This is a genomic window from Bacteroidia bacterium (assembly GCA_023228875.1).
Taxonomy (GTDB): Bacteria; Bacteroidota; Bacteroidia; order NS11-12g; family UBA955; genus JALOAG01.
Map to the genome: position 1 here is coordinate 1 of JALOAG010000009.1, position 57,671 is coordinate 57,671.

The window sequence follows — 57,671 nt, forward strand, 5'->3', positions numbered from 1 at the left end:
AAGGCAAAATATACAACACTGACAATCAATTAATTATGCACACTTATTGCACTTTTGTTAATACATGCATAATTGATTTATATTTGCCTAATGAAGTTATGGGTGTGGTTGTGCAACAGGCACAGCGTATATAAGAAATGGCACATAAACATTTGTGGTAAATTTCAAGTGTCTGCAAGTGCCACTTCTCATATACGCAAAACGTTATAAGCAATGGTAACGGACAGCGGCACATACAGACAGGCGGACGACAAAGACCGAAGCACGAGTTGGGCGACACACGACCCGACACGCAGAGATTTAATTTTTGCCCCACCCGCATTTTTTTGTTTTTCTGCCGACCCGCAATTGGCACATTTGGTTTTGCCTGACACACAAGCCAACGCTTCGCAAAACCAAAAGAGCCAATTCTTGCCTACACACTTTTTTGTTAAGTTTAAACCAAATAATTCAAAATAAATATGACACAAATCGAAGACATCGGTGAAGTAACCGAAAGCAGAACATTCCATCAACTTGGAATTTTAGTCCTTGACGGTAGCGGCTCTATGCAAGCTATCGGGGATGGAAACATTACTTTGGCTGACAGCGTGAACAGAGCCGTTAGAGAGTTTTTGGGCTATTTTAAAAATAGTTCAATTGCAAACAATTTTTCGTTTGCCGTAATCACTTTTGACAACAATGCTAAAGTTCATACGCCAATTACAGAACTTACAAAAGTTGATGATTTTGGCGACTACAATCCGATGAACGGACACGGTGGCGGAACTTTCATTGGCAGAGCATTAGAAGAAGCCGAGAAATTGGCAAGCCAATTTCTAAACAGCCCCGAAGCATCAAGTATTCCTCACGATGTAAGAGTAATAGTGATGTCTGACGGACTTTGCCAAGCCCCCGACCTTACGAAAACTGTAGCTGACAGGCTAAAACAAAATGACAAGATAATGCTTTGCAGTTCGTTGTTCACACAAGCGGCAAGAGCAGGTGAAACAGAAACAAGCGAAGCAAAAACAGTTCTTGCCGACATAGCAAGTGCAGCAAACCTTTACAAAACGACATACAAGGAAACAGACCTAAGACAGTTCTTTATTTCTTCTATGTCTGCTAAACGAAAATTTGGAAATGAAGGATGAGTTATATCAAAATCCAGTTATTGCCACAGCGACTATCACGAACAAGTCCGAAAATCAGGATTGCAAAGGCGAATTTGAGTGCGAGAACTTTAATGCAATGTTTGTTGCTGACGGTTTAGGCACTTTCAAATACGCAAAACAATCTTCCGAAAGGGTTATTGATTTTTTCAAAACACAAGCAAGTGATTTGAAAGACAACGCAGGAAAAAACCCGAAACCCAAGTTTATTGAAGCGTTTAAACAAGCAAAAGAAAAACTAATTGCCTTTGCAAACGAAAAGATAAACGAAGAAGATAAAAACGAGCAAAACTTATTCGGAACAACTGCAATAACCGTATTTGAAACAGAAGAAAAGATAACAGTCGCTTATGTTGGAAATGGTGCTATTTGGCATATTCGTGGAAATTTTAATGACTTTCCAGATGCTTATTTGTTTCCGTGGAATGCGGTAAACTATCTAAATCCGCATACAATTCCCGAAGGAGGGAAAGAAGCATTATACCGTCTAATTTCTAATAGTGCTGATTTTTCAGAATGTGTTCCGACTGTTTTTGAAATAGCAAAAGATAAAAGTGTAGGCGACATTTTTATGATTTGCACAGACGGAATTTATTCTCCCGACCAAATTAAAGCAGGAAAAAATGATAAAGGTGTTTGGGTTCGTTACGAGCCAACTATGTTGAAATTCTTTGAATACCTGAAACATTTTTTCAAGAACAACCAGCTTTACAACAAAGAAAGTGTTGAGCAAACAATAAATCTGTATTTAGAAAAACTAAAACCAACATTTGACGATGATGCAACAATGGGAATTTTGATAACAACGGAAGCATTGAACTATCAAAACCAAATCAATTGGCTTAAAAAAGATGAAAGCAATTCAGGTAACGAAATTTAAGACATCAGAATTAAATCCTGAATTTAATTCCGTAAAATCAATAGAGATTGAGGACAATCCTTTTGATAGCGGAGCTTTTGGGGAAGTATATTTTTGCAATTCTGTAAATGGAGTAAATATTTCTGCAAAGCAAGTTTTAAAAATATTCATTGATGACGGTTCGGGAAGTGCAAAAAGAGGTTTTGATACCATTGTAAAACTGCAAGAACAGATAATAAACCACAACAATTATTTAAAGCAAAAAAACGAAAAGCCAATACAACAAGTGAATGCTTTGGGGGCATTACCACAATTCAGTTACGAGGGAGTTTTGAATGGTAGAAAAGTTTTGGGGTATTCGGCTAATCTTCTTCCAAAAACTGATTGGATGTTGTTCGGTCAAATTTTTAATGAAGAGGATTTAGACAAGAGAAAACAGCTAAGAACCAATTTTTACAATTTGCCAATTGACCATAGGTTAAAAATGGCTTACGATTTAGTTGAAGCATTTTTTCATTTGGAACAAATGAAATTTATTTATGCCGACCTAAATCCTAAAAACTTTTTCGTAAACGAAAAGGACGGAAAACTTTGTTTAATTGACTATGAGGGCGGAGCAATCAATGACAACCCAGAGACCTACGGCAAGCCAGGCGAATGGCTTGCACCCGAAATTCAGGAGCAGTTGCTCAACAGCAATTCGCCAATCATAAAAGTTGATTTGAATACCGACACTTGGGCGGTTGCTATTGCTGTTCATTTTATGCTTTTCAATTTTCACCCGCTTTTCTTTTTGAAAGTGAGAGGTAAAAAAGAAATGGCAGACTATTTTAAAAAACATAAGTGGGCAGAAATTGATAAAAACAATTCTAATTTCAGAACAGAGGTTTCGGGTATTTATGATTGGTATATTGACAAACTGAAAACACAAATTAAGCCTGCTTTATACAAAGCCTTTTATGATACTATAAACAACGGCTACAAAAACCGCAGTATGCGGTTAAGCTACAAACAATGGTTGAACGTGTTGGGTGGCGTAATGCTTCCACCAACAATAAAAAGTTTTGTTTCTGACAGAACAGCCGTAATCAATGGAGTTCCTGTTACACTGAAATGGAAAATTGAAAATGCTCATACTATCCTCATTGACAATCAAGTTGGAGATGTTACAGGTAAAACAGAAATCAAAGTAAGACCCGATAAAGACATTACATACAAAATCAAGGCAATCGGGCATTTTGGTGAAGCGGAGGCAGAAGTTGATATAAAACTCTTCCCTACCCCTGTTTTAGAGAGCCTGAAAGTGCCAATGCCTGATTTTTCAAGTAGAATAAACTTAAACCCAATCAAAATAAGTTCACCCAAGATTGATGTTTCAATCAATCTGTCAAGTCTTTACAATGAGAAGCCAAAATTTACCGAGCCTTCAATAGATTTAAAGACACTGAAAGCAACGCATAAGCCTAAACAATCTTTATTTAACCTTTCAAGTGTATATGAAAACATCAGACGAAAAATATCAAGATAAAACAATGAGAAAGCCAAGTTGGATACAACGTTTTTTCATTCTTTGTTCGGGTTCGGATAGAGAAATACTGCATCAATGCCCAACTGAATGGAATAAATATGCAGGAATTGGCGGGACAATCTTCTTTACAGGTCTTTTAGCTTCTTTGTCAGGCGGCTATGCCCTTTACACAATATTCAGGGGCGATGCAAACGCTTTTGCTTATGCAATACTTTTTGGGATTACTTGGGGATTTGTAATTCTGAACCTTGACCGATTTATTGTTTCAAGTATTCGCAAAGAAGGAAATCTGCGAAAAGAACTTTTACAGGCTTCACCCCGATTTATCCTTGCAATCATTATTTCAATTGTAATTGCAAAACCATTAGAAGTAAGAATTTTTGAAAGCCGTATTGAGCAGCAAATTTTAGAAGATAAGAGAGCGAAATTAGAAGATGAAAAGTTATCAATTGACAAGTTTAATGATTTAACTAAACTTGAAAACAGCATTCAAAATCAGAATACGGAATTGGGAACTCTTGATAGTTTACGTCAAGGTGACCCGACTAATGATGATTTTAAAAAGTTACTTGGCGACCGAAATTTTGCAATACAAGATTTAAACAATGTATCAAAAGCAAATAACCCGAAAGTTTCGGATTATAATTTTAAGATTAGTCAAATTAAAGGCAATCCCGATAATTACAGGGAAATAAAAGACACAACAGGAATTGTAATTGACCGTAAACTTATTGCAGAAGCAAATAAAAGCATTAACGACCTCTCTTATAGTAGGAATATTCTTTTGAATGAAATCAAAGCTAAGCAAAAGCGTGTAGAAGATTTAGACGCAGAGATACAAAAAGCACGTAACGACTACAAAGCACTAATAGCTCAAAGAATAAATGAAAAGCAAGCCGAAATTGGACAAACAAAGCAAACTAAGGCACAAGCAGACAGCATTGCAAAAATACAATTTGACGAAAGTGTTCAAATTAAAGAAAGAAGCTACACTAATAATTTCATTACCCAACTTGAAGCAATGGGCAATCTGACATCTTCTAACTCTACAATGATGTGGACAAGTTGGATGATTATGCTTTTATTTATAGTAATAGAAACAGCCCCTATACTCGTAAAACTTCTTTCAAAGCGTGGACCTTATGATGAAATTTTGGATAGAGTTGAATACGAACATTACATAAATGAAAAGGAGTTAATTTCTCGTTGGAACTCCAAAATCAATGAACTGCTTGACAAATCGAGAGAAGCCGCAAAACTTGAAGGAGATGCTTTTATGCAGGTTGAAAAGCAAAGGCTTGACCACGAATTAAAAAACAATCAGAAAATTCTTGACGACCTTGCCCAAAAACAAGAACACTTGGCAAAAATTGCTATTGACAAATGGTATCAGGACGAACTTACCAAAACCAATGCAAACTCTATTCAGCAATCGCAAATTACTAAGCCGAAACTTGAAGATACTTTTTGGAAACAAAAAGGTGCAGTTGATAAAATTGAATACTATTTTCTTAACGGCTCTTTAACTGACAATGAATTGCGTTATTTTGAAAACAACCAGATGAATATAGGGAAATGGAGTTTCAATAATGCCAAAGATGAAATTGCGATTGACTTACTGAACAACAAAGTTGAGTATGTGATAACCGAAATCAAAGACACGACTTTGAAATTAAAAGACAAGGCAACAAACGATATTTTAGAATTTGAGAAAGTATAAAAATGGCTTGGCGTTTTAGAAAATCCATAAATTTTGGTTTGTTTCGGACAACTGTTTCCAAAAAAGGAGTTGGAAGCAGTTTTGGTTTTCTTGGTTTTCGTTTTGGCGTTAGCCCTGACGGTAGAAAATATTGGAGTTTCGGAATACCCGGAACAGGTTTGTATTACATCAAATATTATGGATAAAGCGATAAAAATAATTCTTGCTATTCTGTTTTTCCTTTGCTTGCTTGATATGCCTTACGGCTACTATCAGTTTGTAAGGTTTGCAGGACTTGTTGGCTTTGCAATTCTTGCCTACCAAGCCAATCAACAAGGCAGACAAACGGAAATGATTATTTACGGTGGACTTGCTTTGCTATTTCAACCGTTTTTCAAAATTGCACTTGGCAGAGAAATGTGGAATGTTGTAGATGTGGTTGTCGCTATCGGGCTTATCCTTTCTCTTTTTGTGAAGCCGAAAGCAAACAGTTCCTGAAAATCCTTGTTCTGTCGTAAATATTTCCTAAATTTGCGACAAGAAAACAGATAAAAGTGCAAGAAAGCATTGAAATACAGATACTTGACAAGATTAAGAAAGCCAAGAGGGGTTCGCTCTTTTTCGTGGAGAATTTTGTCAGGATAGCCAATGCCAAAACAGCCAATAAAGCATTGGAACGCTTGGTAAAAGCAGGTGAGTTGGAACGGTTTGCCACAGGAATTTATTACCGTCCTGCAACAAGCGAGCTAATCGGGAAATTAACACCAAGCCTTGAAGCGGTTGCCGTTGCCATTGCCAAAAGAGACAGGGCAAGAATTGTCCCGACAGGTTCGTATGCACTCAACCGTTTGGGGCTTTCCACGCAAGTGCCAATGAACATCGTTTATCTTACAGACGGTTCGGCACGAAAAATCAAAATCGGTAAACGAACCATTACATTTAAAAAAGCAAGCCCAAAAAACGTAGCCACAGTTGGTGAAATAAGCGGTTTGGCAATTCAGGCATTAAAGGAAATCGGGAAGGACAAAGTGCTTGACAAAGAAATAAAACACATTCAGGAACTATTAAAACACGAAAAACCGACACGGCTTGAACACGACATACGGCTTGCCCCTGCTTGGATAAGAGAAATAATGTTACCCGTTTTACAAGAAATAGAGAATGAGCAGAAATAGCATACCATATTGGTTTCAATTATCGAAGCAAGACCGACAAGAAATTTTTACAGAAGTTGCCAATCAAAAAGAATTGTCCATAGCGGCAGTAGAAAAAGATTGGTGGGTAGTGCAAACTTTAGCCGTAATTTTTTCAATGGAATGTGCATCGGTTTTGATTTTCAAAGGTGGAACTTCTTTAAGTAAAGGTTGGAATTTGATACAACGCTTTTCGGAAGATATTGACTTAGTGTTGGACAGGGAATTTTTGGGCTTTACAGGCGAACTAACCAAAGGCGACATTCGCAGATTGAGAAGAAAGTCGTATCAGTATATTACAGAAATTTTTACCGAAGAACTGAAAAACAAGTTTGCCGAATTGGGTTTTAAAGACTTGACCGTAAAGTATCGTGAAGTGGAAAATCACGACCAAGACCCTTTGATTATTGAAATCTATTATCCGACCCTTTCCGAAAAAGACAGCTATCTAAAACCTGCGGTTTTAGTGGAAGTAGGCAGTCGTTCATTAAAAGAACCATTTACACAAAGAACTTTCGGAACAATCATATCGGAGATTTTTGCTGACAGACCATTTTCAGATGAACCGATAACTATTCCTGTTGTAAACCCTGAAAGAACATTTTTAGAAAAGATATTCCTGCTACACGAAGAATTTCAAAAAGACACAGACAAAATACGAGTAGAACGCCTTAGCAGACACTTGTATGACATTGAAAAACTTATGCAAACAGAATATGCAGAAATTGCGTTACAAGACCCCGACTTATATAACACAATCGTAAAGCACCGCAGTAAGTTTACACCCATTTCAGGAATTGATTATGACAACCATTCGCCTGACAAAATAAACATCATTCCGCCTGACAAAATCATAAGAGATTGGGAACAAGACTATCAGGCAATGACACAAACTATGATTTATGGAGACTTGTTGAGTTTTGACGAACTGATAAAACGACTTAGAGAATTACAAAAGAGAATAAATGCAATCAGCCGACCCTAAAAGCAAGCACATTGCCAAAGCCGCACAAGCCAACGCTACGACCAAAGCTTTGTCAAAGAGCTTGCTTTGCCTACCCGAAAAGAAAAACAAAAAAATCTTCCCCGCTTCGCAAAAATTAAATCTGCCGACACACCAACCAACAGACAGAAAAAGCGGACTTAAAACAGACCGAACAACGACAGACGGACGAAGAACCACTGCTTATAACATCGGTAGCTGTTGCACAACTCTCTAAAAAAAGAAAAAAACATCAAAAACGGCTTCATTAGAAGCGTTTTAAGCACACTTGTTTTTTCAACTATGCTTTTTAAGTTGGTTTTTTGGGTGGTTTATATAGGAGTTGTGAGCACTGTGATGTAGTCAATAAAAAAACGAAAGGTGTTTTGCGCGGTTGCCTCTATTTTTTGCATGGTTAGCGCTAATTTAAGACGTTTTACAGCATTTTGTTTTTCATTTTTGGAAAAGTCCTTTTGCAAAAGTAACTTCTTTAGAATTGCTTAGAAATGAACCAAATGCTTAGTAGAAATTAATAAACTAAGGGAGTTATTAGCCGCACAAAATATTTGTGCGGCTAACTTTACAATGGGTTACTATTATTTCTTCTTATCAGAAGTACAACAAGATTTTTTGCTCTTCTTTTTGTCTTTCTTGCTACTACAACAGCCATCTTTTTTGTTTTTGTCATCTTTTTTGCAATGGTCGTTGTCTTGTTTTTTTACTGTGTTTTCAGTAGTTGAATTTTCTGAGGTGTTTTCCACTTTTGTATCCTTTTTACTGTCTTTAGGTGGTTCTTGTGCGTTAATTGCTATAGCAAAGAACATAAGTAGGGCAGCGGAAATAATAAGTTTTTTCATAATGTTATTAATTTATATGTTGATATTCTATGCAAAGCTAATACCAAAAAACCAATTTATCAAGACAGGAAGGCTATTTTGCTTACTCCGCCTTTTACTTTGTCGCCAATTTTCACATTAATTTTTGTATCTAATGGCAAAAACAAATCTACCCTTGACCCAAACTTAATAAAGCCCATTTCGTTTGCTTGATTGACTCTTTGCCCCTCTTTTATATACCATTTAATACGCTTTGCAAGTGCACCGGCAATTTGTCTGAACAACACTTCTTTTCCGCTGTCTGTTTTAATTACAAAAGTCGTTCTTTCATTTTCGGTAGAAGACTTTGGATGCCATGCTACCAAATATTTTCCCGGATGATATTTAGCATAAGCAACAACGCCTGAAACCGGGTTGCGGTTGATGTGTACATTAAAGGGAGACATAAAAACACTTACTTGAAGTCTTTTGTCTTTAAAATATTCTGACTCTTCTACCTCCTCTATTACCACTACCTTGCCATCTGCCGGACATACAATAGCATTGTTGTCGGAGCTTAATGTTCTGATAGGGTTTCTAAAGAATTGAAGCACTATTACAAAGAACACGAGCGACAAGACCTGAATACTCTTTTCAAGCCAATAGGGAACACCCAAATAATGTATCCCAGTATTTAACCCTAATAATATGAGGGTTGTTATTAGTAGAATCGTAAAACCTTCTCTGTGAATTCTCATGATTAACAATAATAAAGACGCGCAAAAATAGGCTTTTGAAAATTACAGTAAGGTAAAATTATTTTTGAAGATTTTCATTGCAATTGCGAGCAAGATAATACCAAAGAACTTTCTCACAACCATTAAACCACCCTTGCCCAGAGCCTTTTCTATTCTTTGTGTAGATTGCAAGACGATATAGATAACCAGCAAGTTTATTACAATACCTATCAAAATACTGTTAAACTGAAAATCTGCCTTCAGCGACATTACGGTTGTTAAAGTACCGGAACCGGCAATTAACGGGAATGCAATTGGAACAATACTTCCTGTTTTAGCGTCCACATCATTTTTGAACAGTTCTATTCCTAACACCATCTCCAAACCAATAATGAAGATTACAATTGAACCGGCTAACGCAAAGGAATGTATATCTACACTGAGCAATGCTAAAAATTGCTCCCCAAAAAACAAAAATGCAAACATTAACAAACCTGAAACCAAGGTAGCTGTTTTGCTTTGAATATGTCCTAACTTCTCTCGTAAATTGATTATAATTGGCACCGAACCTATTACATCAATGACAGCAAAAAGCGTAAAGGTAACTGTAAGTATTTCTTTGAAATCAAGCATAAAATGATGTGTAAATCAACGTGCAAAACAAGGTGTTTTTTTGTAATATTCTGTGGTGGAAAGTGCGTTTTTTAACGGATGTTTATTTTGTTTTATAATTGGGTTAAACCAAAATCAGGTTTGATTCTTTGACCTATAAACGTTTTAAAGAATAGACCTAAAACCATATAGATAATCACCATGTTACAGAAAGATTTTTTGTAAAATTTCTTTGCCACTTCTTTGTAGTAGTCATGTTACTTTGTACCCATGTTACAAGAAGGGGTCATCATTGCACTTTCGACAGCAGGCAATCGCTCGGCAATACATGTTATTCGTATGTCGGGCGGAGGGTGTATAGAATTGCTAGAAAAAATATTTGTTGGAAAAAAACTTGCAAACATTCAAACCAATTCAATGGTTTATGGCAAAATTGTTTATCAAGACGAAGAGATTGATGAAGTGGTTGTTTCTGTTTTCAAATCACCACATTCATTTACAAAAGAAGATGTAGTTGAAATCAGTTGTCATGGTTCCCCTTTTATCAGTCAAAGAATCATTGATATTCTGATAGAACTTGGAGCAAAGCCTGCGCTGCCGGGAGAGTTTACCCAAAGAGCTTATCTGAACGGACGTTTTGACTTAGCACAAGCAGAAGCAGTTGCTGATTTGATAAATGCAGAATCTGAACAAGCCCGTAAAATTGCTTTTTCTCAGTTGAAAGGCGAAGTTTCTAACCAAATTGAAATTATTAGAGAAACGCTGTTGGAATTTCTCTCTTTGTTAGAACTTGAACTTGACTTCGCAGAAGAAGATGTTGAATTTGCTAATAGAGAGCAATTGATGGAAAGAATCAATAAAGCAGAACGTTATATTCAAAAACTCATCCAATCTTTTGGCTCGGGAAACGCCATAAAAAAAGGTATTCCGCTTGTAATTGCCGGAAAACCAAATGCCGGTAAATCAACGCTGCTTAATCGGCTTTTAAATGAAGACAGGGCGATTGTTTCTGACATTGCAGGCACTACAAGAGATACAATAGAAGAGAGTTTTTTATTTAATAATCTACAGTTTCGTTTGATTGATACTGCAGGAATTAGACATGACACAGAATCTGAAATTGAGAAACTTGGCATTGAAAGAACCTTGGAAAAAATTGAAAAAGCAGAAATAGTTTTCTATTTGGTTGATGCAAGGCATATTGATGAAGCAGAGGAAGAAATTTTACAACTTCAACCCCATCTAAACAAAATCATTTGGGTACTTAACAAAAGCGAGTTTTTAGAAAACAATATCAAACTACCTCCCCAAGATTGGGTAAAAATATCGGCAAAGTCCGGAAGTATTGAACCCTTGTTGAACAAACTCAAAGACTTTAGCAACAACAAATACCTTAGCAATGATATTACTATTTCCAACACTCGACATTTAGCTGCTCTTAAAGACTCTTTACAATCAATTCAGAATTCAAAAAAGAGTTTGTCTGAAGGACTTTCTGGCGAAATCGTAGTATTTGAACTGAAAACAGCACTGGAACAACTCGGGACAATCACAGGTCGAATCACCAATAATGACGTGCTTTCATCAATCTTTTCCAAGTTTTGTATCGGAAAGTAAGTTTCACTTATACCGTGTCTTTTAACGATATTGCCCCATCTGAGGTATTCATACTTTTAGGTATGTAGAAAATGACACACTAAAGTCAGTACATAAAATAAGCTGAGAAGTAAGTACACTATACGACTTTGTTTGTCCAAAAATTATAAATACCACCTTTGTCTTTTTATACCTTTGCGGAGCTATTAAATAAATAGCACCATTATTTGCAGTTTATCATGTCAATCGAGTATATATCAACAGAAGAAGCTTTCAATAAAATCGAAAAAGCAAAGCAAGTTTATGAAAGGCATCGTGCCCAATTTCACAATAGACCCATAAAAGCCATTAGAAAAGCCGCAGAAATTTTACTTGCCAATAAAAAAGAGTTTGCCAAAACCCTTTCTTCTGAAATGGGAAAACCGGTTTCAGAAGCAATAGCAGAGATTGAAAAATGTGCATTAAACTGCAATTATTATGCGGATAACTGCAATGATTTCTTAAAAGACAGAGAATATTCTACAGAGAATTACGATGCCATTGTGCGTTATGAGCCAATGGGAGTTATCTTGGGAATTATGCCGTGGAATTTTCCTTTTTGGCAAGTTTTTAGGTTTGCCGTTCCCACAATTCTGGCTGGCAATACGGTTTTAATCAAACATGCGGACAATGTTCCTCAATGTGCAAGGTTGCTGGAAGAAATCTTTATTAAATCAGGTTTTGAAGTAGGTGTATATCAAAATTTACCCCTTGAAGAGAAAAACGTAGTTCATGTAATAGAACACCCGGCAGTCAAAGCAGTTTCATTGACAGGTAGTGAAAAGGCAGGTTCGATTGTAGCGGCACAGGCTGCAAAAGTGATTAAAAAATCAGTGTTAGAACTGGGCGGAAGCAATGCTTTTATAGTTTTAGACGATGCCGACTTGGACAGTACCATAGAAAAGGCAGTCAATGCAAGGTACAGAAATGCGGGACAGAGCTGTATTGCAGCCAAAAGATTCTTAGTTCAAGAAGGAATTTATAATGCATTTTTAGAGGGGTTTTCTGCAAAAGTACAAGAACTTAAAATGGGAGACCCGCTTGATCCGGAAACCGATATTGGACCTTTGGCAAGGGTCGATTTGGCTATAAAACTCGAAACACAAGTAAACCAATCGGTGAATATGGGTGCCAAGGTTTATATTGGAGGACACAGGGGCGACAGATTTTTTGAACCCACTATTCTCACAGATGTAACACCGGAAATGCCGGTTTTTAAAGAAGAAACATTTGGACCGGTTGCAGCTGTCATTAAGTTTAGAAACTTTGACGAGGCAATTAAACTAAGTAATCAAACCGACTTTGGGCTTGGCGTATCAATCTGCACTAAGAATGTAAAAGAATATGCTCAATTTTCACATTTGTTCGAAGAAGGAGCCGTATTTTTCAACCAATTAGTGCGCTCAGACCCTAAACTTCCGTTTGGAGGAGTAAAACATTCCGGTTTTGGCAGAGAATTGTCAGAAGAGGGAATCAAAGAGTTTGTCAATATCAAGACAATCTTTTTTTCTAAGATTTAAACAAATTGAAAATAAGGTTATGTAGAATCTTTTTAATTAACGTTTAGAGCGAAATCAACCCGTCAAAGAGAACAAAAATCAATACATTTGCAACCCCATAACAAAGTTAGACACCAATTAAATATTATAGTAAAATGAGTACCAAAAAACCCATAGCAGTTAAAACAATCAATGTCAATGGCAAAACTTATAACTATTGTTCATTAAAAGATCTACCACAGGGTAGTGTTGAGCATTTACCATTCAGTATCAGAATTTTACTTGAAAACGTATTAAGAAATTATGATGCATTCAGTATCACAGACGACCATGTAAATACACTCGCAAAATGGACACCGGAGCCTAATGATAAGGACATTCCCTTTATGCCTGCACGTATCTTGATGCAAGACTTTACAGGTGTGCCTGCTGTAGTAGATATGGCTTCTCTCAGAGCTGAATATGTAAGACATGGGAAAGACGGACAAAAAATCAATCCGGCAATCCCTGTGGATTTGGTTATAGACCACTCGGTGCAAGTAGATTATTATGGAACAGATTATTCCTATGACAAAAATGTTGAATTAGAATTTGAACGCAACCAAGAACGCTATGAATTGTTAAAATGGGCTCAAAAAGGATTGAAGAACTTTACAGTTGTTCCTCCCGGAATGGGGATTTGCCACCAAGTAAATCTTGAATACCTGGCAAAAGGCATTACAGAGAGAGAAGGATGGTTGTTCCCTGATACCTTAGTAGGAACAGACTCACACACACCTATGGTAAATGGAATTGGAGTAATTGCGTGGGGTGTGGGAGGAATTGAAGCCGAAGCTGCAATGCTCGGACAACCCATTTTCTTTACTTGTCCCGAAGTTGTAGGTCTCAAACTCACAGGAAAAATCCCTGAAGCGTGTACTGCTACTGACTTAGTCCTATCTATCACCAGAACATTACGCGATACAGGTGTAGTAGGTAAGTTTGTTGAAGTTTTTGGTGACGGATTAAACAACCTGACTGTTACAGACCGTGCGACAATTGGAAACATGTCTCCTGAATTTGGTTGTACCGTAACTTATTTCCCTATTGATGACAGAACGCTTGAATATATGCGTACTACTAACCGAAGCGAGGAACAAATTAAGATTGTTGAAACTTACTGCAAAGAAAACCTGCTTTGGAGAACAGGTCATGAAAATATTAAATACTCTACAGTGGTAGAACTTGATTTGTCAACGCTCGAACCTACAGTGTCGGGTCCAAAACGCCCTCAAGACAAGATTTTTGTTAAAGATCTTAAAAAACAGTTTGCATCATTATTAGAAAAAGAATTTAACAGAGACTATACAGAATTAGACAAAAGAAAAGAGTGTGCTTGGTTGACAGACGGAGGCTCTGGAACAGAATTTACATTCGGGAAAATACCTGTTGAGAGCGAATCCCACATGACAGTAGTGAAGGAAGGACTTAAATCAGTCAGAATCAAACAAAAAAACAAAGAGTTTATTCTAAGCGATGGAAGTGTAGTTATTGCTGCTATTACAAGTTGTACTAACACCTCAAACCCTGCTGTAATGATTGGTGCAGGTCTGTTGGCTAGAAATGCCGTAGAAAAAGGTTTGAGAACAAAAGAGTGGGTTAAAACCTCGCTTGCTCCGGGTTCTAAAGTAGTAACTCAATATTTGGAACGTTCCGGTTTAAACCAACATTTAGATGCATTGAGATTCCATACTGTTGGATATGGATGTACATCATGTATCGGTAATTCAGGTCCTCTTCCTCCACATATTGCAGAAGCAGTTGACAAAGGCGAACTTGTTGTTGCATCTGTTCTTTCGGGAAATAGGAACTTTGAAGCAAGGGTTCATCCACAGGTTAAAATGAATTTCCTCATGTCTCCAATGTTGGTTGTTGCTTATGCATTGGTGGGAAGGGTAGATATTGACTTGATTAACGACCCAATTGACTTTGATCCTAATGGAAGTCCTGTATATCTCAGGGATATTTGGCCAAGCAGAGAGGAGATTGTTAACACCATCAATGAATGTGTTAAACAAAGTGATTTTAAAGAAGTCTATGATGTGATTTTTGACGGCTCAACCGATTGGCAAAACTTAGAGGTTAACCTTGATGAAAGCTATAATTGGAATGAGAAATCAACTTATATCAAAGAAGCTCCTTTCTTCGAAAATCTTAAAGTCACTCCGGAGCCGGTGAAGGATATTACCGGGGCAAGAGTTCTTTTATATTTGGGCGATTCAGTAACTACGGACCATATTTCTCCTGCGGGATCGTTTAAAGACATCAGTGCAGCCGGTAAATATTTGATTGAACACGGTGTACAAAAAGCAGACTTTAACTCTTATGGCTCAAGACGTGGAAACCATGAAGTGATGATGCGCGGAACTTTTGCCAATGTGCGTATTAAAAACAAGATTTCATCTAAAGAAGGAGGATATAGCAAACATTTGCCGAGTGGAGTTGAAGAAACTGTGTATGATGTAGCAATGCAATATCAAAAAACAAATACTCCCTTGGTTATTTTGGCAGGAAAAGAATATGGCTCCGGTTCTTCAAGGGATTGGGCTGCTAAAGGAACATTCCTTTTAGGAGTACATGCTGTTATTGCAGAGAGTTACGAACGTATTCACCGTAGTAACTTGGTTGGAATGGGTGTTGCTCCTTTAGTATTCACCGATGGTCAAAATGCACAAAGCCTTGGATTAGATGGTACAGAAACATTTGATATTAAAGGGCTGGCTGATAATTTAACTCCTCACAAGGTATTAGATGTTACAGCTACACACCCAAGCGGAAAAGTTACTAATTTCAAAGTGAAATCACGTATAGATTCTGCTATTGAGATTGAGTACTATAAAAACAATGGTATTCTACAGTATGTGCTGAGAAATTATCTTAAAGAAAACTAAATCATTTTTTATGAGAGGGCTTTTTTTAAAGCCCTCTTTTTTTGTTTTCTCAATTGTATAATATTCAATGCAAAATGTTGCATTTGTGGATACTAAGTGCGTTTGGCAAATGCCCAATATGAGTACACAATAAAATAATGGCTCTATTTTTGAACTTCTGTTTTGAAAACAGATTTAATTAATAAACCCAAAATGAAAAAATTGTTGCTAATACTGCTGCTTGTTCCCTTTGCTTCATTTGCAATGCCTCAAGATTCCATTGGAACAAAGACCGAAAACGGAATTGTTTATATACTTCATAAGGTCGAAAAAGGGCAAACATTATATGCCATTTCCAGAAGGTATAATGTTGATGTGAATGAAATCATAAAATCAAACCCCGGTGTAGATAAGGGACTACAAGCTGATGCTGTCATTATGATTCCCACAAAAAAAGCGGCTGCTCATACTCCGGTTCCTAATGGTGAAACCAAGATTGAAACCAAGTTCCACACCGTGCAAGCCGGTGAAACCCTCTATAAAATTGCTACACAATACGGCATTTCAGTTGATGATATCAAAAACTGGAACAGATTGAACGGAGAAACTATTTCTGTTGGACAAAAGATTGCTGTTAGCGCACCTGCGGCTTCTATTGCTATTCCACAACAAACAACTCCTGCTCAACCTGCTACTCCCAAAGTAACACCTAATCAAGAACCTATTGCAATTCCTGAGTCTAATAATTCAAAGAACCAGACCATTACCAATGCTGAGGTTATTAAAACAGACAAGGTTGAAGGAAATCCTTCTGAGGAAAATACCATTGCGATTCCTTCTAAACAAACCAAAACCGTTGGAGACGAAATAGTAGAAACGGGCAAGGTTACAATCAGTACCGAAGGTGAACTATCTCAAGAACGCAACTTTATTCAACACCCTTCTGCGCGCATTGGCACCATTGTTATGATTACCAATCTAGAGAACGGAAAATCTGCTTTTGCAAGGGTGGTAGCCAATTTTAAAGCACCTGCTGATCAGGTAGCAAAAATTAATCCTACATTAGCCAAAAAGATAGGAATTACTGAATCAACCAAAGAAGTTAGGGTTAATTATGCCCGCTAATGCTTACTCTGTTTTCAGATAGAAAACAAGGATTAGAAATCCAAACTGCTTTTTTCCTAAGCTGTCTTCTTATGGCAGCTCTTTTTGTTTCTCCCGCTCTTATGAGTATTTCTATGGGAGGAATCTTGTTGTTGGGTATTGTAGGAGTAAAATTTCTTTTGAATGAGTATAGAAATAACCGCTATAACAAAATACTGACATTGCTCTTTGTCGGTTTGTTGTTGTTTCATTTGACAGGATGGTTGCTTTCAGATAACATGCAGGAGGGACAACGTAAACTGCTGCTCAAATTGCCTTTTTTACTTTCTCCATTTTTATGGTCTGTTTTTGTGCGCTTTTCTGCAACTCAACGTAACCTAATCCTGTTCATTTATATCTTTTTTGTTTACATGACAGGAACAGTAAGCGCAGTCGTTTATCTATTAAATCAAGAGTATTTTGACCCTTTGATACGCAGTGCAAAGCCTATCCCAATTTTCTTTGGATATGGTGTTTATCATATTCAATTTTCTGTTTTAAATGCTATTGCTTGTTTGATAGGCGTGTATTTGTTGATTTCACAAAGAGAGAAACTGAACAATGTTTTCTTTTATGTCATTCTTTTTTTTACAATAATCAATATTGCAAACCTGCACATACTGTCTGCAAGAACAGGAATCTTAGGCTTTTATGTAGCCCTATTTGCCGGAGCTTTAATTTTTCTAAAAAAACAAGGGATGATAAAATATGTTAAATATGTGCCCTTGCTAATACTGTTGCCTATTACAGCCTATTTTGTTTCAGATTCATTACAAAACAGGATGGCAAACAGCCTTGAAGATTTAGATACAATTATTCATGCCAAGGATGCCAATGACAAATCGGTAGCCATGCGAGTAGAAGCATGGAAAAACGCCTTGTTGTTATGGAAAGAACAGCCGTTAATGGGGATAGGGTTGGGAGATGTAGAAGCAGAAATGCAACGAAAGTATATTGAACGCAATACTACTTTGCGTGAGATAAACAGAAAAAACCCCCATAATCAGTTTTTGGAAACAGGATTGCAAACCGGTATTTTTGGTGCAATCATATTACTGCTTATTTTTATCGTGTTTATTATTGCTCAAAGACAGAACTATGTTGGATTGGGCGTAGTTGTTATTCTGTTCGTTTCTGTATTTTTTGAATCCCTTTTAGAAAGACAAGTCAGCATTATGGCGATGTCATTTTTTATGGGTTTTTTTATTTTTTCAGAGAGTCACCCAAATAAATAAAGCCTAATTTTGGCACATTAATTGAATTCTTAATATCATAAAAATTTTCACTTATGAAATACATATATACAATCCTTCTTTCAATGATAGCAATGGTCGCGCTTAGTTTTACTCTTAAAACACAAAACGACTTGCCATCTATTCAGCTAAAGGATATTGATGGTAAAATTCACAATATCAGCGATTATGGAGCAAACGGAAAAATTACGGTAATATCATTTTGGGCTACTTGGTGTGGACCTTGTATCAAAGAATTGGACAACATCAACGAACATTATGATGAATGGGTGGAGAAATACGGTATTGAGTACGTTGCAGTTACGGTTGATGATGCGCGTAATGTTCCCAAAGTAAAACCTTTAGTAAACGGAAAAGGATGGCCTTATATCATTTTGTTGGATGAAAACAAAGACTTAGCCCGCGCACTCAATGTTGCCAACCCTCCTATGACTTTCTTAGTTGATAAAAATGGAAAGATAGTATATCAACATATTGGCTATACAGAAGGAGCGGAATTTCAATTAGAAGACGAAATCAAAAAATTAGTTAAATAAAATTGTTTAAGGCAAAGCTAAAAGCCACACTGTATAATCAGTGTGGCTTTGTTATGTTATGAAGCGGAGTATTCTTACAAGAATTAATGTTAGCTGTTACATAAAAATCCTCCCTCATTATTCACGTAGCGCATAAGAGTGTCTCTTATATTTGCCATCTTATTATACTAATATGATGAGAGGCGTGTACACCATTTTATTGTTGCTTTTGTCTAATGTCTTTATGACTATTGCTTGGTATGGACATCTTAAATTAAAAGACTATGCGTGGTTTTCAAATCTGAGTTTGTTAAAAGTAATTCTCTTTAGTTGGCTTATTGCTTTGTTGGAATATTCAGCGCAAATTCCGGCTAACAAAATCGGTTTTGTCGGCAATGGAGGACCTTTCTCAATATGGCAGCTCAAAGTGATACAAGAAGTGATTACGCTCCTTGTGTTTACAGGTTTTACACTCCTTGCATTCAAAGGAGAGTCTATCAAAATAAACCATATCATAGGGTTTGTTTTCTTAGTGCTTGCCGTATATTTTATCTTTAAAAAATAATTCCTGCTTGGTGGATAAAATGAAGGCTTTTTAGAATATTTTTGAATCTCAATTACTTTTGAAAAAACAATGATTAAGAAACTTTTTATGACAATCTTGGGTTGTGTTACACTTTCACAAGCATCAGCACAAATTACCATTACAACAGCAGATATGCCTGTGTCAGGAGATACAGTTTTTTTATAGCAATGCAAATATTATCGGAAGTGGTTTTAATAAAAACAATACGGGTGCGTCTTATATATGGGATTTCAGCTCATTGACTAAACTCAATGACAGCTTTGATGTATATAGAAGAGCCGCACAAGTCAATATTACCTATGGTATTACAATTTCACCCTCAGCATACGGATTTAAAGTAAGTGATTCTATTCCCGGACTTGGAAGCTTGTTGCCTGTGTCAATCAATGATATTTACAACTTCTTCAATATAAAGAGCAGTCCGTCTCGCTTTGTAACAGAGGGATTTGCAGCAAAAATCTCAAATATTCCAACCCCCATTAACTATACAGATGAAGACGAGTTGTATTTCTTACCACTCCAATATGGCGATAGCGCAACAAGCACCTTCAACCTCGCGATTCCAATACCTACACTGGGAGGTGTGAAAATGAAAGGTACGCGCACAACCAATGTTGACGGATGGGGAGTTATTACAACACCTTATTTTACAACCCCTGTGAACTGCCTCAGGGTTAGAAGCGAAGTGGATGAAATTGACTCTGTTCTAATCAACTTTATTAAAGTAGGAATTCCCAGAAAGACAGTGGAATACAAATTTTTAGTACAAGGTAAACACTATCCTGCTTTATGGGTAACTTCAACTATAGTTTTAAACAACGAAACGGTTACAAGCATAAAATATAGGGACAGCAATTCTTATACTCCGGATACTGACACTACCAACAATGACACCACCAATACAGATACCACACACAACACCTCAATCTATGCCAACCCTTACAATAATATTGTACTGAATGTTTATCCGAACCCAAGCAATAACAGCCATGTAACTATTGATATTCCTCAACATTGGAATAAATATGTGGTTTCATTGTATGACATACAGGGACGCATGGTATTAACTCAAAAGGATTTAAACAAAATTGACCTAAGTACTTTGCAAGCCGGACAATATGTTATACAAGTGATTGGAAACGGTGGTTTCGGCTATGCCATTATTCAAAATGAATAAAGAAGGGTTATTTCACTTGTGAAATGACAGAACCAAGATGCAAAGCATCAATCAGCCGTTGAAGATATGCCTTGTCTGTTTGGGTTTGTTTTGCCACCTGATCTACTGTTTGTTTTGTTTCAATATATCTTTCGGGTTGAAAAACCGGAATGTGATAACCCGATTTAATCTCACTTATTTGTTTTACTATTTTTAATCGCTCTACTGCTGTTTGAAGCAGTTTGTAATCCAATTCATCCACTTGCGCCCTTAGCGTATGGAGTTTTTTTATATCATCCGGGTTTGATACAGCCGTATTTTTATTGTCTATTTTTTGAGAAATTTCTTTCATTTCCGAGTCCGAAATGTTCTCATTAAAGACAATGCCGTCAATACCTGCCTTTATGAGGCTGTCAATAAGTGTTTGGCTGTTGGTGTTGTCTGTGAGATATAGCACTTTCATATTGCTAAAATTTGTTTTCAGGTCAATAAAAGAACTGATGAGCCATTCAAAGTTATCACCATGTAAAACCACATCAAAGTCTTCTTGGTGTTCTGCTTTGATTTTTTGTACAACAGCGAGAGCATTAGCATCTTCTGAAATGGAGAAAGTGGGAGTTTGTTTATTTTTTACAACCATATTTATAGCTTCAAAGATATGTTCAATAATGAAAGTCTGAATATGTGCTAAAGGAATTGTTAATAGAAAATCGGTGTGATATGACGGAAAGAGGCAATCAGACTGTAGGTACTTAATATCGAATCTGTTTTTGTGTATTATCTTTGCAAGTCCAATAATAAAAGATACAATCATGATTCAAAACACAGTTAGCGTTTTTGTTGAAGGCACTCCCAATCCGGAGTCTATGAAGTTTGTACTCAACAAAATGATATTACCCAATGACAGTGCAGATTATCGCAGCAAAGAAGATGCTACGGACTCTCCACTAGCGCTCGAATTATTCGCAAACCCTGATGTAGATGGGGTTTTTATTATGAATAATTTTGTTTCAATTACTAAAAAGCCAAATGCAGATTGGAGAGAGTTGGCTCTTACAATCAAAGAACAGGTGAAAAGTTTAATTGAAAGCGGGATTGAAATCGTAACAATACCGCAATCATTAAGCGAAGACGATGAAAATGAAGTCGTGTTCAAAATAAAGCAGTTGTTAGAAGAGCATGTAAAACCTGCTGTAGAAATGGATGGTGGGGCTATTTCATTTAAGTCTTTTAAAGATGGAATTGTAACCGTTGTAATGAAAGGTTCTTGCAGCGGTTGTCCTTCATCTACTTTTACACTGAAAGCCGGAATAGAAAACTTGCTTAAACGCATGGTGCCGGAGGTGCAGGCTGTGGAAGCTGAAATATAATTACAATTTGAAGTTTTTGGCAGTTTATAGCAAGTATTGTGTGTTTGCACTGTTCCTTGCCTTGTCGGGCTGGCAGTATGCTTTTGCTCAAACCAAGCCAAATGACAATAAAGAAAAATTAGCTGCTACTTATTTTGCTTCGGGCGAATATGAAAAAGCGTTGGAATTGTATGAAGAATTGTTGAGCAAAAATCGCTTTTCTTATACCTATTACGAAAACTATTTACAGTGCTTAATTCGGCTAAATAATTATAAAGATGCACTTAAATTTACCCAAAAACAATCCAAAAATTTCCCTGACAATGCAACATTAAAGCTTGACTATGGTTGGGTGTTAGACAAATCAGGTGATTCTAAAAAAGCACAGAAAGTATTTGAAGAACTGATTACTGACACTAAAACCTATTACAGGGGACAGGCTCCGCAATTGGCAACTGCTTTTCAGAAAAGAGGCTATATAGACTTGGCTATTCAGACGTATTTGCAAGCAAGGAAATACAATGCTAATGACCGTGCTTACACAATGGAACTTGCTGATTTGTATGCAGGTAAAGGCGAGTATGGAGCCTTGTTTGGCGAATATTTACAACACCTTGAGTTTAATGCTTTTTACTTAGAAAACATCAAAACACGTTTGCAGCTGTATCTGACTGAAGACAAGCATTTTGAACAATTAAAAAATGAGCTTATAGCACGTTTACAAAAAAGCCCCGACAATGAAGCCTATCAGGAACTGCTTTTTTGGACCTTTGTACAGCAAAAGGATTGGAACGGAGCATTTTTGCAAACACGTGCATTGGATTTGAGAACAGGAAAAACAGGTCGTAAACTCATTGAACTTGCACAGATTTGTTTGGATAACGATGCTTATGCCACCGCAATAAGATGTTATGAAAATCTGGTAGATAGAGGCAAGGATTTTTACTACTATAACAATGCGGTGAGTGGTTTGCTCAAAACCAGATTGCTCAAAATTCGCAAGGGGGGCGGTGCAAGCAAAGAGGAGTTAGAGAAATTAGCCCAAGACTACCTTGCATTTCTTCAAGAAAGAGGATTTTTGCCTGGAGCGGAAAATGCCAGACTGGACCTTGCAGACATTTATATTTATTATCTAAACCAGCCTCAAAAAGGAATTGAAGAACTCCAAAAATTCATTGAAACAGCCGGATCCTCAACAATACAAAAAGGAAATGCAAAACTCAAATTGGCTGATGCATACTTAATTGCTGGCGGTGAGTGGGATGCACATTTATTGTATAAACAGGTGGAAACAGATTTTAAGAATGATCCACTTGGTCAAGAAGCGCGATTCAAATTTGCCAAACTATGTTATTTCAGAGGTGATTTTGAATGGGCGTTAACACAATTGGAAGTGCTGAAAGGAGCAACTACACAGCTAATTTCAAATAATGCAATAGAACTGTCATTGCAAATTATTGAAAATACAGGATTAGACACTTCTGATGAAGCTCTCAGGAAATATGCTCGCGCGGAGTTCTTACTTTTTCAGAATAAAATTTCGGAGAGTATTGCTGTTTTGGATTCTTTGCAACAGCAATACACATACAATGAGCTTTCGGACGATATTCTCTTTTTGAAAGCAAGAATAACAGAAAAGACAGGGAATATTGACTCTGCGATAGTTTTCTACAATGACCTAATACAAAAATATTCCTTTGATATTCTAGCAGACGATGCATTGATTTCATTAGCCAGACTCTATGATTTTAGACTCAATGACAAACAAAAGGCAATGGAAATTTATGAAAAATTGCTGTTGGATTATAGCGGCAGCTTACATTCTTTTGAAGCCCGCAACCGTTACAGATATCTTAAAGAGCAAGACAAGACCTAATTACAAAAGAGACTTTAATTTAATTCTTTACCTTTTCCAATCCATACATTAGTTCTTATGTATAGATATGTGTACTTTGTTGTTAGAATGAGTAGTTAAGCAAAATACAAGATAAAATCCACGTGAGCAAGTATTTATAACATATTGATATTTAGTGTTTTTGTTAGTTAAAAGTAGAAATAGGCAAAAAAGGAATAATAATAAAGAAAATATCTATAATTGTTCCGCAATTTAAATACTATAATCCAAATGAATAGCGAAAAAACAAATCCCAAAATGAATCCACTTGATTCTATGATGTCTCGATTTGAAGAAGCTGCAAACAAATTAGGTTTAGATCAAGATCTTTACAACGTTCTCAAATACCCTGCAAAAAGTGTAATTGTACACTTGCCTGTTTTTATGGATAATGGGACTATTCAGGTTTTTGAAGGCTTTAGGGTTGTTCATTCCCAAACTTTAGGACCAAGTAAGGGAGGAATTCGTTATTCCATGGATGTACATCTTGATGAAGTAAAAGCATTAGCAGCTTGGATGACATGGAAATGCGCTGTTGTTGGTGTTCCTTATGGAGGAGGTAAGGGAGGAATTAAATGCGATCCCCGTAAAATGTCAGAGGGAGAGTTGGAAAGACTTACAAGGGCGTATGCTGCGGCTATGCAGCACACAATAGGCCCGGATCAAGATATACCTGCACCTGATATGGGAACAGGACAGCAGGAAATGGCATGGATTGTTGATGAATATTCAAAAATTAAAGGGGAATGGTCTCCGGCAGTAATTACCGGGAAACCTCTGACTCTTGGTGGATCTGCCGGCAGAGTGGAAGCTACAGGAAGAGGTGTAATGGTAAGTATTAAATGTGCATTAAAAATACTGGGACTTAATCCCAACCAATGCTCTTGTGTGGTACAAGGGTTTGGAAATGTTGGTTCTATATCGGCATTGTTAATCAGTAAATTGGGCATTAAGATTGTTGGAATTTCTGATGTTACAGGTGGTTATTTTAATGCGAACGGTTTTAATATTGAGGAAGCCATTCAATATGTTAATAAACACAAAAGTTTGGAAGGGTATTCAGGAAGTGTGAAAATCTCTAATGAAGAACTCTTAGAGCTTGAATGTGATATTTTAGTTCCTGCTGCTTTAGAAAACCAGATTACCGAGAATAATGCTTCGAGAATTAAAGCTAAACTTATAGTTGAAGGAGCAAACGGTCCGATTGCTTCTAATGCAGACAAAATTTTGAATGATAACAACGTACTTGTTGTGCCGGACATTCTTGCTAATGCAGGAGGTGTTACTGTTTCCTATTTTGAATGGGTGCAAAATAAAATGGGTGATTCGTGGACTGAAGAAAGCGTACATGAGAGAGCAGACAAAATTATTACTCAGGCTTTTGATAAGGTTTTTGAGTATTCACAGAAATACAACGTGAATATGCGAATTGCTGCTTATATTTTTGCAATTGAAAAGGTAGCAATGACTATTAAATTGAGAGGGAAATATTAAAAGTGTTTGTCTTTAGAATGGGTGTCTTTATCCATTAAAGATGTTGTTGAATAACCTTGTTTAATTCGTAAGCAGGAACCACACCGGATTGGCGCCATTTCATTTCACCATTTTTAAAAACAATTAGAGTCGGAACTCCTTGTATTTGTAATGAAGAAGCTAATTGCGGATTTCTGTCCACATCAATTTTGATAATACTCGCTTGCTCACCAACTTGTTTTTTTAAGTCTTCTAAGATTGGAGCCATCATTTTACATGGTCCACACCATTCGGCAGAAAAGTCCACCAACACAGGCTTGTTTTGATTAATGATTTCTTGAAACTTCATTTTTTGACTCTTTTTTAAACATTGAAAATGTCAGTCCTCCCATCAAAGCACCATAAGCAGTGCTGTTCAGTGGTTTTGATGTAATTGCACAAGTGCCGGAATCGCATCCAACATAATACCAATAAAGAAAACCGGCAACAGCACCTACTACTACTCCAATGATGGTTAATAGGTTGTTCTTGATTATGTTCATAGTTCTGTATTTAATTTGATTTTCCATAAGCCTCTAAGTTGCCCCATTGTGTATCCGGTGGCTTTGTCCAAAGGATATCTGATGTTTATTTCTTTTTGCGTTTCTGCTGCTATATCTTGCCCTTTTACACCATGACACGCTAAGCATGTAGGCATTCCAAGCGGTATAGCTTTGAAGTAAAATACTTCATTTTGTTCGCGCATGATCAGATGCTTATTGGCTGCGTTTTCATCGCTCATCATGGCAGCAATCTGTGCCCACGCTTGTTTGTCCATTTCGTTCAGCAGTTCATTGTTTTGGTTTCGGGCTTTATCGCTTACTCTGCTGATTTGTGAAGCATGGAGTATAGAGACAGAATCAGTGAGAGTGATCGCGTTTTCATTGCAAAAGGAAACAGCACCTGCAAAACCATGTTCTTTGATAGCAGAAGACACATTAGCTAAAAGGATTTGTTGCGCATGTGTTGCAATACTATCACCCAGTTTCAACATTGCTTGTTCATCAATTGCAGGAGTTGCAGCATCTTCTCTGATGAGATTTGATGAACTATTACTGCTACACGAAGCCAATATTCCCAAGATTGCTATGACAAAGATTTTTCTCATTTTATTTCTTCAAAAGTGATATCCTTATTTTCGTCTTTCTTTTTTACAACAGGTGTAGTGTTACAGTAAGAACGAGTATTTGCACAACCCATTTTAAATACTCCCATAATAAAAAGCAAACCGCCCATCATGGCAAGCACCCATTCTCGCGCCATGAATCCTTGTATGATAATCAATATACCCATGCCTAAATAGAGAACCCTCATTAGGTTCCAACCTTTTAATAATTCTTTCATTGTATTGTTTGAATTGGTATTCATGCAAATATACTTCTCTTTATTTTTAATTACTTTTTGATGGCAAGCAGACTGATAATGACAGATTCTCCTTTCAATACAACACCCTCGTTCATCTTGACTTTAGACTCTCTTGCTTCTATGATTTCAAAATCAGAAAAATCTTCTTGGAGTTGTTTCAGGTCATAATAGAGGTCATTTGTATTTGAAGAATGCTCACTTTCAATTGAATTGCCATTGCCAAAACCTTGCATTATCAATGTTCCTCCTTTCTTTAGGTATTGGCTTAAGCGGTGATGATAAACACTTCTTTTGTGTGGATCAAAATGCGCAAAAATCAATGCCAGCACATCAAAACTGTCTAAAGGTATATCAATTTCTTCAACGCTTCCAACAATATATTGTATGGATCCGGAAGTGTTTTTCGCTAGAGCCAACGCCTTTTGTCTGGAAATTTCACTCAAATCAAAGGCGGTTACTTCCCAGCCTTTTTGAGCTGCATATACTGCATTTCTGCCTTCTCCTTCTGCAGGAAACAATATTCTGCCTGTTGAAACGCTGTCTAACTTCTCTTTCAGGTATTGATTGGGTTCTTTGCCAAATAAATAGACCTCGGTTTCATACAGCTTATCCCAATATGCAGATGTAAACATAGAGAAGGTTTATTTTTTTATAGCAAAAATCCTTGTGAGATTTGATATTCCAACATGATAATCGCCTTCATGCAAGGTGTCAATAATCGTTTCTGCTTCTATGAACTCAAAATTTTCAAAATCTTCTTTCAGTTCTTGAATATCAAATAACATATCCACATCTGCGGGACCTCCGGCTTTTGGGTTTGTTTGTTGATTTGCTTTGTGTCCTTTGTCAAAACCCTCTAATATAAGAAAACCGCCTTTTTTCAAAAAACCGGCTAGTTTTCGGTGTAGCTGTCTCCTCACTGAAGAAGGGAAATGCGCAAAAATCAATGCGAGAGAATCAAATGAATCTTGTGTGTAATTTACATGTGCAATATCATCAATGGAATATTCCAGTTGTACACTGTGTTTAAGAGCCAATTGTGCAGCCTTTTTCTTGCCTTCTAAACTTTGGTCAAAAGCAAATACATCCCATCCTAAAGTGGCAGCATACACTGCATTGCGACCTTCACCCTCACAAGGAAACAGTATTTTGCCGGTCTTCATTTCAGAGAGTTTGGACTTCAAATAAGCATTGGGACTTTCTCCATAAACATAAGAAGACTGTCCAAAGCGTTCATCCCAAAAACTCTTGCTGTCTGCCACTACTCTTCGTTTTGTATTTCGTTTACAATAGCATCAACATTATACCAAGAACCACCATTATAGATATTGCTAATACCTTGCTGTTCTAAGTAACCTTTTGCTTGTGTGCATCTTCCTCCGCTTTGGCAGAATAATACAATGTTCTTTTTCCCTTTAAATTTTGAGACTTTACCGGGAATGGTGTCTAAAGGAATATTTACGGCACCTTTAACACTGCCACCTGAAAACTCTCCGGGGGTGCGTACATCTACTAAAAATGCGCCATCTTTTATTACCTCTTTTAATTGTTCATTTTCTGCGCCAAATAATGATTTAAAAATTCCAAACATGTGTTTTTATTGATTAGTTGTTTTGTTATCTGTTTTCTTTGTTGTTGATATTCCTAAAAAGTGCCAAATAGGGCAGAAATTTAAGAATGCAGTAAGCAAGAATACTATTGCCAAGATAAGGAAAATAAGCCCGGCTACACCTGTAACTATGTGTAAAAAGTATAACAGTATAAAGATTATCGCCAGGATAATACGTGCTATTTTATCTGTACTGCCGATGTTAGCTTTCATTTTGAATTTTATTTAAGGTTTGTAATTACATTTTGTAGTTTCTCGCTGACTTGAGTAGCAAGTTCGCCAAGATTATCATTAGAGACTGCAATCATGGAAGCAATCGGGTCAATTGCACTCACTTTAATTTTCCCGTCTTCTGTTTCCTGCACAACTACATTGCAAGGCAACATGGCTCCTATTTCATTTTCCACCGAAAGAGCTTTATGAGCAAAAACCGGATTACAAGCACCCAATATGGTGTATTTTCTAAACTCAACATCAATCTTCTTTTTGAGCGTGTCTTTGATGTCAATTTCTGTAATCACACCAAACCCTTCTTTTTTTAATTCTTCCTTAGTTTTTGTTATTGCTCCATCAAAGTCATCATTGACAATAGTTGAAAATGTATAGTTCATAATGTTGTTTGTATAAATGGTTAAAACCGATGCAAAAGTAATCTTAAAAAAGGAGTTGCTAAGTAACTTAGGTTACAAAGGAGGACAATCAATTTGTGCTGCATTTAATTGTCAAAATTCTATTGATTTTAGTTTACATTTAAGCTAATTACCTAAAACTCAAATTGATCAAGTGTTCTACATTTAATGAAAATCACCCAACACGGTGCTTACTCTGTGTCTGTGTGCTTTGGGTTTAGCAACATTTATTTGGAATCACAGCAGGTTACAGCGTTATACATTGAGTAATCGAAACAGTTCTTTTCTAACTTCCAAGGTTTCAAAATCTCCGCTATATTCTTCGGTTGTGGTTGTGCTGCTGTCATCTTTAATTCCACGCGAGGCAACACAAAGGTGCTTAGCATTTACAATTACAGCCACATTAGGGGTGTCAAGGGCTTGTTTGAGTTCTGCAGCAATTTGCATGGTCATACGCTCTTGGACTTGTGGTCTTTTGGCATAATATTCTACAATTCGGTTGAGTTTTGACAGTCCAATTACTTTGCCGTTTGGGATATAGGCTAAATGAACTTTGCCAAAAAATGGAACAAAGTGATGTTCGCAATGGGTGTAGAAATTGATATCTTTCTCTATCAATATTTTGCGGTATTTAAAGTCGTTTACAAAGTGTGTAACTTTAGGTTTGAGCGCTGGGTTTAATCCCCAAAACATTTCTTTTACATACATCTTTGCAACCCTATGCGGTGTTCCTTTCAAACTGTCATTTTCAAGGTCAAAGCCAAGGGTGTTCATTATTTCTCTAAAATGACTTTCAATGATTTGCATTTTTTCTTCATCCGAAAGCTTAAAAGCGTCCGGCCGCAGGGGATTATTGATATTATTTTCCATTAACTGTTACGATATTTCTGGGTGTTTCGGCAAGAGTAACCGTAAGTTCTATCTCTTTTTCTATGTGTGATCTTAGTTTTTGCCAAATAACAGAAGCAATATTTTCGGCTGTTGGGTTTAAGTGTCTGAACTCAAGCGTATCTAAATTAAGATTTTTATGGTCAAAAGATTGGGTTACTTCTTCCTCAATCATTTTTTTTAGTTTACTGATATCAAATGCGTATCCTGTGAGCGGATCAATCTCTCCGGTAACACTTACCTCAAGTTCATAATTATGTCCGTGATAGTTAGGATTGTTACACAGTCCAAAAAACTCCCGATTTTTCTCATCAGACCATGAAGGGACGTGCAGTCTGTGTGCGGCATTAAAATGGGCTTTACGGGTAATTGTTGCTTTCACTTGGCGCAAAAATAGGTAATTGAAAGGAATATTCTAAATGCCTGCGATCGGCTAAGCTCTGTTTGATGATGTGTTTATAGCTGTGTTACGCCACCGGACGCAACAAACTTCATTAAATCAGCCGGATTTCCATCTATGGGTTTGATTTTGCTCGTATGTATAATGTATAGATGACCAGAGAATGTGTAGGAGAAAGGAATATAGACAGAGCAATATCCTTCCATTTTTAAATCTTGCAGGCTTTCAGATGTAACAAAACCTATTTTATATACTGTATCGCCTTCTACATTGATCATCACCGGTTTGTTGAATTTCTTTTTATCACCAACAAATGCTTGCAATAAGTCTTTTATTGATGTGTAAATCAATTTGATACCGGGTGTTTTTTCAATTAAAGTTTCTATCAAATTGATAACCGGTTTTGTGATAAGGCTGGTTCCGAACATCCCTATTACCAAGATGAAACCTATTAACAAAAGAACCCCAAGTCCGGTATATTTAAACCCTAACAGCCCGTCAAGCCATGCAAAAATTGTAACGAGCAAATACACTGTAATTGCCAATGGCAGCACTATCAAGAGTCCCCTGAAGAACCATGTAAGCAGTTTGTTTGTTATATGAGAATAATTGTTGTGTTGTGGCATAATTGAAATTTATAGATAGTCTAACAAATCTTTGCCGATATCTGTTCGGTAATATTTGTCCTTAAAAGTAACGGTATGGGCTGCTTTGTAAGATTTAAGCAGAGCATCCATCATATTGTTGTCAAGTGCAGTCAGAGCGATAACCCTGCCTCCTGATGTAACGATTTTTCCTGCGGACTCTTGTGTACCTGCATGAAAAGGAATACAGTCTTTTATAAATTCTAATCCGGAGATTTCCATACCTTTTTTATATTCCTCAGGATAGCCTCCGCTCACTGTAAAAACAGTGGTGGCAAACTCTCTTTTGATTTTAATTTGATGTTTGTTTAGGGTCTTTGTACATGCAGCAACTAACAGTTCTAATAAGTCATTTTCGATTCGCGGAATTACAACCTCTGTTTCCGGGTCTCCCATTCTGGCGTTATATTCAATGACATAAGGTTCTCCCATGTAGTTTATCAAACCAAAGAAAATAAAACCTTTGTAGTGGAGTTTGTCTTTGCGAATGCCTGCAATTGTGGGTTTGATGATATTCTGTTCTACTTTGTACAAAAAGTCTTTGCTAGCAAAAGGTACTGGTGATACTGCACCCATTCCCCCTGTATTTAATCCGGTATCTGCTTCGCCAATTCTTTTATAATCTTTTGCTTCCGGTAAAATCAAATAGTTTTTTCCATCTGTCAATACAAAACAAGACAATTCAATTCCGGTCAAGTACTCTTCTATAACAACTTTTTCTGATGCTTTACCAAACTTGCTATTTTCAAGCATTTCATTCAAGTTTTTCTTAGCATCTTCAAGGTTGGCGCAAATCAACACCCCTTTGCCGGCAGCCAGCCCATCTGCTTTTAGAACATAGGGAGCAGAGAGCGTTTCTAAGAATTGGTGTGCTTGGCTTAGTGTAGATTTAGTAAAAGTAGAGAAACGAGCTGTGGGTATATTGTGTCGCAACATGAATTCTTTTGCAAAATCCTTGCTGCCTTCAAGTTGTGACCCCTTTTTTGAAGGACCTGCAACCATGATGCCCGGTATTTTCTTTTCTAAGAAATCAGTGATTCCCAACACCAGTGGATCTTCATTTCCGGGTAACACAAGATCAATCTTTTTTTCTATACAAAATACCGCTATTGATTCAAAGTCTGTAGGGTTAATATTGATATTGATTCCACATTGTGCAGTACCTGCATTACCGCTTGCTATATAGAGTTTAGTGCACAAAGGACTTTGACTGATTTTCCATGCAAAAACATGTTCTCTTGCACCTGTTCCCAGAATAAGAATATTCATGGCTGCAAAAGTAATTTAATCATTGTGTTTATGAAAATCTATCTAACCCAATGAATCTATTGTAGTTGAGCACTTAGCGAATGATAGTTGTAATAGTTTTGAGTGAGTTATTCGGGAGATAATCTTATTTGAGTGATGTATAGAATCCATTTATTTGTATAAAATCCATTCAGCAACATTTATGTTAGTATGTATATAAGATTGTAATTGGAGGTTCTGCTATGTTTTAATTTACTGATGTAAACAGCAAAATATTTTTTAGAGTAATACTGCTTGTTTTTCTACTTTTGAGCCTTTACAATGAACAAGAAGCAACTTCAAATATTCAATATTTTGTTTGGACCTGTGTTGTTTCTGTTAGTGTATTTAAGCGACATCAAAGGATTGTCTCACGAAGGCAAAGCAGTCATGGCATGTACGCTTTGGGTTGCGTTTTGGTGGATTACAGAAGCAGTCGAACTACCGGTTACATCGCTGCTTCCTATTGTATTGTTTCCTCTTTCCGGTGCTTTACCTCTCAAAGCTACAACAGCCGAATATGGGAATCCCTTTATTTTTCTCTTTATGGGCGGTTTTTTAATAGGCTTAGCAATCGAAAAATGGAATTTGCACAAACGCATTGCTTTCAAGATTATTGAGAAAATTGGTACGCGAGAACGCAGTGTTTTATTAGGATTTATGGTTGCCACAGCTTTTATTTCAATGTGGATTTCGAATACCGCCACAGCGGTTATGATGCTTCCGATAGGGCTTTCTGTTTCTGCTTATTTTGGCAACAATCAACTATTTAAGCAAAACTTGATGTTGGGTATTGCCTATGCTGCTTCTAGCGGAGGGATGGCTACATTGATTGGAACACCTCCCAACATTATTCTTGCAGCAGTGCTTAAAAATTCGGCAGGTATTGAAATCTCTTTTTTGAATTGGATGCTTTTTGCAACTCCTTTCAGTTTGATTTTGTTATTGGTTTGTTGGTGGCATTTAAGCAGAAAGTTAGGAAGAGGAGTGAGTCAGGGTTTTAAACTTGACAATAATGAATTAGGAACAGTTACCTTGCCGGAAAAAAGAGTGTTGATGGTGTTTTGTTTGGTTGCTTTTTTTTGGATTACCCGAGTCTTTCTGTGGAATAAATTTATTCCTGCTTTGGATGATACGTTGATTGCAATGATTGGTGCAATCGCATTGTTTATTATTCCTTCAGGTATAAAGGGAGAAAAACTATTGAATTGGGAAACAGCAAAACGTTTGCCTTGGGATGTATTATTAATTTTTGGTGCAGGATTAGCCATTGCCAAGGGTTTTGCAGATACAGATTTAACCCAATGGATTGCTCAGCACTTTGCTGATGTGAATGTATTGCCATGGGTGATTCTTTTGATGGTTATTGCAGCTATTAATTTTCTTACAGAAATCACCTCTAATACAGCAACAGCGAGTATCATTCTGCCGATTCTTTATTCCATGAGTTATTCGTTAAACTTAAACCCTTTGACATTGCTTGTAGGTGCAGCAATCGCCTCAAGCTGTGCATTTATGTTGCCTGTGGCTACGCCTCCCAATGCTATTGTTTTCAGTAGCGGGGCTGTCAAAATTAAAGATATGATGAGAGAGGGTATATTTTTGAACCTAACCTCTATTTTGCTAACATTTCTTTTTGTTCAAACCTTGATTGGAGTGCTGCAATAGCGCAGCCACAATACTTTTGATTAGGATAACATCTTTTCATAAAAGAGTTTGTATTGAGAAGCAACGGTATCACTTGCAAAGTTTTTTACTGCAAACAATCTTGCGTTTTTAGATAATTCTTGTTGATGTTGAAGTGCATATTCAATACCCTCTGCTAATTGTTTGGTGTCTTTTAGCGGGACTAAGTAGCCATTTTCCTTGTGCTCAATCATGTCTTTAATTCCTCCGGTGTCAAAACCCACAACGGGAGTACCACATGCAAGTGATTCAACTACGGTATTGGGTAAATTATCTTCTATGGAAGGAATAACAAATACTCCTGCTTTTTTGTACCATTGAACCAACGCTTCAGAAGAACTCACAAACCCCATTTGTTTTATCTGTTTGGGACAGTGCTCATCCGGATTGCCCAACACAACCCATTCTAACTGCTTTTCTTTAAGCTCTTCAACCGCTTTGTATAAATAGGTTAATCCTTTGCGCTTGTCTCCCGATTTTTCTGCTATAAACAACACAATCTTCTTCTCATAATCTGCTTCACCGGACGGAGCATATTTTTCAATATCTATCGGGTTTTTGATAGCTGTGAAATGTGTTTGTGCCGGAAAAATAGCTGCTTTTTTTGATTCTTCTAACAACCAAACGGAGGGTGAAATGATGCCAATGCGAGCGTGGGAATAAGCAGTTTTTTTTATCTGAACAAATTTTTCCTCCAACTGTTTATATGCTTTTTCTTCATAATCTGTTTTGTAATGAAGCCCACCGGAAAACGGATTCATGTCGTGCATTGTCCAGACTATGGGTTTGTTAATTTTTGAAAAAAAACTTGTTATGTCAATGAATTTCACCACCCAATGTAAATTGATGAGGTCAAAGTCTTGGATAAAAGGGAGTTTATGTAATCTGAAAAGAGAAAAAGGGGAATTAAAAAAACAATCCGGTTTGCCTATTCCGAATCTATAATTAAGTATTCGGTTCAGTTTATCAATTAAAAAAACGAGCCAAGGATTTTTAAATTCCTTAATCGAATGGACATTCGGGATGTTTTGTGGCGTAGATCCCTTAAGAAATAAAAGGTGGCTATCGACTCCATTTTTTAGCAAAGCTTGGTGAATCCTCAGAGCGGCAATTCCTGCACCTCCGCCACTATTGGTTGTGATATGTAATACCCTGAGGGACATGATGGATGATAGCGATGCAAAAAAAGTTAAAAAATTCGATTAACTAAAAATATTCTGTTGCCCGTAAATAAACAGACAAAGCAAATAACTTTGCAAGCTAAATAACAATGGGTTTAGTTGTCAGACAAACGCTAAAGGCTTCTTTTGCCAACTATGTTGGTGTATTGGTTGGCGTAGTAAATATGTTAATTCTGATGCCTTTGATTTTTTCTGAATCAGAGATAGGAATTATCAAAATGCTGACAGAAAACATGGTGATGCTTGCCGGTTTTGCAACATTGGGTATTTCAAGCTCTATGTACCGCTATTACCCTCATTTTAAGGATGACCCGAACGGAAAACTACATGGCTTTGATTTTTGGGCTGCTTTCATCCCTTTTGTAGGTTTTATGGTTATTACCCTACTCATGATTGTTGGGAAATCTTGGGTTGTGTCTTACTTCAGTGAAAAAGCTGCTGCGTTTTTAGAATATTATCTCTTGTTAATTCCATTGGCATTCACTCAGATTTTTTTCTCTGTTTTTGAGGTTACTGCCGCTATTGAAAACAGGATTGTTATTCCTAAGTTTCTTAAAGAAATTCTAATGAGGGTTTTGACAGCAGTTGCTTTCTTGTTGTATTATTTCGGTTGGCTCAATTTCTATCAATCTGTCTTGCTGCTAGTAATTTTTTACTTTGTCCCTTTGCTGTTAATTTTTATTTATTCAGCCAAACTACGCAAGATTCATCTCAGACCTGATTTTCATTATCTGAAAAACAACACGCACATAGTCAGAGATTTTTTAAACTACACCGGCATTATCACACTTGGAAGTTTAAGTGGATTTATCCTTGCCAAAATTGATATGATTATGATCAGTGCTAAAATGGGATTAGACTATACAGGTGTTTATATGATTGCTGTTTACGTAGCCACCATTATCGAAATACCCAGAAGGTCTTTGGTTCAGATTCTTTCAACCAAAATCTCGCAGCAAATGGTTGACGAGAACCATTCCGAAACAGAGAAATTATACAAACAAACATCTACCTTACTCTTTATATCCGCACTCTTTCTATTGCTGTGCATACTCATCAACATTGACAGTATGTACAAAATAATGCCCAATGGAGATCTGTATATTGGAGGTACTGCTGTAATTTATATTTTGGCTATTTCTAAATGTATTGAACTCATTACAAGCATGGGACAGGTGATTATTATGTACTCTCGCTATTATTATATCACCTTGTTGATGACCATTGTAACCGCTGTAATTGGAATATTACTCAACTTATTGTTGATACCTGTTTATGGTTTGACAGGTGCAGCTATTGCTACTGCTATTACTATTATTATCCAACAAATCATAATAGGTATAACCATTTATACAAAACTTGGTTTTCATTCCTTTACCATTACCCAACTTAAAACTGCCTTCCTATTTATAATAGCTATTGGTGTTAATTTTATAATTCCAACGTTGACAAATGCTTGGTTAGATATAAGTGTAAGAACTGTTGTCATAGCCGGGATTTTTATTTTGGTATTGTATAAAGCACAATGGTCAACAGAAACCAACCAAATCATTAACAATCTAATCCGCAGAGTAAAAGACAGAAACTTTAAACCATATTGATTGCCAAAAGTCATATCATGATACAATCAATAAAATCAAGGTTTAAATAATTCCCTCAAGGCTGAATTTAGCTATATCTTTGCAAGCCTTATGAAGAGGAATGTTGAAATCATGTCGCCTGCCGGTGGGTTTGATTCAATGATGGCAGCCATACAAGGTGGTGCAAATTCAGTTTATTTTGGTGTAGATCAATTAAATATGCGTGCACGTGCTACCATGAATTTTACCTTAGGAGACATACCGGAGATTGCCCGAATTTGTAAAGAAAACAATATACGCTCCTATCTGACACTAAACACTATTGTTTACGACCATGATTTAACCATCATTAAAACCGTTACCAATGCTGCTAAAGAAGCAGGTATTACAGCCATCATTGCAGCAGATCAAGCAGTTATTGCTTATGCACGTTCTGTGGGAATGGAAGTACATATTTCAACCCAAGTGAATGTTACCAACATTGAAACCGTAAAATTTTATGCACTGTTTGCTGATACGATTGTATTAGCCAGAGAACTAAGCCTTGTTCAAGTAAAGAAAATCGTTGACGCCATTGAAGCGGAGCAAATCAAAGGACCTTCAGGAAGATTGATTGAAATAGAAATTTTTGTTCATGGAGCTTTGTGTATGGCAGTATCCGGTAAATGCTACTTGAGCTTACATACCCACAACTCATCTGCAAACAGAGGTGCGTGTATTCAAAATTGCAGGAGAGAATATAAAGTTACAGACCGAGAAGAAGGACATGAATTCGCGATTGAAAATGAATATATAATGTCTGCCAAAGATTTGTGTACCATTGATTTTTTGGATGAAGTGTTAGACAGTGGAGTTACAGTACTTAAAATCGAAGGAAGAGGAAAAGGACCGGAATATGTCAAAACTGTTACAAAATGTTATAGAGCAGCAGTAGATGCCTATTTAGAAGGAAATTATAGCAAAGAAAAAGCAGCAATATGGAAAGAAGAAATGGAGAATGTTTACAATCGCGGCTTTTGGTCAGGATATTACTTAGGTCAAAAGTTAGGTGAATGGACTGACACTTCCGGTTCTAAAGCCAAACAAAGAAAAGTTTACTTGGGTAAAGGAAACAATTATTTCAGTAAAATTGGAGTAGGAGAATTCCTAATCGAAACACATTCTCTCAAAAAAGGAGATTCAATTTTAATAACCGGACCCAAAACAGGAGTCATCGAAACCATAGTAGAGGAATTGCACACTGCACACGGACCCGTTGAGGAAGCTGTTAAAGGAGAGTTGTGTGGAATTAAATTGGATACAATCATTCGCAAGAGCGATAAACTTTACAAAGTTGTGAGCGCAGAACAATGATTACCATCACACTCATACGCGACAAATGTATAGGATGTAATTATTGCAGAGAGCATGCACCTCAACGATTCACCATGTCAAAAAAAGATGGCAAGGCAGTTTTGCTTAATTCGTATGACCGCAAAGGTTTTCATACCGCCAAAGTACATGAGTCAGAACTGGAATCAGTACAGAATGCTGCCAAAGCATGTCCTGTAAATGTAATCAAGGTTACAGAATAAAAATGTTTCTAATCATCACAGAATAAGACAAAAATCTGTTACAGCTCAATTATTTGTTATATTTTTGCACCGCAAATAACAACAGAAATTATTTGCACAATGCCCAACAATATAACGAATAAAATCATCAACGAGGGCTTAACCTTTGACGATGTACTTGTAGTTCCTGCATACTCAGAAGTATTACCCAGAGAAACAAACACAACTACAAAGCTTACCAAAAAAATCTCATTGAATATACCACTTGTATCTGCTGCTATGGATACAGTTACCGAATCCGATATGGCAATTGCTATGGCGCGTGAAGGCGGAATCGGCATTATTCATAAAAACATGACGATTGAACAACAGGCTAAAGAGGTTAGCAGAGTCAAAAGAGCGGACAGCGGAATGATTATGAACCCTATTACCTTGTCAAAAAATGACACCATCGCTGATGCCTTACACTTAATGAAGGATAACAGTATTGGAGGCATTCCGATTGTTGATTCTAAGCGTACACTCATAGGCATCATTACCAATCGAGACTTGCGTTTCGAAAAAGATATGAGTAAGAAAATTGATAAGGTGATGACAAAAGACGAACTCATTACAGGTAAAGTAGGCACAGATCTAATGCAAGCCCGTGCAATCCTACAAGAGCGCAGAATAGAAAAACTTCCTATTGTTGACAAAAACAACAAATTAGTAGGGCTAATAACATTCAAAGACATACAAAAAGTAATCAGTTATCCCAAAGCTTGCAAAGATGAGTTTGGCAGACTGCGTGTAGGAGCAGCCATTGGTGTTACAGCCGATACTATGAAAAGAGTAGATGCTTTGGTTGAGGCAGGGGTAGATGTGGTTGCATTAGATACAGCTCACGGACACAGCAAGGGCGTAATCAACGAACTCCAAAAAATAAAGAAGAAATATAAAGACCTGCAAGTAATTTGCGGAAATATTGCAACCGGTGCAGCAGCAAAAGATCTGGTTAAAGCCGGAGCAGATGCGGTGAAAGTGGGAGTGGGTCCGGGTTCTATTTGTACAACAAGAATCATTGCCGGAATCGGTGTTCCGCAACTCTCTGCCGTAATTGATGTAGCAACCGCAATTCAAGGAAGCGGAGTACCTATCATTGCAGATGGAGGGGTGCGATATAGCGGAGACTTAGTGAAAGCCATCGTTGCCGGAGCAGACACCATGATGGCGGGCGGAATCTATGCAGGTACAGAAGAAACACCCGGAGAAACTACGTTGTACGAAGGTAGAAAAGTTAAAACATACAGAGGAATGGGCTCTATTGAAGCTATGAAAGATGGATCTAAAGACCGATACTTTCAAGATGCGGAAGAAGAAATTGCCAAATTAGTACCCGAAGGAATTGTAGGGCATGTTGCCTACAAGGGAAAAGTTGCAGAAGTGATTTACCAATTCGTTGGCGGACTGAAAGCAGGAATGGGATATTGTGGTGCAAAAACCATTGATGAGTTGAAAAAAGCATCTTTTGTAAAAATCACCGGTTCTGGTATCAGGGAGAGTCATCCGCATGATGTAAAAATCACAAAAGAAGCTCCGAATTATACTCGATAGACAAACGCTATCTCAATCCCAATAGTTCGTCAGGATTATTCTCCAATATATTTCCGACTACAACCACATCTGCACCTGCGTTCCATGCTGCAACCAGTTGGTCCTTGGATTTAATGCCGCCACCCACAATAATTGGTATTGAAATACTTTTACGAACAATCTGTATCATGTCGGGAGGCACCTGATTGTGAGCACCGCTGCCTGCATCCATGTAAATCAACTGCAAACCCAAATACTCGCCAGCCATCGCAGTAGCCATTGCAATACCCGGCTTGTCAGAAGGAATTGGAACTGTTTGACTAATATAGGATGCAGTTGTTGTTTTGCCTCCGTCAACTAACATATACCCGGTTGGAATAACCTCAAGATTCATTTTCTTGAGAAATGGAGCAGCAACAACATGTTTGCCAATTAATAAATCAGCATTACGACCCGAAATGAGGGACAACAACAAGATCGCATCAGCTTTGTTACTCATTTGAATTTCGCTTCCGGGAAAAATAGTTATAGGCAAATCACTATACTTTCTAATAAAATCAATACACTCATCAATCCTTCCTTGATAGAGCAAACTACCCCCGACAAAAATGATATCCACATGCACTTTTTTTGCATTCTCCAACACTGCTTTAACGTTTGTAAAATCTGTATCAGGGTCAATTAAGATAGCAAGAAATTTTTTGTTTGCACTTTTTGCTTCGCGTATGGATTTTAAAACAGACATTCAGTGTGATAAGGCTTGTTAATCGTTGTTTTGGGCAGCAAATATAATTCTATTTTAATGATTGAAATAATTGGTGTAAATTTGAAAGAAAAGGGGTGTTTTTTAAAACTTGTGGAAAAGTGAAAACCTCAATCAAACAAATCTAAAATACTTTTGAAAACCACAAGCAGGGCATTTTTTCTGTCCTGCTTTTTAATCTATAAATGATTGATTATGAGTAATAAAAATATACAAAAACAAGGGCTTACATTTGCCAGACACAACACCAAAGAGGATGTTTCTGTTTACGATTTATTCAAATATGAATATAGAACATCAGAAATTAGAAATCCAAATGGAGATTTAGTTTTTCAAATGAAAAACGTAGAAGTTCCCGCAGGATGGAGCCAAGTTGCTACAGATATATTAGCACAAAAATATTTTCGCAAAAAAGGAGTGCCCCAACCCAATGGTACACTTGCCGGAGAAACCAGTGCAAAACAAACTGTACACAGATTGGTTGACTGCTGGAAACAATGGGGTCAAACTTATGGTTACTTTGCCTCTGAGAATGATGCTCAAATATTCTATGATGAGTTAGTGTACTCATTGTTGGCTCAACAAGCTGCGCCTAACTCTCCTCAATGGTTTAACACAGGTTTATATACAGCATATTCTATCAAAGGAGAGCCTCAAGGACACTATTATGTAGATCCTAAAACTGAAAAATTAACACGTTCTACCAATGCCTATGAAAGACCACAACCACACGCTTGCTTTATTTTATCTGTGGATGATGATTTAGTAAACGAAGGTGGTATCATGGATTTGTGGGTGAGAGAAGCGCGTATTTTCAAATATGGTTCAGGTGTAGGAACTAACTACTCAAAAATTAGAGGAAGAAATGAAAACCTTTCTGGCGGTGGAACATCTTCAGGTTTAATGTCATTCTTAAAAATAGGAGACCGTGCTGCCGGTGCTATCAAGTCCGGTGGAACAACTCGCAGAGCAGCCAAAATGGTGTGTCTTGATTTAGATCACCCTGAAATAATGGACTTCATTAATTGGAAAAAGAATGAAGAGAAAAAAGTGGCTGCACTAATTGCTGCCGGCTATCCTAGCGATTACGAAGGTGAGGCATATCAAACTGTGGCAGGACAAAACTCTAACAACTCTGTGCGTATTCCGGCTGCTTTCTTCAAAAAATTAGAAAAAGGTGAAAATTGGGACTTAATTGCCAGAACTGACGGCAGGGTGATGGATTCAATTCCTGCTCAAAAAATTTGGGACGATATTTCTTATGCTGCATGGGCTTGTGCTGACCCCGGAGTACAATATGATGACACAATCAATGATTGGCATACTTGTCCAGAAGGCGGTAGAATCAACGCTTCTAACCCATGTTCTGAATACATGTTCCTTGATAATACGGCTTGTAATCTTGCATCATTAAACCTAATGAAGTTTTTTGATACTGATACACTTGAGTTTGACGTAGCTTCTTATGAATACGCTTCCAGAATTTGGACAGTTGTATTAGAGATTTCTGTGTTGATGGCACAGTTCCCAAGCAAAGAAGTGGCTCAACTTTCTTATGATTACAGAACACTTGGTTTGGGTTATGCAAACTTAGGTACATTGTTAATGGTATCCGGAATTCCTTATGATAGCAAGAAAGCAACTGCAATTTGTGGTGCATTAACTTCTATTCTTACAGGTACTGCCTACGCTACATCTGCTGAAATGGCTGCTACATTGGGCACTTTCAGAATGTATGAAAAGAACAAAAAACACATGTTACGTGTGATAAGAAATCACCGCTACGCTGCTTATAACACTCCTTTGGCATACGAAGGATTGAGCATTCCTGCAGTAGGTATTGACCCGCAATACTGCCCTGAAAACCTGCTTCAAGCAGCTTGTGACAGTTGGGATAAAGCACTTAAATTAGGTGAACAATACGGCTACAGAAATGCTCAAGTTACCGTAATTGCCCCTACAGGTACTATTGGACTTCTGATGGATTGTGACACCACAGGTATTGAACCAGATTTTGCAATGGTAAAATTTAAGAAATTATCCGGTGGCGGATATTTCAAAATTATCAATCAATCTATTCCGCTGGCACTCAAAAACATGGGATATACCCCTGAGGAAGTAGATGAGATTGTTGCCTATGCAAAAGGGCATAGCACATTTGAAGGCTGTCCTCACATTAACCCGACTACACTCAGAGCCAAAGGCTTTAATGATAATGACCTGAGAGCAATTGAACAAGGTGCACCAACAGCATTTGAAATTGGCTTTGTATTCAACAAATCTATCTTAGGCGAAGAATCAATGCAAAGAATGGGATTCAAACCTGAGCAATACAATGCACCTAACTTCAATATGCTTAAAGCACTTGGATTTACTGCACAACAAATAGAAGAAGCCAACGAATACGTTTCCGGTACAATGACAATCGAAGGTGCACCTTTCCTAAAAGAAGAACATCTGCCTGTCTTTGACTGTGCAAACCGTTGTGGTGCAAAAGGACAAAGATACATTCACCCGCATGCCCATATTAGGATGATGGCAGCAGCTCAACCATTCCTCTCCGGTGCAATATCAAAAACAATTAACCTTCCTAATGAAGCTACTGTAGATGATATTAAATCTTGCTACAAAATGAGCTGGGAACTTGGTGTGAAAGCCAATGCGCTGTATAGAGACGGATGTAAACTTTCTCAACCGCTGTCAAACAAATCTGATACAAAAGAAGAAAAAGTTGAGACAGCGAGTGATATGAACACACTCGTTGATAAAGCAGTAGGCGAAAATGGTGAAATTTCTATAGCTGAGCTTGCTCCGGACATTGTACTGAATGCAGCAAAACGCATTATTAGTATGTCAACCGATACTCAGTTCAAACGTCAGTTGAGTGATATTGTTGAAAGAAAGAAACTCCCAAGCAAACGAAGAGGATTTACCCAAAAAGTAAAAATTGAAGGAAACACCCTTTTTGTCAGAACAGGTGAATATGCTGACGGAACCTTAGGTGAAATCTTTGTTGATATGCATAAAGAAGGCGCATCTTTCCGTTCTTTAATGAACTGCTTTTCGATTGCTATTTCTATTGGATTGCAATATGGTGTTCCTTTAGATGAATATGTTGAAAAATTTACATTTACACGTTTTGAACCCGCAGGCAGAATTGAAGGACATGACAATATCAAACAAGCAACATCTGTTGTGGACTTTATCTTTAGAATGTTAGGGTTTGAATATTGTGATAGAGAAGATTTAGTACACGTTAAGCCGGAAAAAAGTGAGCAGAAACACCATCATATAGATAAAGAAGTAGGTAAACCTACTCAAACCCACAAGCATACACACACTGTTTCGGTTGAAAAGCATGAAAAGATTGAACACTCTTCAACTCATATTCACAACAAAATACCTGCGCAAGGTGATGCCCCAACTTGTAAGAATTGTGGTAACATGACAGTACGTAGCGGAACTTGCTACACTTGTTTGACTTGTGGCAGTACCACAGGTTGTTCATAAAGAACTTCTTTTCATAGCTGTTTTCCTTTAACAAAAGTCTGTTGAGATTAGTCTTGACAGACTTTGTTGTTTTTAGCTGAGGACCATATAAAAGAATTTTGACTACAACCTCTAACACAATTTTTCGACTGTATAAATGAAAAGCATACATTTGAAAGTGTATTAAATGTAAAATGTGAACCGTGTTCACGACTTAAATCAACATAAAAATGAAAAAATATTTACTACTTATTATATATGTTTTTTCCATTACAGCCAAAGCCCAAACACTTTATTTTCCTCCAACCTCAGGTACTGATTGGGATACCATTTCTCCCGCTTCGCTCGGCTGGTGTGAAGACAAGATAGACACCCTGTATGACTATTTGGAAGCCCGAAATTCAAAAGCATTTATACTGCTTAAAGACGGTAAAATTGTTATGGAGAAATACTTCGGCACATTTACTATGGATAGTGTTTGGTATTGGGCATCTGCGGGCAAAACACTCACTGCATTTACGGTGGGTATTGCACAACAAGAAGGATTTCTTGATATAAATGACCCGACCTCTCAATATCTTGGGGCAGGTTGGACAGTTTGCCCCCCGGCAAAAGAAGATTTAATCACAATTAAGCACCAACTTTCCATGACAAGTGGCTTAGATGATGGTGTGCCTGATAACCACTGTTTTGCCGACACCTGTCTCCAATACATTGCTGATGCAGGCACCCGATGGGCTTATCACAATGCACCCTATACCTTGCTTGACAGTGTTATTTATTATGCTACCGGACAATCGCTCAATTCTTATGTAATGCAAAATATCGGAGTGCCTATCGGTATGACAGGAATGTTTGTTTATTCGAACAACAACAATGTATTTTACAGTAAACCAAGGAGTATGGCTCGTTTTGGACTATTGATTCTCAATCACGGGAACTGGAATGGCAACCAGATTTTGACCGATACGGAATACTTCAATCAAATGGTAAATACTTCGCAAAATATCAACCAGTCCTATGGTTACTTGTGGTGGTTGAATGGAAAATCTTCTTACAGACTTCCAAATTTACAACTGCAATTTAACGGATACCTCAATCCCAATGCACCTGCTGATATGTATGCAGCTTTGGGAAAAAATGGGCAATTCATAAATGTAGTGCCCAGCATGAATTTGACTTTTATACGTATGGGCAATGCCCCTACAAGCAGTGCCGTACCTTTTACCATGAATGATACTATATGGCAAAAACTGATTGAAATAATGTGCAACAAAACTGCTGTTACTCAAGTATCAGTTGAGAGAAATGCAGTATTACAAGTTTATCCAAACCCTGCACAGCATACTTTTACAATTGAATTGCCTAATAAAAGTTTTTCTCTTGAAGTTTTTGATATAACCGGACGTAAGATTTATGCTCAAGACAACATTTCAAACAGGACAGAAATTGATTGTAGCAATTTTTCAAGAGGCATATATAAAGTACAAGTTACAGATAGTAAGAATAGTTACAATCAAAAACTAATAATCCAATGAAAAACAATCTGTAATAACTTGACTTTGATTGTGGTTGTAGCATATCTGTTATGCTCACTTTCAAAACAACTTTTTTGGAATACAATTCTCATCTAAAATCTTACATTTGGACACAGAATGAGGTTGCTTGATGATTGCCATTGTGGGCAGCAGAATAACCCGACTTGTATATAAAATCACTTCCGATGAAACAGTTTTTTACAGCATTATTTGAATACAGCCATTATTACAATCAACAAGTGTTTGATGTTATTAAAAACAACCCCGAAAAAGTCTCTGAAAAAGTTGTAAAGCTTATTAATCATGTTGTCAATGCTCATCATATTTGGAATTATCGAATAGAAAAGACAAAGCCTATAATTGGTGTATGGGAGTTGCACACTATAGCTGAATTAAAAACCATGAATCAAGAAAACTTTCAGCATACTTTGCAAATACTTAACAAAGCAGACCTATGCGAGGTCATTCAATACACAAATAGCAAAGGAGAAGTTTTTAGTAATAGTATCAGGGATATACTTTTTCATGTTGTGAACCATTTTACTTACCACCGAGGGCAAATAGTAACAGATTTAAAAAACCAAGGGGTAGAGCCTTTAGTTTCTGATTATATCTTTTACAAACGTCAAAAATGATGTTTGAACAATCGATTCGGATTATAGTTATAAGATTGCGAGCAAACCGTGTCTGAAGCTACACTACCTTAAGAGCACTAATGTCTAACTTTGTTCATAGGTATGACCATCAAGCGTAGTATAGGTTAAAACCGCTAAATATATACCCTGTTCACATGTGTATCGTCCTGAAAAAAGTTGACTCCAACACGAATTCAGATACAATAAAGGATTTTAAAGGTATTTTGAAATTGGTTTCTCCACAAAACTTTGGTTTCATTGAGTATGTCTTCATTGAACCGAAACTTATAGAAGAAAAAAAGTTAACTAAAGGACAACTAGTCAATGGCAGAGCAATACTCTCATTCAACAAAAGGAAAAATGAGTAGTGATGGAGAGTTTTTATTATTTAATGTAGTCTGTGCATTGCTGTACTTTAATAGTTCTTGTATATAGATAAATAAAAGGCTGGTAAGTGTTTTTATAGTTTAGCAATTGTTAACTGCTCAGTGTTTAAAGACAACTTGTTTTAAGTTAAAGATTAACACGCAGTCAAAGATAAACGTTAATCAAATTTGTAATATTATCTTTTGATTATTTTACATGCAAATTTTGAGAATAGAAAAACAGAAAAAGCTATTTTTGGATCAATTTATTTATTTTAATCAGCCCGCTACCTTTTTGATTTTTAATATGATTGGAGAAGTAAGGTGTGCCAATTTGGCAAGGGTTGTCATTAGGTATAGGTTTTGATTCAAACACTGATATTTTTATGCGAATTAAACACGTAATTCTTTCAGCAGCATTATGCTTCACTACTTTTTTTATTTTGGGATCATCTTCTTTGCAGGCTCAAGAACATTCACACCACGACAATCACAAAAATGAAATAGGAATTGCGCCCAATCCTGTGTATTTTCCGCATGAAAAAATTTGGGATTACGGGTTACATGTCCATTATATCCGTAAAATTAAAGAATCAAAATTTGGTGCAGGTATAGGATATGAGAGTATTTTTAATCATCACAAACACCATACTTTCAGTTTAGTTGGCAATTACCGTCCTATTGATAGGTATCAAATTGCACTTGCACCGGGGCTGACTTTTGAAGATAATCAGTTTAGTCAACCACAATTTTCTTTTCATGTGGAAACTTCCTATGAATTTGAGTTTAAACATTTTCATTTAGGCCCTACTGTAGAGTTTGCTTTTGATTCAAACGAATATCACGTGAGCCTTGGGATACATATAGGTTTTGGGTTTTAGTGCTGCACAGTACAGCAAAAGCATCCACTTAAGTGTGGGACAATAATTGTTTTAATTTTTTTCTATCCGGTTTACCGTTATTTGTGTGAGGAATATCAGTAACCAATATAATCTCCAACGGATTATGATATTTTGGCAGTTGTTTTTTAAGGGTTTGCAGCGTGTTCAGGGGAAGCTTGGTGTCTTGGTTGCACACCATTACTACCTTTTCGCCAAGACGACTGTCGGGCTTGCTGCTAATGACAAAAGCAAATGGTACGATACGGCTTTCAGCAATGAGTTTTTCAACCCTTTCAGGCAAGATTTTTATACCACCACTATTGATAACAAAATCAGCTCTTCCGAGAATTTCAAAAGAACCATCCGGATAAATATGGGCTAAATCAGTAGTGTCTATCAATGCAGAAAATTGGGTTTGAATTTGCAAACAAGTGGATTCATTCAATTGCACTTTGACATTGGGTAAAGGATAAAATCGTTTTTGAGCTTTTGCTCCATTGAGCCTTCGGAGTGCAATATGCGAATAAGTTTCCGTCATTGCATAAGTGTGATAAATGGCAGGTCTTAATGTTTGTAGTGCTGCTACTACATTGTCGTCAATGGGTCCGCCACCAATCAGAATATGTGAGAATCGGTTGAGTTTTTGCACAGATTCAAGGTTTTCTAAAATCGCTTTGAGTTGCAGCGGCACTAAGCTAATAAATGTACAATCATGATTAAAAACCAGATTTGTCATGGGATCAGAAGAAGGCTCTGCATATTCAAAACCAAGTCCAAGTACTCTTGCACGCACCATCATCATGAAACCACCCACTTTGTCAGTTGGAATACAACAAAAGATTTTGCCGGAAGTGATGCCTAATGTTTGTTGTGTTTGCTTCGCGCTGTATTCAAGCCATTTTTTCTCAAGTAAGATCGGTTTAGGTTCTCCTGTAGAACCGGAGGTTTTGAGCTGAAACCCTGTCATGGTTTCATCGTCCCAAAGTTTGCAAAATTCAACGTAGTTCATATACCTTTACTTTGTCTTATACGGGATAAAAACTGTTCAAACTCTGCAAGACTCAAACTGTTTAACACAAATTCCTTTTGAAGATTTGACTTGCGAGCAACATTAACGCCATATTGCATGTCAGTCAGTCCTTTCAAATTGTGTGCATCAGGGTTAATAGCAATAGTTACTCCTTTGCTCACAGCATAGTCAAGCCATCGCCAGTCGATATCAAGTCTGTGGGGATTGGCATTTAACTCTATGACAACTTGGTTGGCTGCACAGATATCTATCAATTCTTTATGATTGACAGGATACCCTTTTCTGCTCAACAAAAGTCGTCCTGTTGGATGTCCAAGAATCGTTGTGTAGGGATTCTCTATAGCGGCAGTTAATCTTTGCATGGCTCGTTCTTCATCCATATTCAAGTTGCTGTGTACCGATGCAACCACAAGGTCAAATTGAGCTAAAATTTCTGTGGGGTAATCAAGGCTGCCATCGCCCAAAATATCGCTTTCTATTCCCTTGAAAATTTTAAACGGAGCCAGTTCAACATTAAGTTTGTCAATCTCATTAAACTGCTGCAAGACCCTGTCAATGGACAAACCTCCAGCATAAGCTGCTGTTTGTGAATGATCGCAAATGGCTATGTACTCCCAGCCTTTTGCAATGCAAAATTCAGCCATTTCTCTCACCGTATTTCTACCATCTGACCACTGAGTGTGGTTGTGTAACACCCCTTTTACATCGGAGTATGAAACTGCTTCCGGTATGATTCCTTGGCGAGCTAATTCTATTTCATTCAATCCTTCCCTCAGTTCAGGACGTATGAAGTGCAATCCATTCTCTTGATAAATTTCTTCTTCGGTTGATGCATGTTCCCGAATCATTGTAATCTTGGACAAATGCGCTGCAGATGCACTCGTCCTGAATAAGGTTGAAGCAAAATTATTTGCGTTGGCAATATGTAAGACAAATTCAAATCCGGGTTTAAGTTCATAGTTTAATTGGGACGGAGACTCTTCTTTGATTTGCAAACCCAAACCGGACAGTTCTTGTTTCAGTTGTTCAAGGTTGTTACATACCACAACAAACTCTAATTTACTGATGATTTCGCATAGTCTTCTGTATGCTCCGCTATATTCAACGCGGCTGATACACGCAAGGTTGCTGATAAAATCAAAAAGTTGTGCTGCTGTTGGTTGCAGGGCTGAAAATAAGATTTTGCCTAAGTTCAACTCTCTGAATTCCAATTCTTTGACAATATTCTGTTGTGATTTTTCTCCGAATCCTTTGAGTGAAATCAGTCTGTTTTCTTTGCAAGCATAGAGAAGTTCTCCCGGAGATTCAACCCCGAGTTGTGTCCACAGTTCTCTGACTTTTTTTGCACCAAGCCCGCGAACACTAAGTAACTCAATAAGACCTGCAGGAGTTTTTGCTATCAATTTGTCAAGATCGGCAAAACTGCCTTTTAGCAGTATTTCTGGAATTTTTTCAGCAAGCGATTTCCCCAATGCGGGATGAGACACGATTTGTTCTTCGTCCATGTCTGCAATACGCTCATTTAGTTTTTTAAATTTAAAGGGTGCATTCAGGTAATTGGCAGCCCTAAAAGCGTTTTCGCCATGCAGTTCAAGTAATTTACCATAAAGAGCAAAGATTTCTCCTATCTCAAGATTTTCCATGAATGCTGCGAAGGTAAGGGTGATTTACCAATAATAGTTGACGCTGAAAGAGGGATTAATGTTTGTAAAGAGAACAGCAAAAGGAAACAAGGCGGCTAACAGATTTAGTCGTAAACGAACAAATCGGATAAAGATTCATTCTAAGACATCTCGAGTGAAGAAGAGCTGGCTTCTTCATTCAAAATTTTGAGAATTGTTTCATTTGGCTCGTACTTTAATTCATTCAATAAATCAATAGTAGCAAGCAGTTCGGAAAGCTCATCACGCAACTCTTTACTTTTTTCAAGGGTTTGCAAAATCTGAATATTCTCTTCTTGTGATGTTTCCTGGTAAACGAATCTAATTAAATCTTCTTGAGTAAATTTTATATCCATAGTGTCATCATTTATAATCCAATAAACAATCACAAAACGAAACTAATTCGTTCTTTATTGCTTAAATTTTAAATAATTTATGATGAGTGTTTTTTGACTTATTTATTAAGGTCCGGAGCGTGCGTATTAATTAATTTTCTAAGGTTAATGAGTGCGTAGCGCATTCTTCCCAAAGCGGTATTTATGCTGATTCCGGTCAATTCAGAAATTTCTTTAAAACTCAAATCTCCATAATGTCTCAAAATCAACACTTCTTTTTGTTCTTCCGGTAATTCTTTGATAAACATTCTGATGACTCTTTCTCTTTCATTTTGCACAATTTTATCTTCAATACTTTTTTCAGAAAAATTGAGTGTTTCAAATATATCACTTCCGTCATCTCGGGTGATTTTGGGCATCTTTTTGACTTTGCGATAATAGTCAATGGCAAGATTTCGCGCAATTCTCATTACCCATTGTTTGAACTTGTCGTTCTCTTCGTATTTACCTGATTTAAAGGTCCTGATCACTTTAATAAAAGTCTCCTGGAAGATATCTTCTGCAATATAAGTGTCTTGTACAACAAGGTATATTGCTGTATAAACCTTAAATTTATAGCGCTTCACAAGCATTTCCATACAAGCCTCATTGCCGGCTATGAAATTGCTAATTAAATCCCTGTCTGAAATTTGTTGTCTATTCATAATAAAATCTCCTATTTTGCAGAGCGAAAATTTGGTTCAAGCTATTAATAAATTGGGCTTTGTAGAGATTTTTCTTATAGACCTATGCGTTAAATATGGCGACTAAATTAAGAGATTAATTCTTTTTTACCAAATTATTTTTTTGAATTTTATGTATGAGCAATAAACCAAATAGTTATAACTCCTTGATAATCAAAGGTGCAAGGCAGCATAATCTTAAATCTGTTTCTGTAGAGATACCCCATGGATCTTTTACGGTTGTTACAGGTGTTTCAGGATCGGGAAAAACATCGCTTGTCTTTGATACAATCTATGCAGAAGGACAGCGCAGATATGTGGAGAGCCTATCGTCATATGCACGTCAGTTTTTGGGGAGAATGCCCAAGCCCGAAGTTGATGTTATAGAAGGATTAGCTCCGGCTATTGCCATCGAACAAAAGATTATTACACGTAACCCACGTTCTACGGTTGCAACCGCCACAGAGATTTATGACTATTTGAAACTACTTTTTACAAGATTAGGCAGTATTTACAGTCCGGTTTCAGGAGAAAAAGTAATCAGACAAAGACCCGAAGATGTATGGAATTTTGTTGCTGAATTAGCTCCAAATACGTCTATTATCATTATGTCGAAACTAAAATCTTGGAATAACAAGACGGTTGATGTGCAGAAGGAAATTGAGTCTGTTAAAAAAAGAGGCTTTGTAAGGCTTTATCATAAAAATGAAGGAGTTGTCAGATTAGATAAATTAGAGGTTACACAACTCAAAAGTTTGTACGACTGTTATTTAATTATTGACAGACTTGCACTCATGGCAGAAGATGATGAAATGCGTACTCGCTTTTTTGATTCAGTGGAAAACGCTTTTTGGGAAGGAAGCGGCAAATGCTCTTTGCTGATAGAACAAAAAGATGGCAGCACTAAGATTCGCTCTTTTGCCGATGTGTTGGAGAAAGATGGCATTTTGTTCCAAGAACCGGATTTGAACAATATGAGTTTTAACAGTCCAGCGGGTGCTTGCCAACGATGTGAAGGCTTGGGAGAGATTAATGATATAGACCCGGACTTAGTGATTCCCGATATTACCCTTTCTGTCTTTGACAATTGTGTTGTTCCCTGGAAGGGAGAGGTAATGAGTGTGTGGAAGCAGCATTTTTTGAAACAAGCTGTCATGGATGATTTTCCAATTCACAGGGCATACAAAGATCTCACCGAGGAACAAAAACAATATTTGTGGAACGGTACTAACAAAGCAAAAGGTATCTTTGATTTCTTTGCCCATTTAGAAGAGAAATCTTATAAAATTCAATACCGGGTGATGCTTTCACGCTATCGCGGTAGAACTATTTGCACGGAATGTAAAGGGACAAAACTGCGCAAAGAAGCTACTTATGTAAAATTAGTTCCTAAAAAGAAATTTGAAAATCTGCCTGACAAAGTTTCATTAATGGATATACTCCTTATGCCGGTTGAAAAAGCCTACTATTTTTTTAAAGAGGTAGAATTTGAAGGAATCCAAAATAAAGCAGTAGAGAGGGTTTTGACTGAAATAAGAAACCGATTGGAATTTTTATATAAAACAGGATTAGGATATCTAACGCTGCATAGAATGTCAAATACGCTGAGTGGCGGAGAATCTCAAAGAGTGAGATTGGCAACCTCTTTGGGAAGTTCATTGTCAGGTTCTATTTATGTGTTAGATGAACCTAGTATTGGGTTGCACCCTCGTGACACCCTCCAATTAATTGAAGTATTGAAAGATTTGCAAAAGAAAAATAATACGGTCATTGTGGTGGAACATGAAGAAGAAATGATGAAAGCCGCTGATTACATTATTGATATTGGACCTTTGGCAGGTACACACGGTGGTGAAGTAGTTTTTGCAGGTAATTTTAATGCACTCACACATGCTACAAACTCACTTACTGCAGATTATTTAACAGGAAAAATTTGCAACCCCATTCCTGCTTTCAGACGCAAAGCTGTCAATATGATTACCGTGAAAGGTGCTCATGAAAACAACCTAAAGTATATTGATGTTTCGTTCCCCATAGGTACACTGACAGTTGTTACAGGAGTGAGTGGAAGCGGCAAGACAACTCTGGTAAAGAAGATTCTCTACCCTGCATTGCAAAAAAAATTAGGACTGTATTCGGGAATTAAAACCGGAAGGTTTTTGGAGCTTACAGGCAAATACGACTTGATTAAAGGGGTGGAACTGATTGACCAAAACCCCTTAGGACGTTCGTCAAGAAGCAATCCTGTTACTTTTGTTAAAGCTTGGGATGTTATACGCGATTTATTTGCGGAGCAAAGTGTTTCTAAAAACCAAAAATATAAACCTTCTTTTTTCTCTTTCAATGTGGAAGGAGGACGTTGTGAACACTGCAAGGGTGATGGTGTTCAAACGATTGAAATGCAGTTTATGGCAGATATCGTGCTTCCATGTGAATTTTGCCATGGGAAACGGTTTAAAGACGAAGTACTCGAAGTGGAATATAAAGGTAAAAATGTGGCAGAAGTGCTAGAAATGACAGTGGATGAAGCCATGATTTTCTTTGAGGATAATAAAACAATCAGTGAGAAATTGCTACCTCTACAAAAAGTCGGGCTGGGTTATATCAAGCTCGGTCAATCTTCAAACACGCTGAGTGGTGGAGAAGCCCAAAGAGTTAAACTGGCTTCATTCTTAGGTAAAGGACACGGAAGCCAACCGCTTCTTTTTATTTTTGATGAACCTACAACAGGTTTACATTTCCATGATATTTCAAAACTGCTAGGTTCGCTCAACGCGCTGATTGAAAAAGGACATTCTGTGATTGTAATTGAACACAATCCGGATATGATTAAATGTGCTGATTATGTAATAGACTTAGGACCGGAGGGAGGAGATAAAGGCGGTAACCTTGTTTTTGCGGGAACTCCCGAAGAATTAGCCAACTGCAAATCGTCCTATACAGGCAAATTTGTCAGTCAATTCTTTAACAAGAATACTTCAATGGCACAATAAGTTCGTTGTCCTACTTTCAAAAAGAATAAAATGAAAAGAAGCAGGCAGAGTTGGTTGATTTACTTGTTACGGTAAGTATCCTCCAACACAATACCCATGCCTTAACTACTACAAAACCCGGTCAAACCAAGTTTTTAGTTATAAAACGACTTTAAAGTAAACCAAGTGATAGAATCACGTTTGGAAAGCCCCGATTTAACGCAAATGATCTTTCCTTGGGTTTTTACTATGTTTTGAACAGATGGAATAATTCAGACTTTATCCTTTACTCCACAGTAACACTTTTAGCCAAGTTGCGAGGTTGATCTACGTTACAACCGCGCATAACAGCAATGTGATAAGAGAGTAATTGCAGCGGAATGGTGGTTAACAAAGGAGAGAAGATTTCATCGGTTTCGGGAACTTCGATCACATAATCAGCCATGTTTCTCACTTGGCTGTCCCCTTCATTAACAATAGCTATCACAATTCCCTTTCTGGCTTTTACTTCTTGTATATTACTTATCATTTTCTCGTAGTGTCCCTTTTTAATTGCAATAAACACAACCGGCATTTGGTCGTCTATCAGTGCAATAGGACCGTGTTTCATCTCGGCAGCAGGATATCCTTCTGCATGGATATAAGAGATTTCTTTTAGTTTAAGTGCACCTTCTAACGCAACCGGAAAGTTAACTCCGCGTCCTAAATACAGAAAATTGTGAGAATCTTTAAACTTCTTTGATATTTCAATGATTTTCTCATTGAGTTCCAATGTTTTTTCAACCTTAGCAGGAATGTTCTCTAATTCTGCCATGTACAATTTCAGTTGAGATTTGCTGATTGTTCCTCTAAGATCCGCAAGTGCCAAAGCTAACAATGAGAGAACAGTAACTTGAGAGGTGAAAGCTTTGGTAGAAGCCACACCAATTTCAGGACCTGCATGTGTATATGCTCCTGCATCGCTCATTCGAGGGATGGAAGAACCAACTACGTTACAAACACCAAAGACAGTTGCATTATGTTCCTTAGCCAATGACATGGCTGCAAGCGTGTCTGCGGTTTCGCCACTTTGAGAAATGGCAATATACAAATCATCTTTGCTGATAACAGGGTTCCTATATCTGAACTCGGAGGCATATTCAACTTCAACTTGAATACGCGCTAACTCCTCAAACAAATATTCAGCTACAAGTCCGGCATGCCAGCTTGTACCGCAGCCCAGCATCACAATTCGATTGATATTTTTTAATTTTTCCTCGTATTCCTGAAGGCTTCTCATCATAAATTGACCTGTTGTAGAGTCAATTCTGCCTCTGAATGAATCAAGGATAGATTTGGGTTGTTCAAAGATTTCTTTTAGCATGAAATGCTCAAAACCACCTTTCTCAATGGCATCTAAGTTGATTTCTAACTCTTGAATGTAGGGAGATTTAACAACGTCTTCTATTGTTTTGATGGTGAGTTTGCCATTATTAATAAAAACCATTTCTCCATCATTCAAATAGGTAACTTTTCTTGTGTATTCAACAATCGGTGTTGCGTCAGAAGCAAGAAAATACTCACCTTCTTCACCATATCCAATTACGAGCGGACTTCCTTTTCTTGCAGCAATCAATTTACCTGAGTCATTGCGCGACAATATCACAATAGCATAAGCACCCACAACTTGGTTGAGTGCAAGGCGTACTGCTTCTTCCAATGAACACTCTTCTCTTTCTTTGATTTCTTCAACCAAATGAATCAGCACTTCAGTATCGGTTTCACTTTGAAACACGTGCCCTTTTCTCATCAGAGCTTCTTTTAAAGAATTGTAATTTTCAATAATACCATTGTGAATGACCGCCATATCGCCACTTTGACTCAAATGAGGATGAGCGTTGATATCGTTTGGAACACCATGGGTTGCCCAACGGGTATGTCCCATTCCAATTTTTTGAGGCATTTTGGGTGGAATAATGTTTTCTAAATCAACAACCTTACCTTTGGTTTTAAAAACATGTAGCTTACTGTCTAACAACGCAACTCCGGCACTGTCATAACCTCTGTACTCTAATCGCTTTAAGCCTTTAATAATAACAGGCAGCGCTTCTCTTTGTCCGATGTAACCTACAATTCCACACATGTTTTTTAGTTTATTTTAAATTGAATTCTTTTTTAAAAATCTTAATATGATTTAACTCTTCCCAAGGGAATAGTTTTACTTTAATTTTCTTAGTTTCTATTTTGCCGAAGGTAGGTCTTTCAAAGGTCTTTTCAACTACTTGAGGCTCTCTGCCCATGTGACCGTAAGATGCAGTTTCAGAGTAAATAGGTGTTCTGAGATTGAACATTTTCTCAATACTGTAAGGTCTAAGGTCAACTATTTTCATAAGTTTTTCAGCAATTTTTCCGTCAGACATTTTAACCTTAGCAGTGCCATAGGTGTTTACATAAAGACCAACCGGGTCTTTTTCACCAATAGCATATCCAACTTGCACTAACACTTCTTCGGCAATGCCGGCAGCAACCATATTTTTGGCAATATATCTCATGGCATAAGCAGCAGAACGGTCAACTTTTGAAGGATCTTTTCCGCTAAATGCACCACCGCCATGAGCACCTTTACCCCCATAAGTATCTACAATTATTTTTCTACCGGTTAAACCTGTGTCACCATGAGGACCTCCGATTACAAATTTTCCTGTCGGGTTTACCAAGTACTTTACATCCTTGTTAAAAAAGGGTTTGAAGTATGGATATTTCTTTAATACTCTTGGGATTAATACATTGATTACATCCTCTTTGATTTTGCATTGCATTTCTTTATCTGCCTTAGCAATATCAGCTGTTTTAGAAGATTTTGCAGTTACAAATTCATCATGTTGAGTTGAAACAACTATAGTTTCAATTCTTTTAGGCTTGTTGTCATCCCCATATTCTACTGTAACTTGAGATTTGGAATCAGGTCTCAAATAGGTCATTTTCTTGCCTTCTCTTCTGATTTCGGCAAGTTCTCTCAACAGGCAATGCGAAAGGTCAAGCGACAGTGGCATATAACTCTGTGTTTCATTGCTTGCATAACCGAACATGATACCTTGGTCTCCGGCACCTTGGTCTTCCAATTTTTTAGTTTCCACTCCTCTATTGATATCGGGCGATTGCTCATGTATAGCAGAAAAAACACCGCAACCATTGGCTTCAAACATATATTCAGATTTTGTATATCCTATTTTGGCAATGACATCTCGCGAAATCTTTTGAATATCAATATAGGTGTCTGATTTTACTTCACCTGCTAATACAACCTGACCGGTTGTAACTAAAGTTTCACATGCTACTTTGGATTTTGGATCCCAAGCAAGAAAATTATCTAAAAGCGCGTCTGAAATTTGGTCGGCAACTTTATCCGGGTGTCCTTCTGATACAGACTCTGATGTAAATAGATATGACATTGTGTTGTGTTTTTTTAGGTTGCGCAAAGGTATAGAAAAATGCCAATGAAAAATATTGCTCAAACTCACGTATTAGCACTTTTCCCAATAAGGGTTTCAATGCCAACTAAAGACGTTTTGTGCTTGGGCTCACTTATCAGGCAGCTCACAGCATTTCATCTTGTCTTGTTTAAGGCTAGGGCTAAAGTAGGGGATGTTAAGGTTCATTCCTCTCAGAATCATTAGCAAACCCATCAATCCTATAATGTAAGGAGAAATTTTGCGGATGGTGTTTCGCAATGATAGTTGAATCATATTGCCGGCAATACTCACGAGCATCATTGCAGGGAGTGTACCTAATCCAAAAAAAGCCATAAAAACCGCTGACTGCCAAGGTGAAGCAAATGCTACGGCACCGGTAATTGCCATATATACCAAACCGCAAGGTA

At 37.2% G+C, this 57,671-nt stretch carries 57 protein-coding genes (1 of these 57 running past the window's edge); 31 read left to right on the plus strand and 26 right to left on the minus strand.

Translation table 11 applies throughout. The features are described 5' to 3' along the window. Window positions 1-213: 213 nt before the first annotated feature. Genes M0R38_09205 through M0R38_09250 form a run of 10 tightly spaced genes read left to right on the plus strand, consistent with a single transcriptional unit; the run spans window position 214 to window position 7,650 of the window. Complete coding sequence (locus tag M0R38_09205) at window positions 214-459, plus strand: hypothetical protein (protein MCK9481919.1); 246 nt, start codon at window positions 214-216, stop codon at window positions 457-459. Between the two features lie 2 nt (window positions 460-461). Beyond that, window positions 462-1,133, plus strand: a complete 672-nt coding sequence (locus tag M0R38_09210; protein MCK9481920.1) for a VWA domain-containing protein — start codon at window positions 462-464, stop codon at window positions 1,131-1,133. Beyond that, entirely contained in the window at window positions 1,123-2,031 is a 909-nt protein-coding gene (locus M0R38_09215; protein MCK9481921.1) for a protein phosphatase 2C family protein, read from the plus strand. Before M0R38_09210 ends, M0R38_09215 begins: the two co-directional genes overlap by 11 nt. Then, the gene (locus M0R38_09220; GenBank protein MCK9481922.1) at window positions 2,003-3,538 is read left to right on the plus strand and encodes a hypothetical protein; all 1,536 of its coding nucleotides are present in this window, start codon (window positions 2,003-2,005) and stop codon (window positions 3,536-3,538) included. Before M0R38_09215 ends, M0R38_09220 begins: the two co-directional genes overlap by 29 nt. After that, window positions 3,507-5,258 carry a DUF4407 domain-containing protein gene (locus M0R38_09225; protein ID MCK9481923.1) on the plus strand — a complete coding sequence of 584 codons (1,752 nt, stop codon included), beginning with the start codon at window positions 3,507-3,509 and terminating at the stop codon, window positions 5,256-5,258. The genes M0R38_09220 and M0R38_09225 overlap by 32 nt, the downstream gene beginning before the upstream one ends. A gap of 2 nt (window positions 5,259-5,260) precedes the next feature. Then, window positions 5,261-5,443 (plus strand): DUF4236 domain-containing protein, encoded by a 183-nt coding sequence (locus M0R38_09230; GenBank protein ID MCK9481924.1) that lies wholly within the window; start codon window positions 5,261-5,263, stop codon window positions 5,441-5,443. Then, on the plus strand, window positions 5,436-5,735 hold the full coding sequence (locus tag M0R38_09235; GenBank protein ID MCK9481925.1) for a hypothetical protein: 300 nt from the start codon (window positions 5,436-5,438) through the stop codon (window positions 5,733-5,735). The genes M0R38_09230 and M0R38_09235 overlap by 8 nt, the downstream gene beginning before the upstream one ends. Before the next feature lie 56 nt (window positions 5,736-5,791). Beyond that, complete coding sequence (locus tag M0R38_09240) at window positions 5,792-6,412, plus strand: DUF6088 family protein (protein MCK9481926.1); 621 nt, start codon at window positions 5,792-5,794, stop codon at window positions 6,410-6,412. Beyond that, a complete protein-coding gene (locus M0R38_09245; protein ID MCK9481927.1) occupies window positions 6,399-7,415 on the plus strand; it encodes a nucleotidyl transferase AbiEii/AbiGii toxin family protein in 1,017 nt (338 codons plus the stop codon). Before M0R38_09240 ends, M0R38_09245 begins: the two co-directional genes overlap by 14 nt. After that, entirely contained in the window at window positions 7,396-7,650 is a 255-nt protein-coding gene (locus tag M0R38_09250; protein MCK9481928.1) for a hypothetical protein, read from the plus strand. Before M0R38_09245 ends, M0R38_09250 begins: the two co-directional genes overlap by 20 nt. A 358-nt stretch (window positions 7,651-8,008) precedes the next feature. Here the strand turns inward: M0R38_09250 and M0R38_09255 are convergent, their stop codons facing one another. Genes M0R38_09255 through M0R38_09265 form a run of 3 tightly spaced genes read right to left on the minus strand, consistent with a single transcriptional unit; the run spans window position 8,009 to window position 9,597 of the window. Continuing rightward, window positions 8,009-8,269, minus strand: a complete 261-nt coding sequence (locus M0R38_09255; protein MCK9481929.1) for a hypothetical protein — start codon at window positions 8,267-8,269, stop codon at window positions 8,009-8,011. Window positions 8,270-8,328: 59 nt separating this feature from the next. After that, entirely contained in the window at window positions 8,329-8,985 is a 657-nt protein-coding gene (locus tag M0R38_09260; GenBank protein ID MCK9481930.1) for a phosphatidylserine decarboxylase family protein, read from the minus strand. A gap of 42 nt (window positions 8,986-9,027) precedes the next feature. Further along, the gene (locus M0R38_09265) at window positions 9,028-9,597 is read right to left on the minus strand and encodes a MarC family protein (protein MCK9481931.1); all 570 of its coding nucleotides are present in this window, start codon (window positions 9,595-9,597) and stop codon (window positions 9,028-9,030) included. Between the two features lie 249 nt (window positions 9,598-9,846). Here M0R38_09265 and mnmE point away from each other — a divergent pair, with 249 nt between their 5' ends. The 8 genes from mnmE (at window position 9,847) to M0R38_09305 (ending at window position 20,293) form a co-directional block, all read left to right on the plus strand. After that, window positions 9,847-11,193 carry a tRNA uridine-5-carboxymethylaminomethyl(34) synthesis GTPase MnmE gene (gene mnmE, locus M0R38_09270; GenBank protein ID MCK9481932.1) on the plus strand — a complete coding sequence of 449 codons (1,347 nt, stop codon included), beginning with the start codon at window positions 9,847-9,849 and terminating at the stop codon, window positions 11,191-11,193. Window positions 11,194-11,411: 218 nt separating this feature from the next. Continuing rightward, window positions 11,412-12,731, plus strand: coding sequence for an NAD-dependent succinate-semialdehyde dehydrogenase (locus M0R38_09275; GenBank protein MCK9481933.1), 1,320 nt, complete (start codon window positions 11,412-11,414; stop codon window positions 12,729-12,731). 134 nt (window positions 12,732-12,865) lie between these two features. After that, window positions 12,866-15,640 carry an aconitate hydratase AcnA gene (gene acnA / locus M0R38_09280; protein ID MCK9481934.1) on the plus strand — a complete coding sequence of 925 codons (2,775 nt, stop codon included), beginning with the start codon at window positions 12,866-12,868 and terminating at the stop codon, window positions 15,638-15,640. Window positions 15,641-15,832: 192 nt separating this feature from the next. Beyond that, window positions 15,833-16,744, plus strand: coding sequence for a LysM peptidoglycan-binding domain-containing protein (locus tag M0R38_09285; GenBank protein MCK9481935.1), 912 nt, complete (start codon window positions 15,833-15,835; stop codon window positions 16,742-16,744). A gap of 71 nt (window positions 16,745-16,815) precedes the next feature. Further along, window positions 16,816-17,997 (plus strand): O-antigen ligase family protein, encoded by a 1,182-nt coding sequence (locus M0R38_09290; GenBank protein ID MCK9481936.1) that lies wholly within the window; start codon window positions 16,816-16,818, stop codon window positions 17,995-17,997. A 53-nt stretch (window positions 17,998-18,050) separates the two neighbouring features. Then, window positions 18,051-18,551, plus strand: a complete 501-nt coding sequence (locus M0R38_09295) for a TlpA family protein disulfide reductase (GenBank protein MCK9481937.1) — start codon at window positions 18,051-18,053, stop codon at window positions 18,549-18,551. A 175-nt stretch (window positions 18,552-18,726) separates the two neighbouring features. Beyond that, window positions 18,727-19,095 carry a DMT family protein gene (locus M0R38_09300; protein ID MCK9481938.1) on the plus strand — a complete coding sequence of 123 codons (369 nt, stop codon included), beginning with the start codon at window positions 18,727-18,729 and terminating at the stop codon, window positions 19,093-19,095. Between the two features lie 259 nt (window positions 19,096-19,354). Further along, on the plus strand, window positions 19,355-20,293 hold the full coding sequence (locus M0R38_09305; GenBank protein ID MCK9481939.1) for a T9SS type A sorting domain-containing protein: 939 nt from the start codon (window positions 19,355-19,357) through the stop codon (window positions 20,291-20,293). Window positions 20,294-20,300: 7 nt separating this feature from the next. Here the strand turns inward: M0R38_09305 and M0R38_09310 are convergent, their stop codons facing one another. Continuing rightward, window positions 20,301-21,086, minus strand: a complete 786-nt coding sequence (locus M0R38_09310; protein MCK9481940.1) for a chorismate mutase — start codon at window positions 21,084-21,086, stop codon at window positions 20,301-20,303. Here M0R38_09310 and M0R38_09315 point away from each other — a divergent pair. The 3 genes from M0R38_09315 to M0R38_09325 all read left to right on the plus strand — a co-directional run bounded on the left by M0R38_09315 (window position 21,085) and on the right by M0R38_09325 (window position 25,009). Beyond that, window positions 21,085-21,642: a NifU family protein gene (locus tag M0R38_09315; GenBank protein MCK9481941.1), complete on the plus strand. Its 558-nt coding sequence runs from the start codon at window positions 21,085-21,087 to the stop codon at window positions 21,640-21,642. The two genes, M0R38_09310 and M0R38_09315, sit on opposite strands and share 2 nt — an antisense overlap. 40 nt (window positions 21,643-21,682) lie before the next feature. Continuing rightward, on the plus strand, window positions 21,683-23,497 hold the full coding sequence (locus M0R38_09320; protein ID MCK9481942.1) for a tetratricopeptide repeat protein: 1,815 nt from the start codon (window positions 21,683-21,685) through the stop codon (window positions 23,495-23,497). A 249-nt stretch (window positions 23,498-23,746) separates the two neighbouring features. Further along, window positions 23,747-25,009 (plus strand): Glu/Leu/Phe/Val dehydrogenase, encoded by a 1,263-nt coding sequence (locus M0R38_09325; protein MCK9481943.1) that lies wholly within the window; start codon window positions 23,747-23,749, stop codon window positions 25,007-25,009. 34 nt (window positions 25,010-25,043) lie between these two features. On the opposite strand, the gene trxA is transcribed toward M0R38_09325, so the two are convergent. From trxA to purD, 13 genes are all read right to left on the minus strand, one after another. After that, window positions 25,044-25,337, minus strand: coding sequence for a thioredoxin (gene trxA / locus M0R38_09330; protein MCK9481944.1), 294 nt, complete (start codon window positions 25,335-25,337; stop codon window positions 25,044-25,046). Then, window positions 25,315-25,530, minus strand: a complete 216-nt coding sequence (locus tag M0R38_09335) for a DUF6132 family protein (GenBank protein ID MCK9481945.1) — start codon at window positions 25,528-25,530, stop codon at window positions 25,315-25,317. The genes trxA and M0R38_09335 overlap by 23 nt, the downstream gene beginning before the upstream one ends. Beyond that, a complete protein-coding gene (locus tag M0R38_09340; GenBank protein MCK9481946.1) occupies window positions 25,527-26,135 on the minus strand; it encodes a DUF3365 domain-containing protein in 609 nt (202 codons plus the stop codon). The genes M0R38_09335 and M0R38_09340 overlap by 4 nt, the downstream gene beginning before the upstream one ends. Next, window positions 26,132-26,395, minus strand: coding sequence for a hypothetical protein (locus tag M0R38_09345; protein ID MCK9481947.1), 264 nt, complete (start codon window positions 26,393-26,395; stop codon window positions 26,132-26,134). The genes M0R38_09340 and M0R38_09345 overlap by 4 nt, the downstream gene beginning before the upstream one ends. 26 nt (window positions 26,396-26,421) lie before the next feature. Beyond that, window positions 26,422-27,024, minus strand: a complete 603-nt coding sequence (locus M0R38_09350) for a methyltransferase domain-containing protein (protein MCK9481948.1) — start codon at window positions 27,022-27,024, stop codon at window positions 26,422-26,424. 9 nt (window positions 27,025-27,033) lie between these two features. Continuing rightward, window positions 27,034-27,654: a class I SAM-dependent methyltransferase gene (locus M0R38_09355; protein ID MCK9481949.1), complete on the minus strand. Its 621-nt coding sequence runs from the start codon at window positions 27,652-27,654 to the stop codon at window positions 27,034-27,036. After that, window positions 27,654-27,983: a rhodanese-like domain-containing protein gene (locus tag M0R38_09360; protein MCK9481950.1), complete on the minus strand. Its 330-nt coding sequence runs from the start codon at window positions 27,981-27,983 to the stop codon at window positions 27,654-27,656. Before M0R38_09360 ends, M0R38_09355 begins: the two co-directional genes overlap by 1 nt. 6 nt (window positions 27,984-27,989) lie before the next feature. After that, a complete protein-coding gene (locus tag M0R38_09365) occupies window positions 27,990-28,214 on the minus strand; it encodes a DUF2892 domain-containing protein (GenBank protein MCK9481951.1) in 225 nt (74 codons plus the stop codon). An 8-nt stretch (window positions 28,215-28,222) separates the two neighbouring features. Continuing rightward, window positions 28,223-28,612: a DUF302 domain-containing protein gene (locus M0R38_09370; protein MCK9481952.1), complete on the minus strand. Its 390-nt coding sequence runs from the start codon at window positions 28,610-28,612 to the stop codon at window positions 28,223-28,225. A 273-nt stretch (window positions 28,613-28,885) separates the two neighbouring features. After that, on the minus strand, window positions 28,886-29,500 hold the full coding sequence (folE, locus tag M0R38_09375; GenBank protein ID MCK9481953.1) for a GTP cyclohydrolase I FolE: 615 nt from the start codon (window positions 29,498-29,500) through the stop codon (window positions 28,886-28,888). Continuing rightward, window positions 29,490-29,900, minus strand: a complete 411-nt coding sequence (locus M0R38_09380; protein MCK9481954.1) for a 6-carboxytetrahydropterin synthase — start codon at window positions 29,898-29,900, stop codon at window positions 29,490-29,492. The genes folE and M0R38_09380 overlap by 11 nt, the downstream gene beginning before the upstream one ends. A gap of 74 nt (window positions 29,901-29,974) precedes the next feature. Continuing rightward, window positions 29,975-30,544: a DUF502 domain-containing protein gene (locus M0R38_09385; protein ID MCK9481955.1), complete on the minus strand. Its 570-nt coding sequence runs from the start codon at window positions 30,542-30,544 to the stop codon at window positions 29,975-29,977. Window positions 30,545-30,553: 9 nt separating this feature from the next. Continuing rightward, on the minus strand, window positions 30,554-31,831 hold the full coding sequence (purD, locus tag M0R38_09390) for a phosphoribosylamine--glycine ligase (GenBank protein MCK9481956.1): 1,278 nt from the start codon (window positions 31,829-31,831) through the stop codon (window positions 30,554-30,556). 300 nt (window positions 31,832-32,131) lie between these two features. Between purD and M0R38_09395 the strand changes: the two genes are divergently transcribed. Then, on the plus strand, window positions 32,132-33,517 hold the full coding sequence (locus M0R38_09395; GenBank protein ID MCK9481957.1) for an SLC13 family permease: 1,386 nt from the start codon (window positions 32,132-32,134) through the stop codon (window positions 33,515-33,517). Between the two features lie 20 nt (window positions 33,518-33,537). Here M0R38_09395 and M0R38_09400 read toward each other — a convergent pair whose 3' ends face one another. After that, window positions 33,538-34,698: a glycosyltransferase gene (locus tag M0R38_09400; protein MCK9481958.1), complete on the minus strand. Its 1,161-nt coding sequence runs from the start codon at window positions 34,696-34,698 to the stop codon at window positions 33,538-33,540. A 107-nt stretch (window positions 34,699-34,805) separates the two neighbouring features. On the opposite strand from M0R38_09400, the gene M0R38_09405 reads away from it, so the two are divergent. The 4 genes from M0R38_09405 to guaB all read left to right on the plus strand — a co-directional run bounded on the left by M0R38_09405 (window position 34,806) and on the right by guaB (window position 39,442). Then, the gene (locus tag M0R38_09405; protein ID MCK9481959.1) at window positions 34,806-36,317 is read left to right on the plus strand and encodes a polysaccharide biosynthesis C-terminal domain-containing protein; all 1,512 of its coding nucleotides are present in this window, start codon (window positions 34,806-34,808) and stop codon (window positions 36,315-36,317) included. Window positions 36,318-36,407: 90 nt separating this feature from the next. Next, window positions 36,408-37,649 carry a U32 family peptidase gene (locus tag M0R38_09410; GenBank protein ID MCK9481960.1) on the plus strand — a complete coding sequence of 414 codons (1,242 nt, stop codon included), beginning with the start codon at window positions 36,408-36,410 and terminating at the stop codon, window positions 37,647-37,649. After that, window positions 37,646-37,870 (plus strand): ferredoxin, encoded by a 225-nt coding sequence (locus tag M0R38_09415; protein MCK9481961.1) that lies wholly within the window; start codon window positions 37,646-37,648, stop codon window positions 37,868-37,870. Before M0R38_09410 ends, M0R38_09415 begins: the two co-directional genes overlap by 4 nt. A 111-nt stretch (window positions 37,871-37,981) precedes the next feature. Next, window positions 37,982-39,442 (plus strand): IMP dehydrogenase, encoded by a 1,461-nt coding sequence (guaB, locus tag M0R38_09420; GenBank protein MCK9481962.1) that lies wholly within the window; start codon window positions 37,982-37,984, stop codon window positions 39,440-39,442. 7 nt (window positions 39,443-39,449) lie between these two features. Here the strand turns inward: guaB and M0R38_09425 are convergent, their stop codons facing one another. After that, complete coding sequence (locus M0R38_09425) at window positions 39,450-40,166, minus strand: geranylgeranylglyceryl/heptaprenylglyceryl phosphate synthase (GenBank protein MCK9481963.1); 717 nt, start codon at window positions 40,164-40,166, stop codon at window positions 39,450-39,452. 213 nt (window positions 40,167-40,379) lie between these two features. Here M0R38_09425 and M0R38_09430 point away from each other — a divergent pair, with 213 nt between their 5' ends. The 4 genes from M0R38_09430 (at window position 40,380) to M0R38_09445 (ending at window position 47,092) form a co-directional block, all read left to right on the plus strand. After that, window positions 40,380-43,694 carry a vitamin B12-dependent ribonucleotide reductase gene (locus M0R38_09430; GenBank protein MCK9481964.1) on the plus strand — a complete coding sequence of 1,105 codons (3,315 nt, stop codon included), beginning with the start codon at window positions 40,380-40,382 and terminating at the stop codon, window positions 43,692-43,694. A gap of 209 nt (window positions 43,695-43,903) precedes the next feature. Continuing rightward, window positions 43,904-45,211 (plus strand): serine hydrolase, encoded by a 1,308-nt coding sequence (locus tag M0R38_09435; protein ID MCK9481965.1) that lies wholly within the window; start codon window positions 43,904-43,906, stop codon window positions 45,209-45,211. A gap of 185 nt (window positions 45,212-45,396) precedes the next feature. Further along, complete coding sequence (locus M0R38_09440) at window positions 45,397-45,846, plus strand: damage-inducible protein DinB (GenBank protein ID MCK9481966.1); 450 nt, start codon at window positions 45,397-45,399, stop codon at window positions 45,844-45,846. 691 nt (window positions 45,847-46,537) lie between these two features. Beyond that, entirely contained in the window at window positions 46,538-47,092 is a 555-nt protein-coding gene (locus tag M0R38_09445; protein MCK9481967.1) for a hypothetical protein, read from the plus strand. A gap of 28 nt (window positions 47,093-47,120) precedes the next feature. Here the strand turns inward: M0R38_09445 and M0R38_09450 are convergent, their stop codons facing one another. The 4 genes from M0R38_09450 to M0R38_09465 form a co-directional block, all read right to left on the minus strand. Further along, window positions 47,121-48,101, minus strand: coding sequence for an AMP-binding protein (locus M0R38_09450; protein MCK9481968.1), 981 nt, complete (start codon window positions 48,099-48,101; stop codon window positions 47,121-47,123). Next, entirely contained in the window at window positions 48,098-49,765 is a 1,668-nt protein-coding gene (locus M0R38_09455) for a helix-hairpin-helix domain-containing protein (GenBank protein MCK9481969.1), read from the minus strand. The genes M0R38_09450 and M0R38_09455 overlap by 4 nt, the downstream gene beginning before the upstream one ends. 140 nt (window positions 49,766-49,905) lie before the next feature. Further along, the gene (locus tag M0R38_09460) at window positions 49,906-50,139 is read right to left on the minus strand and encodes a hypothetical protein (protein ID MCK9481970.1); all 234 of its coding nucleotides are present in this window, start codon (window positions 50,137-50,139) and stop codon (window positions 49,906-49,908) included. Between the two features lie 98 nt (window positions 50,140-50,237). Continuing rightward, window positions 50,238-50,822, minus strand: a complete 585-nt coding sequence (locus M0R38_09465; protein MCK9481971.1) for a sigma-70 family RNA polymerase sigma factor — start codon at window positions 50,820-50,822, stop codon at window positions 50,238-50,240. 155 nt (window positions 50,823-50,977) lie between these two features. On the opposite strand from M0R38_09465, the gene uvrA reads away from it, so the two are divergent. Next, window positions 50,978-53,833: an excinuclease ABC subunit UvrA gene (gene uvrA, locus M0R38_09470; GenBank protein ID MCK9481972.1), complete on the plus strand. Its 2,856-nt coding sequence runs from the start codon at window positions 50,978-50,980 to the stop codon at window positions 53,831-53,833. Between the two features lie 265 nt (window positions 53,834-54,098). Here the strand turns inward: uvrA and glmS are convergent, their stop codons facing one another. The 3 genes from glmS to M0R38_09485 all read right to left on the minus strand — a co-directional run. Next, the gene (gene glmS, locus M0R38_09475) at window positions 54,099-55,934 is read right to left on the minus strand and encodes a glutamine--fructose-6-phosphate transaminase (isomerizing) (GenBank protein MCK9481973.1); all 1,836 of its coding nucleotides are present in this window, start codon (window positions 55,932-55,934) and stop codon (window positions 54,099-54,101) included. A 10-nt stretch (window positions 55,935-55,944) separates the two neighbouring features. Next, a complete protein-coding gene (metK, locus tag M0R38_09480) occupies window positions 55,945-57,243 on the minus strand; it encodes a methionine adenosyltransferase (protein MCK9481974.1) in 1,299 nt (432 codons plus the stop codon). A gap of 129 nt (window positions 57,244-57,372) precedes the next feature. Continuing rightward, window positions 57,373-57,671, minus strand: partial view of a sulfite exporter TauE/SafE family protein gene (locus M0R38_09485; GenBank protein MCK9481975.1) — the 3' end only. The gene runs 418 nt beyond the window's last position; 299 of the gene's 717 nt are visible here — the last part of the coding sequence; its start codon lies beyond the right edge, outside the window — the gene reads right to left on this strand; its stop codon occupies window positions 57,373-57,375.

Coding starts and splice junctions, on each gene's coding strand:
- M0R38_09235 (MCK9481925.1), top strand. CDS start 5,436: ATGGATAAAGCGATAAAAATAATTCTTGCTATTCTGTTTTTCCTTTGC.
- M0R38_09370 (MCK9481952.1), bottom strand. CDS start 28,612: ATGAACTATACATTTTCAACTATTGTCAATGATGACTTTGATGGAGCA.
- M0R38_09275 (MCK9481933.1), top strand. CDS start 11,412: ATGTCAATCGAGTATATATCAACAGAAGAAGCTTTCAATAAAATCGAA.
- M0R38_09285 (MCK9481935.1), top strand. CDS start 15,833: ATGAAAAAATTGTTGCTAATACTGCTGCTTGTTCCCTTTGCTTCATTT.
- M0R38_09230 (MCK9481924.1), top strand. CDS start 5,261: ATGGCTTGGCGTTTTAGAAAATCCATAAATTTTGGTTTGTTTCGGACA.
- M0R38_09220 (MCK9481922.1), top strand. CDS start 2,003: ATGAAAGCAATTCAGGTAACGAAATTTAAGACATCAGAATTAAATCCT.
- M0R38_09260 (MCK9481930.1), bottom strand. CDS start 8,985: ATGAGAATTCACAGAGAAGGTTTTACGATTCTACTAATAACAACCCTC.
- M0R38_09265 (MCK9481931.1), bottom strand. CDS start 9,597: ATGCTTGATTTCAAAGAAATACTTACAGTTACCTTTACGCTTTTTGCT.
- M0R38_09315 (MCK9481941.1), top strand. CDS start 21,085: ATGATTCAAAACACAGTTAGCGTTTTTGTTGAAGGCACTCCCAATCCG.
- M0R38_09450 (MCK9481968.1), bottom strand. CDS start 48,101: ATGAACTACGTTGAATTTTGCAAACTTTGGGACGATGAAACCATGACA.
- M0R38_09400 (MCK9481958.1), bottom strand. CDS start 34,698: ATGTCCCTCAGGGTATTACATATCACAACCAATAGTGGCGGAGGTGCA.
- M0R38_09360 (MCK9481950.1), bottom strand. CDS start 27,983: ATGTTTGGAATTTTTAAATCATTATTTGGCGCAGAAAATGAACAATTA.
- uvrA (MCK9481972.1), top strand. CDS start 50,978: ATGAGCAATAAACCAAATAGTTATAACTCCTTGATAATCAAAGGTGCA.
- M0R38_09365 (MCK9481951.1), bottom strand. CDS start 28,214: ATGAAAGCTAACATCGGCAGTACAGATAAAATAGCACGTATTATCCTG.
- acnA (MCK9481934.1), top strand. CDS start 12,866: ATGAGTACCAAAAAACCCATAGCAGTTAAAACAATCAATGTCAATGGC.
- M0R38_09435 (MCK9481965.1), top strand. CDS start 43,904: ATGAAAAAATATTTACTACTTATTATATATGTTTTTTCCATTACAGCC.
- M0R38_09210 (MCK9481920.1), top strand. CDS start 462: ATGACACAAATCGAAGACATCGGTGAAGTAACCGAAAGCAGAACATTC.
- M0R38_09350 (MCK9481948.1), bottom strand. CDS start 27,024: ATGTTTACATCTGCATATTGGGATAAGCTGTATGAAACCGAGGTCTAT.
- purD (MCK9481956.1), bottom strand. CDS start 31,831: ATGAATATTCTTATTCTGGGAACAGGTGCAAGAGAACATGTTTTTGCA.
- M0R38_09455 (MCK9481969.1), bottom strand. CDS start 49,765: ATGGAAAATCTTGAGATAGGAGAAATCTTTGCTCTTTATGGTAAATTA.
- M0R38_09340 (MCK9481946.1), bottom strand. CDS start 26,135: ATGAGAAAAATCTTTGTCATAGCAATCTTGGGAATATTGGCTTCGTGT.
- trxA (MCK9481944.1), bottom strand. CDS start 25,337: ATGAAGTTTCAAGAAATCATTAATCAAAACAAGCCTGTGTTGGTGGAC.
- M0R38_09295 (MCK9481937.1), top strand. CDS start 18,051: ATGAAATACATATATACAATCCTTCTTTCAATGATAGCAATGGTCGCG.
- M0R38_09460 (MCK9481970.1), bottom strand. CDS start 50,139: ATGGATATAAAATTTACTCAAGAAGATTTAATTAGATTCGTTTACCAG.
- M0R38_09415 (MCK9481961.1), top strand. CDS start 37,646: ATGATTACCATCACACTCATACGCGACAAATGTATAGGATGTAATTAT.
- M0R38_09405 (MCK9481959.1), top strand. CDS start 34,806: ATGGGTTTAGTTGTCAGACAAACGCTAAAGGCTTCTTTTGCCAACTAT.
- folE (MCK9481953.1), bottom strand. CDS start 29,500: ATGGAAAATAATATCAATAATCCCCTGCGGCCGGACGCTTTTAAGCTT.
- M0R38_09245 (MCK9481927.1), top strand. CDS start 6,399: ATGAGCAGAAATAGCATACCATATTGGTTTCAATTATCGAAGCAAGAC.
- M0R38_09310 (MCK9481940.1), bottom strand. CDS start 21,086: ATGATTGTATCTTTTATTATTGGACTTGCAAAGATAATACACAAAAAC.
- M0R38_09440 (MCK9481966.1), top strand. CDS start 45,397: ATGAAACAGTTTTTTACAGCATTATTTGAATACAGCCATTATTACAAT.
- M0R38_09335 (MCK9481945.1), bottom strand. CDS start 25,530: ATGAACATAATCAAGAACAACCTATTAACCATCATTGGAGTAGTAGTA.
- glmS (MCK9481973.1), bottom strand. CDS start 55,934: ATGTGTGGAATTGTAGGTTACATCGGACAAAGAGAAGCGCTGCCTGTT.
- M0R38_09300 (MCK9481938.1), top strand. CDS start 18,727: ATGAGAGGCGTGTACACCATTTTATTGTTGCTTTTGTCTAATGTCTTT.
- M0R38_09225 (MCK9481923.1), top strand. CDS start 3,507: ATGAAAACATCAGACGAAAAATATCAAGATAAAACAATGAGAAAGCCA.
- M0R38_09425 (MCK9481963.1), bottom strand. CDS start 40,166: ATGTCTGTTTTAAAATCCATACGCGAAGCAAAAAGTGCAAACAAAAAA.
- M0R38_09465 (MCK9481971.1), bottom strand. CDS start 50,822: ATGAATAGACAACAAATTTCAGACAGGGATTTAATTAGCAATTTCATA.
- mnmE (MCK9481932.1), top strand. CDS start 9,847: ATGTTACAAGAAGGGGTCATCATTGCACTTTCGACAGCAGGCAATCGC.
- M0R38_09215 (MCK9481921.1), top strand. CDS start 1,123: ATGAAGGATGAGTTATATCAAAATCCAGTTATTGCCACAGCGACTATC.
- M0R38_09255 (MCK9481929.1), bottom strand. CDS start 8,269: ATGAAAAAACTTATTATTTCCGCTGCCCTACTTATGTTCTTTGCTATA.
- M0R38_09325 (MCK9481943.1), top strand. CDS start 23,747: ATGAATAGCGAAAAAACAAATCCCAAAATGAATCCACTTGATTCTATG.
- M0R38_09385 (MCK9481955.1), bottom strand. CDS start 30,544: ATGCCACAACACAACAATTATTCTCATATAACAAACAAACTGCTTACA.
- M0R38_09430 (MCK9481964.1), top strand. CDS start 40,380: ATGAGTAATAAAAATATACAAAAACAAGGGCTTACATTTGCCAGACAC.
- M0R38_09250 (MCK9481928.1), top strand. CDS start 7,396: ATGCAATCAGCCGACCCTAAAAGCAAGCACATTGCCAAAGCCGCACAA.
- M0R38_09205 (MCK9481919.1), top strand. CDS start 214: ATGGTAACGGACAGCGGCACATACAGACAGGCGGACGACAAAGACCGA.
- metK (MCK9481974.1), bottom strand. CDS start 57,243: ATGTCATATCTATTTACATCAGAGTCTGTATCAGAAGGACACCCGGAT.
- M0R38_09410 (MCK9481960.1), top strand. CDS start 36,408: ATGAAGAGGAATGTTGAAATCATGTCGCCTGCCGGTGGGTTTGATTCA.
- M0R38_09345 (MCK9481947.1), bottom strand. CDS start 26,395: ATGAATACCAATTCAAACAATACAATGAAAGAATTATTAAAAGGTTGG.
- M0R38_09290 (MCK9481936.1), top strand. CDS start 16,816: ATGGCAGCTCTTTTTGTTTCTCCCGCTCTTATGAGTATTTCTATGGGA.
- M0R38_09395 (MCK9481957.1), top strand. CDS start 32,132: ATGAACAAGAAGCAACTTCAAATATTCAATATTTTGTTTGGACCTGTG.